The following is a 48,325-nucleotide window of genomic DNA, read 5'->3' as shown; positions in this document are numbered from 1 at the left end:
CCCAATGGAAGAGTTGGGATTAACTACATTAACCAGAGGGATATCTTGTGAGGATTGATTTGTGAGGGAGTTATCGGCGGTAACTACTGGTAAGCTGATACTGGGTGATGTGGTATCTAACTTACGTTGAATGGGAATTTCGGAGGTTGATGTAGTTTCTCCAATGGGAGAGTTGGGATTAACTACATTAACTAGAGGGATGTCTTGTGATGACTGATTTGGGAAAGATTTTTCAGCGGAAACTACTGGTAAGCTGACACTGGGTGATGAGGTTGTATCTAACTTACGTTGAATGGGAATTTCTGAGAAATCACTTTTTTCTGTGGTTGAGTTTGATGATACTAATTTATGAGTTTGACTCGGTAAAAAATCCGTTTTTGTAGTTTCGGATTGAGTAGAAATATTTGTGTCTAAATTAGCTAAAGAATTATATGGTTGTAAAACTAATGGTGTTGATTGCGATCGCTGATTTTCTCCAGCAGTTTCTTTAACTGTAATTGCTTTAGCTTTAACAACTGGAATTTGCTGGTTAATTTGACCAATATCTGATGATGATAAGCTAGGATTTATAGCTTCTGTGGCTTGATTTTTATGGTATTGATTTTGAATATAAATAATAGGGGTTGATTCTGATTTTAAATCAATGGTAGTTGACCAACGCTGCATTTGTTGAGCGAGTAGAGGTAAGCGGTGAAAAAGATCGGGCGATCGCTCAATAATATTTCTCCCCATGCGAATATTAATAACCCCCGGTTTTGTCAACAGATTATGAAATCTTTTGACAAGTTGCGGATTAAGATGTCTTTGCCATGTTGGTAAATTAGTAGATGTCATTGTAGATTTTTAATTAGTTATATTCTGGCATCCAATGCTGAGATTATTACCATTTTTATTAAGCTTTATAAACTCCCCGATGGACTAATTCTAAACGTTCAAAAGCCACTTGTGAGCTATTACTAGCATTTAATTGTGGTCCTTCCCAAGCTACTGGATAAGCTTTTTTAAAGTTCCAGGCAATTAATTTTGATTGCTGACCATCTCGCACCATGATTGTACCGTTAATGAGACGAATTTTACCTCTGGTAGCATCTTCATACCACTTCCATAAATCATCTCTTTCCCCCAGTCCCCGCACCAAAACTAAATTGGGATAAGTCATATATTTGGGGAATTGATGAACACGGTGATGAACACCCCCTTCTACATAACTTTCTAACTCCAGTCTGCTGCTTAATCCTGTAACTTCTGAAAAGCCACCGACTGTTAAACCATCAATTTCTACCATAAAATTGAAAGCCATATAGGGGTCATGGGCGTTCTTGTCGGAATTACTGTTGTTTTTTTTTTGCGATTTTGCCATAAATATCCCCTATTGAGATAACCGATCAATATTTAATTAGTATTACCTGACTGCTGATTAATCTGCTGATTAATACGCGCTACTTGAGCTACCCACTGTTGTCTTTCCCAATGTTCCATATTCATTACTTGGTCATAAGACCAATTAAAGTGATAGGAAAGGTAAGCTACCTCCTCTAGAAGACGTTCTGAGGGGTAGCAAACTACTCCCCCACTGGGGAAGTTTCGACTTCAAACTCACCACCGCAATGGGGACAGGAAACCTGAAAGCGTGTATGACCATTTTGATTAATTCGTTGGTAAAAGTCTTGCAGGTAAACCAAATCCCCAGAAAATAATTCTTCAATAATTTTGGTATTGAGTTGGTCTAAAGTTCCTAGCTTAGTAATCACTCGTGCTAGCAGAATAATCACCAGATAACCAGGATTTCTCTGTACCCTGGGGTCGCGCAGAGGGGCGATTTCATCAAAAGCTGTTGATAGTCGCATAGTTCCTTCACGATGAAGGTTTCCTTCTGCATCGATATAGCCACGAGGTAGGGTAAAAAGAAATTCAGTCTGGTGCATTTTTCCTCACATTAACCAACGGTGATTCCTTCGTGAACAAATTCTAGTGATTCTATTGCTATTTCGCTAGCAGTAGCATTAAAATCTGGACCGCTCCAATTAGTCGGCCAACAATTTTCTAGGTTCCATCTAATTGTTTCTTCTCCTAAGTCATTAGCGAGAATAATAGAAACGTTTTTGCGCTCGATTTCTTTACCATCTAATAAATCTTTGTGCCATTTCCACAGTTCATCATTATCAGTAATTCCTCGTTTGAGGCTGATATTACCAAAGCTATTTAAACCAGGTACTTTTCTTTGTCCCAAACTTTTGTCTGTACCTTCTCGATATTCAATCACGGCTCTAGTGGCGTTCAAACCAGCACATTCTCTAAAACCTGCATGGACGATACCATCCCACTCTACCCAGAAATTATAACCATTAAATGGATCATGGGTATCTTTAACATTAGGCATGATAATTGCTCCTGAAATTACTAAGATTCGACAAATTTAACGCCGCTACTACCGTGAACTAAGGAAATCAAAATAAATTCACTGGGAGTAGTAGGCGCGAAACCAATTTCGGTAACTATCCTTCCAGTCTTACGGATTTCTGGCGGGTTGGTTTGTGCGTCACATTTGACATAAAACGCCTCTTCTGTAGTTTCCCCCTGAATTGCTCCCTGTTCCCAAAGAGTTTCTAAGTAAACTGTTAATTCCCGCTCTATCCTTACCCATAAATCTGTATTATTAGGTTCAAATACAGCATCGATTAAATGACGTTCTACCCACCGCAGAATAGTGATTTTGAGGCGGCGAATGTTGATATATTGCCATTCGGGATTTTGACTTAAGGTGCGTGAACCCCAAACTCTAATTCCCCGACTTCTAAAACTGCGAATACAGTTAACTCCGCCTCCTGTTGCTGAGTTTAATATTTGCCAATCTACATCGGAAAATAAAAGACTTAAATCCAAAACTCCTTCTAATAAATAGTTAGCGGGGGCGCGATAAACGCCAACTTGGGAATCATTACGCGCATAAATTCCCGCAATATGACCACAAGGAGGAATGTTACAGGAGGCGTTTTCTATGTTCAACCAGGGAGTATAGAGCGCACCATTATCACCAATTAATCCTTGTTGTTGTGCTTTCACCACTTTGATATCTTCGGTTTTGGAGATATTGAAAGCATCAAGAATGGCAAAGCGATCGCCCATTGTGTCACAATGCTCCAGTATAGCTTGTTGCATTTCCAGAGCTTCTTCTGGAGAGTTTTGCAGAATATCAGGCGCACATACTAAATCGATGATATCTAGTGCTTCGATGGCCTGTAAGCCCTGTTGCAATTCTGCCAGAGTGTGTTTTTTTAAACCGACCACATAACACAGACGACCGCCATTTTCAAAGAATCCCCGTACCGCATGACCTAAATAACTATTAGGTAATGGTTTACCAAAATACTGCACAAACTGAGTCCAGAGTGTGAGCATTTGCGGTACAGGATGATGATTTTCCGGAAAATTATTAACCTCAGCAACCCCCAAGAACACCGGAACACCCGTGAGTAAATCTTGACCTGGTATAGCAGGAATATCCTGTAAATAGACACCAGGGGCGGTTAAATTAAGGTGTGTGGATGTCTGCATAGGTTAATTAAGGGAATAGGTGAATAAGTTATTTTTTCTCTTCCACAAGTTGGCTAATGCGGAAGATCACAAACTCTGCTGGTTCTATGACTGCGACACCAATTTCAGTCACTACTTGACCGAGTTTGCGGGTTTCTGCAGGATTATTTTCTGCATCGCACTTGACAAAGAATGCTTCTTCAGGCGTTAAGCCAAATAATGCACCTTTGCGCCATTCATTGGTCAGGAATGCGGTAATATTGCGGCGAATTTTTGCCCATAGTTCTGGGGTATTGGGTTCAAATACTACCCATTGGGTTCCTTCGTCTATGGACTCACGCAGATAATTAAAGTGACGACGAATATTAATATATTTGAAGTCGGGATTATCTTTTCCTGCGCCTAATGTCCGTGCTCCCCAAATGCGGATGTTACCGTTAAGATTACGAATGCAATTGATACCATCATTATTTAATGGTGCTTGTTTAGCTTTGCTGATATCCTGCTTTAAACCAACTGCGCCTAAAATTGGTTCGTTAGCAGGTGCTTTGTGAACTCCCCTTTTATCATCGACCCGCGCATAAATACCAGCAATGTGTCCACTGGGAGGAACAAATTTCACTTCTTTACTTACGGGGTCGTAAACCTGAATCCAAGGATAATATACAGCTGCATAATCTGAGTTTCCTAGTAGCTTGTCACTACCCGGTTTTAGTTGGTCGGAGTCAACGGGAATATCTTCTTCTGTGTCCAGAATAGCAAAGCGATCGCCTAAATTGCGGCAGTGAATATCAATTTTTGCTAAGGCTGTTTTACTGGTAACCCCAGGCGCTGCAACAATGGCAATTTCATCAATGGCTTCAAATTTATCCAAAGCTGCATCTAGGTTTGCTTCTTCTGCTACCCAAGTGACAAAACACCTAGTTCCGCCATTTCTGAAGAAGCCATAAACCGCATGGGCGAGGATACTTTGACCAGAATTAGTGGAAAAATCCCCAAAAAATTTCTTAAATTCACTGAAGTTTGTACACAGTTTGACTTCACTTTCAGCAGTTGGTATAGTTTCTGCTGCAGTATCATCAGTAGCTGCAGCTAGAGTAATGATACCAATAAAACCGGCCGTACTCGTTCCTACACCGACAATCGGCGCTACCCCTGAAGATACTTCTTCAACATAGACACCGGGGGTAAAATAGGTGGGCATGATATCTTTTCCTTTGTTGATAATTGTGATTATCGGACAAATGCAATTGAGAATTGAGCAAATCTCAATTGACGGTTAATTGGAAATCTAATGATTTCACTTCCCCTGTTTGCAAATAGATTTGTTTTTGTTGTTTGGGATAGCCTTTAGCTGAAACTATGACTGTGATGGGAGTATTACTTGCTTCTATACCAACAAGTCGATAATTCCATTCTCCCTGTGATTGTTTAAGGATTTCAGTAGAGCTAAAAGTGTGGTCTCTACTCCCTTGAATTTCTACTCTAGCCATGCCAATGGGGTCGTTATCATCCGCACTGGTGATTGTGCCTATAAGCGTTGTTGGTTGTAATTTTAACTCTACTGTATTAATAGTATCAAATACAGCAAAATTTTCATCCTCCTTAATAATCTTTTTATTATTTATATCATCCGTCATTTCAACTTGACCTTGACCCTTGGCATAACGCCTGGGATCATCAAATAAAGATGCTTTTAATTGATAGCATCCTGCTGGTAAATTTCTGAAATAGAACCAACCATCAAATATAGTTTTAGTTCTTCCTAGTTGAGATTGTTTATTTTTGGGGTTGTAGGGGAAATAGTCAATAATTTCTTGATACCCTTGAAACTTATCCCGCCTACTCAGGTAATTATTTGCCAATAAAGCCTGGAATAATTGCACCTTATCAGCAGTATGTAACTGAGGATTTCTCAAGTTTTGTCGAAATTCTTGAATTGCTGTAGGTAGGCTTGCTGGGGATGAATCAAGGTCGGTATTCCCTGAGCGACACTGCATTGAGCCTGGTAATCCTAGGAGTTGAGTCTTGAAGATGACGGAGTTAATAAACTCATCAGGAGCGTCAATAATCTTAACCATAGCCCCGGAAATTCCTCGCCCTGTGATGGCATCCTTAACTTGTCCAGCTATGATGATTTGATGTTGAAATAGTTGTTGCTTTAGCATTTTTTCGATGGTAGTTGCAGAACAATTTAAGCATGAGGAATCAGGGCTAAGGTATGGCACAATCAATAATTAGCAGAATTATTAAATTTAAATTCTGTGATTAAATTCTGTTAATTTCCGTGCGTTGATAAAGTACCAGAGGAAATTCTGTTTCTGGTTCTTCCACAGGTACGGATATTGTTACTGTGTAATTGAGTGCTGCTTTGGGTTTTCCTCCAATTGCTTGCCAAAATTCCCCTAAACTTTGTAAGTAGCTAGAACGTAAACCAACTCCTACGGGTAATGGTTCTTGTCCTTTTAAACTACCTTGTAAAATTGCTGCTGGTAAAGTCCGATAACGCAGCAATAATTTCATTACTTCTCCCAAAATGTGATGTTCTTGTTGGGGGTCATCGGAATTAGCCCAAGCGGTAATCAAATAGGAACAATCTATCCTAGCTGGAGGACGTTTTTTAACGGCTGTACCGTTTTGGCGACGTTGCACCGACCATTCACTACTGCGCATTTCCAGATTTTCCCGGACATCATACAGAAACAGGTTAATGGCTGGTTTTTGTTTGATAGAACCTTCAAAGGGCATATCAAAACTAATAGCCACGTTGGTTTCACTTGACCGTTTTAACTCTGGTAATTCGTGAGTTAGTAATTTTTCTAGGGTGCTATCTAAGTCATCTAGCATGAATAAATTCCTATTTGTTTGACTCTATGCACTTAATTTTTGGCAATAAATTCTAGGGTAGAGGTGTCAATTTCTTGGGGTTTGTGATTGTTTTCCCTGTTAGCAATAGCTAATTCTTCTTCTAATACTTGTATTGCCCCACTGATGCGGATTAAAGTTTCCCGCAGGCTGGTTTTTTGTGCTTCTAAATTAGCTAGTGCTTTCTGTCCAGCTTCGTACTCTACTGTTAGTACTTGTAGGCGTTTCTCCAGTTGTTCCTTCATTGCTGTCTCACTTGCTGTTGAAAGGTGTTAATCTTGATCAGAAACCATAGGGAACTTCCAAATCATGAGTACCCATTTCTCGGAAATGAAGTCCACGATTTTGCTTACTCATATCGATTTTGACTTTCAGCAAAGCAGGACGTTCTGGTGTGGGTTTGGGAATTAAATGTGCCGGAATGCGCGCGGCGATATAGCGATTAAATGATTTGCTGTTCCAATGACGGGCAAAGGGATTATCATAGGTTGCCAGAAATCTTTCCATGGTATGACCGTTGACAGTAATGCCATTGTGCATACAACCGTTCCAGTCGTTGTTATGCTCCACCATATACAGCAACTTATCATTGCCTGACCACACATAAGGAACCATCAATTCTAAATTGGTTTTCTGTTGAATGACTGTATATGTATCCCAATTCCAGCTGTCAGAATCTTTGTTATTCCAACTTGTGGCATCACCGCCATTGATTTTCCAATGGTATCCTAGGGCTGCTTGAGTGGCGTGAGACCAAGGATTTTTACTGAATGCCAACCCAGACAACCAGAATTCAGTACCTTGTTTGGAAATCAAGGTGACTTTACCGGCTCTCCCAACGGGAATCGGTAGCCATTGGTGTGTGGTGTCATTCCCATCAGTGAGAGAACCATCAGGACAGTAGCAATTACCGTATCTTCTACCAGCTGCCCACCGTCCTAGGTCTTCTTTATATCCATCTAAAAACTGTACCTTGACTACGTTCCAAGTATCACCACTTACTCTGATCCAGACAGTATTGTATCCATCGGGAATGGTGACCAATGCCCCGGCATCATCTTCTTCTGACCCTCCATAGCAGAGCATTTTACGATCATTCCAGAGGTTGTTAATTGTGTGTCTGGTTTCCCAATCACCAGGTGCTTTTTTGAAGACACCGTGTACAGCGATCGCCCCTGCATCTCTAGCCTCAAAAATATCTTGATAAATTATTGGTTCATTGGGATACATCCGTTGTCGCATCGGGTTTGTAGACTCCAGATGCAAGGCGCGGATGACACCGTTAACATCTAGTTTTCTCCCTGGACTGGTTGTACCAATACCCACATTACCTGTATCGCGTTCAATGGTGATCCTTGTGGCGGTCTGGCCAGCGCGATAGGAGATTAACTTGATCACAGATGAAATATCTTCAGCCCCACCGCCTTCCGTTGACCAACCATACAGCCCATCTGGCTGACTGGAGAGGGAAATTGCTGGTTTTTCCTCTGTGGGAGCATTTAAAGCCGCCAGTCGCTCTTTAATTTTGGCTTCTATGTGTTTTTTAACGGCTTTTTCTGAAGGTACTACATCCGTGCGATCGCTATCTGTGGCGATTGTTTCCGATACAGAGCTAATCAGGGATTCCCCTAATTTTAACGACCCGGATACACTCAAGTTACCTTTAATCGCTAAAGATTGCCCATCACTTCTGAGGTTAATTTCTTCACCTTGGCTACTGGGTAACCTCGCCCCAGAATATTGGCGGACACTGTTATCTACTTGCACTTGTCCGTTTTCTACGACGAGTTTAGCTAACAACACCGTTTTAGCGTCTTTGGTTTCAATCGCTTCTAATGTTAAAAGGGGAGTTTCTGCAAAGCGCGTGAAACTATCTGGTATTTCTGGTTGTTGTAATACTTTTGGCTCTTGATGATAGCGCAAACACACCCAACATAGAGAATTTATCTTGATGTTGGTTTTTTCTTCTGCTAATACAATTAGATTACCTTCTCCATCAATGGCTGTACCAGATTTAACAGTAACTGCTGTTTCCCCAGCCATGGCTTCTACTTCTAGGCCTTCCACGATCCCCGCTAAATGCAGCTTACTATTGATATAACGTTGGCGATCGCTGAGATATTTATGCGCCAACTCGAAATCTTCATCTAGGAGATATTGTCCAGGAAAATAATTCGGACGTTGTAAAGCAAAATTTGTCCAATCTTGTTGCTGCACCATACAAATTTGGTTCCAGATTTTTGAAATATACCCTTGTCACTAACCCTATAAAACCCTACAAATAAAATAGGTATATGGTTGATTAAACCACATAGTGAAATTAGGAACTGCAAATCACAATTTACTACATTTTTCCCATTTCTGTGTCTACAAAATGACTTTCTTTATTGCATTTTTAGACGAATACAAAGGTTTAGCTGGCTCACATATGGATATTTTTACCCTCCATATATCTCACACACTTGATTGACTTGCACTTGGCGTTTGTTGATGTGGAAAACTATCTTATATTCCTATTCTGCCGAGCTATCCTCTGGATATCTATGACATTAAAAAAATATTAAGATTGTCGCGGATAATACAGGGTATCAGCTTGCTCTATCCTAAATTTCCTTGTTGGATATATAACTTCCTTACTCTATATGATAAGCAGTAAATTTCTATTATCTTCTTAACAATTTTAAATATCTATCTTGAGGTAGAAGACACAATGCTTATAGATAATAGGAGTTAGCCAAGTTGATAGTACATAAGTAAGGATCTATTGAATGTATGAGAATGGAGCCGATAATAATTTGAAATGAGAAAATTATGGGTAGAAGTTGTGGCGCTAAACTAATGTAAAACTACCGTTTAAATTAATGAAAAAAGTTATAATTGTGGGCGCAGGACCAACAGGCGCTACTCTAGCTGTACTCCTAGTAAAACGCGGTGTTACAGTCACACTCATAGAAGCTGCGAAAGACTTTGGGCGAGTATTTCGCGGTGAGGGTTTAATGCCTAGTGGCTTAGATGCGATCGCCCAAATGGGACTATTAGAATTAATACAACAGATTCCCCATCGACCTCTCAAGGCCTGGGAGTTTATTCTTGGGGGTAAACAGTTATTCCGGGTAGAGGAACCCATGGGGTCACAGCAACCCTGTACATTAGTGTCCCAACCTCCCTTACTCCAAGCTTTGATGAGGGAAGCTCAAACCTATGATAACTTTGAATTTATACCGGGTGTGGCTGTCAAAGATTTATCCAGAGATAACCAACGGGTTACCGGTGTTATACTCAGTGATGGAAGACAACTGACTGGTGATTTAGTCATTGGCGCTGATGGTCGTAACTCCATTGTCCGCCAATGTGCGGGACTAAAATTAGTATGTCAGCCGAAAAATATAGATATTCTCTGGTTTAAATTAGCTGCTAGTGCTGAATTTGCTGCTGATAATGTGTTTCGCACTATTGTTAATGGCGATCGCATATTTAGCATTTTCCATGGTGCAGAGTCCGATAAATTACATTTAGGCTGGGTAATATCCCCCAATGAACCCACAGACTATAAACAGCCATGGGCGGAGGTTTTCGCCTCCCTATCTCCCCCATGGTTAGCAGAACATTTTCGCCAACACAGTGCAAGTATTACATCCCCTATAAAACTATCTGTGGTGGTGGGGAGTTGTCCCCAGTGGCATATACCAGGGTTACTGTTGCTGGGTGATGCGGCTCATCCTATGTCCCCTGTGCGCGCTCAGGGTATCAATGTGGCATTACGTGATGTGATTGTTGCGGCTAATTATTTAGTACCATTATTACAAGGAAATGCCGATCATAATCAGATTGATCTGATTTTATCACAGATTCAGGCAGAACGCCAGCCGGAAATTATCGGCATCCAGCAACTCCAGTTACAAGAAGCAGCCCAGGGGGAGAAATTACGCAAGTATCCTCTATTGCGATCGCTTTTGGTGCAAACCCCATTCATCGGTACAATAGTCAAGAAGTTGTGGTTAAGGCGACAAATTCAAATGCGCGACGGAATCACTCAGGTGTATTTAAAGGTCTAGTTTTTCCATATCTAATTAAACATGAATAATAAACAGCAACAGGTATTTTTTCAAATCCATCAAGGTTTACCCAGGGAAGGGCCGGGTGATTATCTCTATACTCAAAGTGCTTTTGTCAAGATGGTTGATTTACCACCAAGTCCGCAAATTCTAGATATTGGTTGTGGACCAGGTGCGCAAACTGTGGATTTAGCCCATCTGACCAATGGGGAAATTATGGCGATCGATAATCATGATGTTTATGTGGAAGAACTCAAACAAAGGGTAATCAATCAAGGATTATCAAAAAAAATCACTGTAGTCCAAGCTGATATGTTTAATCTTGATTTCCCCCCGGAAACTTTTGATGTTATTTGGGCGGAAGGTTCAATATATATTATTGGATTTGAAACAGGATTAAGGCAATGGCAAGTTTTCCTGAAAAATAAAGGTTATTTAGCAGCTTCAGAATTGACATGGCTGCGACCAGACCCACCAAAAGCATTAAAGGACTTTTGGGATCAGGCCTATCCACCCATGAATGATGTTGCTGGTAATTTAAACATCATCGCCAATACTGGCTATAAAATCATAGATTACTTGGTCTTACCACAGTCAGCCTGGTGGAACTACTATGAACCTTTAGAAAGAAAACTACAGGTTTTACAAAATGAATATTTAGATGATTTGGAGGCTATGGAAGTAATCGAAATGGAAAAAATGGAGATTGAATTTTATCGCCAGTATTCGGAATATTACGGTTACGTGTTTTACGTAATGCAAAATTCTTGACATTTCCACAGGCTTCTATCTGTGGGACTGTGAATATTTGTTGCAAATATGCTGATTTCCCAATCAAACCCCTTGACTATATGCACAATAGAAGAATGGCTTGTAATTAAAAGGCCACAATCCCTAAGTAAAATCAAAGGGAGGCTAGAAATGATTAGTAAAGCATATTTGGTAACTTCCGCGGTGATTTTTGCCTTAGTAGCAATATCACATTTTATCCGACTGGTTAATCACTGGTCAATTGCCGTTGGTACAGTTACCTTTCCTTTTTGGGGGTCATGGTTGGCAGTTATCTGTGCATCTGCATTAAGTATATGGGCGGTGAGACTAGCAACTAAGTGGACAACTAGCCCCCAATAAAGCTGTTTTGTCCCACAATCCCTACCCTAGAGGGGATGTTTTGGCGATAGTTATCCACACCGGAGACAGGGAATTAATTCCCTGTCTGAAAGCTTGATTCGGTTAAAAACCGACTGGTTGTTTTAATTATGACATCTATTTAGGGCGATCGCTCTGGGTTTAAGTGTGTGTAGGTTATATGTCTTATTTAATAGTTAGAGGATGTGTGGGCGATGGTTATCCACACATGAGGTATAATCGTTGCTTATCCACACCCGACCCAGGGAATTAATTCCCTTCAGTCAACATAACTGAGTTGACACATACCAGCTTGGAGATAGGGAATTTATCAATTGTGATCGCATTTAATTTAGAAGTCGAAACAGCAGGGGAACGCCTTGACCGCTATGTGTCCCAAGAATTACCAGAGTTATCCCGTTCTCGCATCCAGCAATTAATTGTCGAGGGTAATGTAAAACTCAATCATCAGGTATGCACAACTAAAAAAATTCCTGTGAAACCAGGCGATCGCATTAGTATAAAAATACCAGAAGTTACCCATCTAGAACTACAAGCCCAAGATATACCCTTGGACATCCTCTATGAAGATGACCAATTGCTAATCCTGAATAAACCCGCTGGCTTAGTTGTCCATCCCGCTCCCGGTCATCCTGATGGTACTCTGGTGAATGCTTTGTTAGCACATTGTCCCCATCTCCCTGGAATTGGCGGCGTTCAACGTCCGGGAATTGTCCATCGCTTAGATAAGGATACCACAGGGGCGATCGCGATCGCCAAAACTGACATAGCCTATCATAGCCTGCAAGCACAACTCCAGGCTAAAACTGCACGGCGCTCATATTTAGGTGTAGTTTACGGCGCGCCCAAAACCGCTGATGGTATGATAGACCTCCCCATTGGTCGCCACCCCCAAGATAGAAAGAAAATGGCGGTTGTCCCCATAGAAAAAGGCGGTAGGTCTGCTATCACTCATTGGCAGGTAGCAGAACGCTTGGGTAACTATACATTAATCCATTTTCAGTTAGAAACCGGGCGCACCCATCAAATTCGTGTCCATAGCGCTCAGATAGGTCATCCCATTGTCGGCGACCCAGTTTATGGTTCTGGTCGTTCTCTGGGCGTTAACTTACCCGGTCAAGCACTCCACGCTTGGCGACTCAAGTTACAACATCCAGTTTCTCAGGAGTGGATCTCGGTCACAGCTACCCCCCCGGCGACATTTAATACCTTAGTGCAAATTCTCCGCCGACGAGTAGAGTCCTGAAGTTTTGACACTCCCCCCCTCCTCAATATTGAGATTTGTAAACTTTTCCGCTGTTTTTTACCTTGGACAGATGAATTTTAGCCAGTTATGGTAAATTTTCCCAAGTTCAAATTAACAACTCTTAATAAAAACAGCATCCCCTCAAATTACAGACAAAACGACCAATGTCCTGTATTTACTTGCATTCTGCAATAATTAAGAAAATATAAAATTGATGATTTCTTGGGCTAGGAGGGTGAAATATGAAGTAATGTTGCGAAAAATTTCCCATTTACTCAGTTAGATTGCTTGTATGTAAAGGATTTGAGGGTGTTCTTATTCCCGCATCTTATTTATTCATAATTTGTAACAAATAAAGAATCTATAGCATTGTATAAACATATTCTGAGGGGTGGAAATAACAGACCAAAGTCAAACCAAGCAATGAGTTGATTCAAATTTGCGGGTTTCTCATAAAATTAACCCAGATTCTCATAAATACTTGTTAATCTAGTATTGAGGGAAGAAACAGACAAATCAAAACAAGCAGTTTGCTATCGGGTCTGTTGTCAACCATTCCCAATTTGATAAAACATTGCCAGTTTTAATCTAGACATCTCAGAACTAAGGAATTAGGAGATTAAAGTCCATGACATTAGACGTATTTACCAAGGTAGTTTCTCAAGCTGACTCCAGAGGCGAGTTTTTGAGCAACGAGCAACTAGACGCTTTAACCAACGTAGTTAAAGAAGGCAACAAGCGTTTAGACGTTGTTAACCGCATCACCAGCAACGCTTCAGCTATTGTGACCAACGCAGCTCGTTCTTTGTTTGAAGAACAACCCCAATTGATTGCTCCTGGTGGTAATGCTTACACCAACCGTCGCATGGCTGCTTGCTTGCGTGACATGGAAATTATCTTGCGTTACGTCACCTACGCAATTTTAGCCGGTGATGCTAGTGTTCTTGATGATCGCTGCTTGAATGGTTTGCGCGAAACCTACCAAGCTCTGGGAACTCCTGGATCTTCTGTGGCTGTTGGCGTGCAAAAAATGAAAGATGCTGCTGTAGCTGTGGCTAACGATCCCAACGGGATCACCAAAGGTGATTGCAGCCAGTTGATCTCTGAAGTAGCTAGCTACTTTGACCGTGCTGCGGCTGCTGTTGCTTAATATCACTGAGAAATTCCAGTACCAAAAAAATTTACGAAATACGAAGGAGATTTTAGAAGATGGTTAAAACACCAATTACCGAAGCGATCGCATCTGCGGATACCCAAGGACGTTTCTTAAGCAACACCGAACTACAAGCAGTTAACGGTCGTTATGTTCGTGCTATTGCTAGCATGGAAGCTGCTCGCGCGTTGACCTCTAACGCCCAAAGCTTGATTGATGGTGCTACCCAAGCTGTATACCAAAAATTCCCCTACACCACCCAAACACCAGGGCCTCAGTTTGCTGCTGACAGCCGTGGTAAGGCTAAGTGCGCTCGTGATGTCGGTCACTACCTACGGATTGTTACTTACAGCTTAGTTGCTGGTGGTACTGGACCCATGGATGAGTTTTTGATTGCTGGCTTGGCTGAAATCAACAGCTCCTTTGATTTGTCCCCCAGCTGGTACGTTGAAGCAATCAAATACATGAAAGCTAATCATGGTTTGAGTGGACAAGCTGCTAACGAAGCTAATACCTACTTTGACTATGCTATCAACGCATTAAGCTAGATAGTCTCTTGCCCGGGGAAGGATGCAATTTCTGGATGGAGTGAGTCACGCTTTGAGGTTAACCAAAAAACCGTTCTGACTCATCTAGCAGTTGGATCTGGCTCCGGGCAAAGTTTTATTGGAAAGCTTTAGTAAACTCGGCACTCGGGAAAAATAGCCGAAATGCAAATCAACAGGTGAAGCAAAATGGCAATTACAGCAGCAGCATCCAGGCTAGGAACAGAGCCTTTTAGTGATGCACCTCGATTAGAACTGCGCCCCAATGCCAGCAAAGATGAAGTTGAAGTTGTAATCCGGGCTGTTTATCGGCAGGTTTTGGGTAACGACTATTTGATGGCGTCGGAACGTCTGGTAAGCGCTGAATCACTCCTGCGAGATGGTAACCTGACAGTGCGGGAGTTTGTCCGCAGCGTTGCCAAGTCAGAACTCTACAAAACTAAGTTTTTTTATCGCAATTTCCAAACCAGGTTAATCGAACTTAACTACAAACATCTCCTGGGTCGCGCCCCCTATGATGAATCAGAAGTGGCTTACCACTTAGATTTGTACCAGAGCCAAGGCTACGACGGGGAAATTGACTCCTACATTGATTCACCAGAGTACCAAAATAACTTCGGTGATCATATTGTCCCATATTATCGTGGGTTTGAAACCCAACCAGGGCAAAAAACAGTAGGCTTTACCCGTCTATTCCGCTTATACCGGGGTTATGCCAACAGCGATCGCGCTCAGGTAGAAGGTGCTAAATCCCGTTTAGCCCAGGATTTAGCTAGCAATAAAGCCTCTTCAATTGTAGGTCCATCAGGCAGCAACGATAACTGGAATTTCCGTGCTGCTTCAGATGTGGCTCCCAAAAAGGCTTTAGGAAATGCAGTGGGTACGGGCGATCGCGTCTACCGCATTGAAGTAACAGCAATCCGTGGACCTGGTTATCCCAGTGTCAGACGGAGCAGTACAGCAATTATCGTACCTTATGAGCGACTTTCTGACAAGATTCAGCAAATCCACCGACAAGGCGGCAAAATTGTCAGCATCACCTCAGCTTAAGGTAGGGTTACTCACATCGTACAGGAGATATAGCAGTAATGTTCGGTCAAACCACACTTGGGGGCGGTAGCGTTTCTTCATCGGCCAGCCGAGTATTTCGTTATGAAGTTGTAGGCTTGCGCCAAAACGCAGAAACTGACAAGAATAAATTCGATATCCGTCGCAGTGGTAGCGTGTTTATCACAGTGCCATACAGTCGGATGAACGAAGAAATGCAACGGATTAACCGCCTAGGTGGCAAAATCATCAATATTTCCCCATTGAGCGCCATAGAAAACTAATATCCTGGCAATGAGAGAACCCACTGCGTCAGAATATTCAGCAGAAACCGCGCCTCAGTTGACACCAGAGGTAGCACTGGCTAACCTGCAATCATCAGATTTAAGTCTGCGCTATTACGCAGCTTGGTGGCTGGGTAAATTTCGCGTCCGCCGCCCAGATGTGATCAATGCCTTGATTGCAGCCTTAGAGGATGAAGCTGACAGAACAGAAATGGGAGGTTATCCACTGCGGCGCAACGCAGCCAGAGCATTGGGGAAGTTAGGTGATAATACAGCTATACCAGGGTTAATTAAGTGCTTGGAATGCCCTGATTTTTATGTGCGGGAAGCAGCGGCCCAATCTTTGCAAAAACTGCGGGAGAAAACTGCAGCACCCGCACTCATGAAAATGCTAGCTGGAGGTGTAGCCGAGGCAGTGCAAGTACCCGGCCGCCCTCATCTCAACCAGCCCTATGAAGCGGTAATAGAAGCCTTGGGAGCTATTGGTGCAACTGAGGCTATTTCTTTGATTTCACCGTTTTTAGAGCATGAAGTCCCAGGCGTAAACTGTGCCGCTGCTAGAGCAATGTACCAACTAACACAAGACCCCATTTATGGGGAGAGGTTAGTAAAAATGTTGTCTAGTGAAGACCTGAAGTTGCGCCGCCTGGTCTTAGGAGATTTGGGCGCAATTGGCTACATAGGAGCAGCGGAGGCGATCGCCAGCACCAAGGCAGAAAATAGCTTTAAACTCATGGCCCTTAAAGGATTGCTAGAGCATCAACTCACCCCAGAGTCAGAAGCCCTATCCGTTTCTGACCATGCCATCCAGGTGATGAACTTAATGGATTCACTTTTGTGAACTAGCGCGACGTGACTGATGAACTAATCCGTGCCGTCGCCCTGGCAGATACACCAGAAAAAATGGTGGCGGCAGTAAAAAACTTGGCAGCAGTCCCAGATGTTGCTGCCATTCCCACATTAATCGCAGTATTTGGTTATAACAACCCCACAGCTGCAACAGTGGCCGTGGCTGCACTAACAGCTATGGGAGCAACAGCAGTACCACAACTGTTATCCCAGATTGACGATTATAACTACGGCGCACGGGCTTATTCTATTCGCACCTTAGCGGCGATCGGCGACCCCCGTGCATTAGACGTTTTAATCACAGCAGCAGCCACAGACTTTGCTCCCAGTGTTCGCCGGGCTGCGGCTCAGGGTCTGGGAAATTTACATTGGCATCAACTTAACTCCCCCCACCGGGAGACAGCATTAAAAAAAGCTTTAGAAACCTTGCTGTTGATTTCCCAAGACTCAGAATGGTCAATCCGTTACGCTGCGGTAGTCGGTCTACAGGCTCTGGCTCAAATCCCCGATTTGCAGCTCCCCATCCACACCAGACTCCAGCAGATGTTAACTACTGACGAGGAAAAGGCAATTCGCGCTCGTGTGCAACTAGCCATTTCATAACTCATGCCTCCAATATCATAAAACAGGAAAAAAGTAAATATGTCAATACCACTGCTAAATTATGCGCTTACCACCCAGAATCAGCGGGTAGAAGGCTACGAAGTCCCCAACGAAGACACACCAACGATTTATCGCTTGTCAGATGCTACCTCAGATAAAGATATTGATGCCATTATTTGGGCAGCATATCGGCAAATCTTCAGCGAACACTTAATTATTGCCAGCAACCGCCAGAAGTTCCTGGAATCCCAACTGCGCAATCGCTCAATTAACGTCCGTGATTTTATCCGGGGTCTGGGTAAGTCCGAAGTCTACCGCACACAAGTAGCAGATATCAACACCAACTACCGCTTAGTTGACATCACCTTAAAGCGGTTTTTGGGACGGGCCGCTTACAACAAAGATGAAGAAATTGCTTGGTCAATTGTGATTGGTACTAAAGGTTTACACGGTTTCATCGATACCCTGTTAGACAGTGAAGAATATCTTCAGAACTTTGGTGATGATATTGTTCCTTACCAACGCCGTCGGTATAAAGACAGACCCTTTAACTTAGTTAATCCCCGCTACGGTTCCTACTGGCGCGATCGCATGATGTTAGAATCCTTCGGTGGTCGTTCCTTCTACACCGCCCGCACCACAGGGGTTGCTAGTAAACAGGAGATTCGTCGGGTGATTCCTGCCAATTTCATGGAAATGGCCGGGAAAATGATCACTGGCGAACGTAACTATCAAAGAACAGTGGCTACCGTCACCTCCCAAATCAAAGATATCAAGATTCCCGACAACTCCCGCGAAGTCGGTACGCCTCAACCCACTGTCAAACCTGTAGCTGTTGCTCTACCTTATCGTTATATTCCGGGAAATCCCACAAATTAAGGCATGAGTTTGTCATGGCTCGATCCCTAGGACTATAAACCACCCATGGACAGAGATCACACACTTGATTTATGTGATCTCTGGGAAAATAGCAGTCGGTGGTTAAGACCCATACAATTGATCATTGAATATTAGCAACTGTAATGACAATTCCTTTATTACAATACAAACCTAGTTCCCAAAACCAGCGCGTTGCTGGTTACGAAGTCCCCAATGAGGATACTCCCAGGATTTACCGCAGCGAAGACTGCTCTGTTGATAGTGAGTTCCAAGAATTAATTTGGGCCGCTTATCGCCAGGTTTTTAGTGAGCATGAAATCCTCAAGTTTTATCGCCAAACTAACCTGGAATCTCAGGTCAAGAATAGAGCTATTACTGTGCGCGACTTGATCCGGGGTTTGGCTAAGTCCGAAGCCTTTCGGAATTTGGTAGTAGAGACTAACTCTAACTATCGTCTTGTGGAAATTGCCCTCAAACGCCTCTTAGGTCGTGCTTCCTACAACAAAGACGAAGAAATTGCTTGGTCAATCAAAATAGCTACCCTGGGTTGGGATGGTTTTGTCGATGCTTTAATCGACTCTCAAGAGTATCAAAGCAACTTTGGCGACAACATAGTTCCCTACCAACGCCGGCGCTACAAAGATAGACCTTTTAATTTAGTCACACCCCGCTACGGTAATTACTGGCGCGACAAATTGGAAGAAGCCCGCTATAAAGCAGGGGACATCAAGAACTTTATGGAATTAGCTAATTCCATTGAAATTAAGACACTCAAATTTACACCAGTTAACCTAGCTAGCATCCAAATTCCCGACATGACAAGGGATACCAAACCCCAAGGTATACCCATCTCCATCAATTCCAGCGCCAATTTCCCCCTGGGATAAATACCTGTTGATAGTAAATTGCTGCCCAATCAGCTGTATCTATCAACATAATGCGGGACAATAACATAGGGAATCAGGCCTCCTTGAATTTTCCCAGCTAGCTTTTTGTTTAATAATTAATCAGAGGAAGAATCCAGTATGTCTGTGCCATTACTTAAGTACAAACCCACCACCCAAAATAACCGAGTCAGCAGCTTTGGTGTAGCTGACCAGAATGAAGATACACCATATATCTACCGGATTGAAGATGTCAGTTCTTACACTGATATCCAGAGCATCATTTGGGCTGCTTATCGCCAAGTCTTCAGTGAACATGAAATTCTCAAGTTCAACCGCCAAAAAACTCTGGAATCTCAACTCAAAACCGGTGCTTTATCTGTGCGTGACTTCATCAGAGGTTTAGCTAAGTCTGAAGCATTCTATCGTTTAGTTGTCAGTGTCAACAACAACTACCGTTTAGTAGACATCACCCTGAAGCGTTTATTAGGCCGTGCTTCCTATAACAAAGATGAACAAATTGCTTGGTCAATTGTCATTGCTACCAAGGGTTTTGGCGGCTTTGTGGATGCTTTAGTAGATAGTGACGAATATACCCAAAACTTTGGTGATAATATCGTACCCTACCAACGTAAACGCATGGAAGGTCGTCCCCACAACTTGGTCACACCTCGTTACGGCGAAGACTTCCAAGAAAAAGCCGGTACGGTTCAGACCGATTGGCGCTTCACCTTGGAGAAGTTCTATACCCGCAAATTCCAAGAAAAACGCCTGGCAGAAGGTGACCCACGCAAATATGCTGATATGGCAGCAGCAGTTGGTGCTAAAGGCAACTATGCGCAAAAGCTTTCTGCATTTGATATTGATTATCTCAATACCGTTCCCTACCGTAGTGGTAGTAGACGCTAAGATTAAATATCTAACTGTCTAAAACTCAAATTTTATACTGGGTCTGGTTTTTGCCTTCATGTGACGACGGGTTTACAGTTTTTCTGGGACTTTGGCGTTATGTTAAGTGGAAACTAGACCCAGTAGCTGTTGACTCCTCAAAACTCCCTTGCACTTTCATACATAATCGATTTTTTCAGCGATGCTGGGGTCAGTTACAAGGGCTTGATTTGATGATTCGGCTATTTGCAAGGCTACATCAAGGATAGCTGGTGGGGTGGTGGACATGGAGCTATTTCTTGAATAGTGAGGGTGGAAATTGGCAAGTCATAATTTACCCAAAGTATTTCTTGCCGTAACTCCTTGACGGAATGGCAATGCTTCAGGGGCGCTTTGATGCAGTTCCAATCATCATAAAGTTGCTGCATCAACGTACAATCATAGCCTGAAAGGGCAACCTTACCTTTAACTGAACGCAAAACCCCTGCCAATTGTCGATGTTCGTCATCGGTCATTTCGTAAGCGTAAGCTTTGCTATCCCCACGGGAATCGTGAGGGTACGGAGGATCACAGTAAAATAAAGTTTCTGGACTATCGTACCGTTGAATAATATCAGTTGCTTGGTCGTTTTCAATTTGCACACGCAGCAACCGTTGCACAATTTCTGGTAGATGCTCAACACTACCGAGCCACCGAGAAACTGCACCAGCCATTCCAGCCCTGCTAGTGAGTTTACAATGTGCCCATCGTCCGACACTGGCGGTTTGTGCCAACCCTGTTCTTACTTGTCGCGCCCGGACAAAAAATCGTCTAGCCCTTTCTAAATCTGATACAGCTTCGTGATCATTACTAATGGCAATGTGAAATTCTTCACGGGAAAATGGTGTTAACCCAATAGCCTGGATAAGTTCATCTTTTTGGTCACGTAACACCCGAAAGAAGTTAACTAGCTGCCCATCAATATCATTATAGGTTTCCACAGGTGCAGGCTCCCGGTTTAACAACACCGCTGCAGAACCCCCAAACGGTTCGCAATAGTGAGTCGTTTTGGGCAACAATGGCAAAAGCCAGTCTAAATGACTGTACTTACCACCATACCAACCAAATGCAATTTTTTTTGCCATCAGAGCCGACCTCTAATAGAGTGTTCCAAAAGTGGTGCTTATGCTAAATAATTTACAAATTCTATATGTAACTTAAATTATAGCGATCGCCTGAAACATTTGTGTATCTTGGTACTGATGTTTGATTGAGAGAATCAACCGATGGCTTTGATGTGAATTTTGGCTAATCACACTTATACGAATCCGGCATAATTGTGTCTTTGAGAATAGCACCCTTGAGGTGAGCATTTTGGAGTTTAGCACCCCTCAAATTAGCCCCTGTTAAATTAGCCCCTGTTAAATTAGCCCATGTCAAATTAGCACCGGTCAAATTAGCTTCACTGAGGTTGGCTCGTAATAGGTAAGCTCCACTCAGGTGAGTTTGGTGTAAATTAGATTTGTAAAAGTTAGCTTGATAAAGATAAGTTCCGTTTAATTGGGCGTTGTATAAATTAGCTTCACTTAAATCAGCAGCAATTAAATTCGCTGCAATGAAATTTGCAAAACTCAGGTTAGCTCTGATTAACTGCGCCTTACCTAAATCACCGTCTCTAAAGTTAGCGTCTGTGAGGTCAGTTCCAATTAGGTTAGCCTCAGCAATGATCGACCCTTCGAGATTTGCACCACTCAAGTCAGCCCCAATCAGATGAGCATCACTTAAATCGGCTTGGGTAAGTGTAGCACCGCTCAAATTAGCTACGGTCAAGTTAGCCGCCATGAGATTAGCTTCTATCAGCTTGGCTTGGTGCAGGTTAGCGCCACTGAGGTCAGCATGACTCAGGTTGGCTCGCACCAGTAAAGCATGACTTAAATTGACTTTATTTAAGTTCACCCCTTGGAGGTGAGCGCCTCTGAGGTTGTTTCCTTGTAAGTTGGCGGCGCTAATATCTACTTTCACCAGGGGATTTTGCTGTTTCCATTCTATCCATGTCACTGCACCTGCTTTGAGTAAGGCCAGATGCTCTTGATTTGCCATTTTTGCTCCTTTACTCATTCACACTTTGGGGGTTGGGGCGACCGGGGACATTTTCAATCGCTGCTAATGCTCCGGCCGCACCTGCGAGGATATCCTGTTCCGCACCACCTAAATACAACCGTCCAAAACTTCCCACAGCTTGCACTTCCAGGATATTAATTCCGGCGGCTTTCTCGGCTTCATTAGCCGCTAGGGCGGCGTAAGCTGCGGGCTGAACTTCTAATACATATAGTGTTTGTCCTGCAAGCAGTAGCTGTCCTCGCCGTGTACGATTAATTAACTGGGTCTGGTAAGCATCGATGTTGCGGATAATCTGGTTAGAAACTACACGGGGTTTTAGACATTCCTCTTTTTTCACTCCTAGTGTTGCTAAAATCGCTTGACCTGCAGCGCGGGTTTCTCCTTGGGAGCTAGAATGAATTTCTAATAAACCATATAGTCGTTCAACTATCTGCACTCCTGGACGCACGGAGGCGGATTTGAGTGCTACATCGGTAATGCGATTAATTTCAATACCCGGAGAAATTTCAATCCACAGTGATGTATCCCCCGGTAATGGTAGAAAACCTTGGGCTACTGTTCCCATATAGGCTGCATGTTGAGGTTGCAGGTTGTCGAGAAATACAAAACTGCGTAATTCTATTCCCAAGGTGATGCTCTCCAGTCATGTGGCTAAAATTTAGTCTAGTGCAATGTGTGAGTGTAACCTTAAAACTACCATAAAGTTTGGTACTACTGTGTTATTACCCATGACTGAAGTGAAACTGCACAAAGTTACCAAAATGTTGCGTTATAATCCCCAGTTCTTCATGAGCGAGTCAATCAGGGCGGGGATTGAACTAAGATTTTTGCGTGAAATCGCTACTAAATCGGTGCTACTTTTAACGCACTAAGTGCTGAACTGGCTCTCTACTTTGCAGGGTAGGAAGTTGTTGGTTGCTAAAGTTAGGATGTTGAGCATCAATTTGATGTGCTTTTTTTACTAGGCGATTAAATGCAGCATCAGTCATTTTTGATTGGTTAAAGAATTCCTGTGGGTCAACAAGATGAGTTTTTGCTAGCCTGTGTCCCATTTCTTTGAACACTAAACCAAGAGGGACATTAATTTCATTTTGAAGTTTGAGATATCGCGAGAAAATTGTGCCGTAAGCGGAAATTACCGAGCCAACGCCACCTCTGATCTGTGACCAACCGATATAGTATAGTCCTTTGTAATCATCCAGAAAGGAGTCTGCATAACATTGAACTACTGAACCTTCTACACGTTGCAGTTCTGGAGGTAAAAATGGATAGGCTACATAGTAACCAGTTCCACAAACAATCAGGTCAAATGTCTCTCGACTACCATCGACAAATTCAACTTCCCAGCCATCAAGGCGACGTACAGCCGGCTTGGGGGTGATTTTTCCATGCTTCAGGTAATAGGGGACTTCGCTGTTAATGGTGGGGTGTTTCTCGAAAATCCGATGCTGAGGTTTAGATAAACCATAATCTTCGTGACTACCGAAACTCAGACGGATGATTGTATGAATTATCAGGCGCGTCAACCATTGTGGGGCGCGCAATTTCGGTAAATCAGGAAATGAAATTACAGTAAATTTACGGTTGCCAGAAGTTTGAGGAATTGATGAACGGGACAGCCATTTTGGCATTAGCCCTCCAGGAAAATCAGCAATTGGGATTCCAGCAAATGTTTTGGGGATAAACCAAACTGATTCGCGCATACTCAGAACAGATTTGGTACTGACACGGGCGGCTTCTGCTGCTAAATCACAAGCTGAATTTCCACCGCCAATGATCAAAACTCGCTTTCGACGCAGCTGGTCTGGATGTTTGTAATCTTTAGAATGGATAATTTCGCCGTTAAATTTTCCCTGAAATTCCGGAAAACGTTTGCGCCAGTGATGACCATTGCACATCACTACGGCTTTATAAATTCGCTGTTCTCCATCAGCAAAGGTGACTTCCCAAAGATTATTTTCCACTGGTCGCACATAACTAATTGTCCGATTCAGTTCAATTTGCCCACGCAAATCAAAATAATTGGCAAAGGAGTTTAAATAATCCAGCATATTCTGGGCGCTAGGAAAGTCGGGATAATCATCGGGCATGGGAAAGTGAGTAAATTGAGTAATTTTGCGTGATGAAATAATGTGTGCAGTTTCATAAACGCCGTGATACCAATTGCCGCCGATATCATCACTAGCATCAACCTGATCATAGGAGATATCAGCAGCTTTTAGGGCTTGAGCCATACCCAACCCGATAAAACCCGCCCCAATAATCAAATGTTTGTCAGATTTATCGACCGTATGCTGATTTTTACTAGAGTTTCTGTCTTTGACCACTTTTCAATCTCCTAACGAATGTATGATTAATTAAGTTGACGATTTGAGGAAAATATCGTTTGAGAAGATGGGCATTTTGAGCGATCGCATCAGGAAAGATATGGAGTTTATTGCGCTGGATTCCTCGAATTGTGGCGCGCATGACTCTAGCTGGGTCGGTGGACACATTGTCCAGAAAATCATGATCAATCTTGCTTAAACTGCCAAACTTTTCACATTGCAGAATGGGGGTACGGCTAAAAAATGGGTAAATAGCCGTCACCTTTACATTGTAATCTTTGACTTCATGGAACAATCCTTCACTAAACCCACGCAAACCAAATTTGCTGGCGGCATAATGAATTAATCCAGGTGGAGACCACCAGCCTGCTAAAGATGAAATATTCACAATATGACCCTGTTGACGGGCAATCATATCAGTAGCAAATAGCGCACTTAACCGCATGGGTGTTAGCAGGTTAATCTGCATGAGGCGTTCCCATTTTTCGTTCGGGATTTCGTCCATGCGACCAAAGAAGGCAATCCCGGCATTGTTGATCAAAATATCAATGGGGATATTGAGTGCTTTCACCTGATGATAAAGGATTTGACAACCCTCTATACTAGAGAGATCAACAGCTATGCAAGCGAGGACATCACCGGTTGTAACTTGGTGTTGAATTGCTTGAACTCGTTCACGTAGCCTGGCTTCATCCACATCGGTTAAAATCAGTCGGCTACCAGCTTCTAGTAATTGTCGGGTTAGTTCCTGTCCAAACCCACCTGATGCACCAGTGATCAATACAACGGCTTTATCTAGTTGGGTCATATTTTTGTGCCAAGTTATAAATATTTATACAAGTATTTTTTTCGGGATTGTATTGATTTACAATCCCGTGTATTTCTCTAAGATATCAATTTTTGGGAACTATTACGTTTTTTTGTTATACCTGAGCGTCAGTTTCCGGCTTCAGTATAGGTGGGACAACGTTCGCGTAGCGCATACCACAGATGCACAGAGGACACTGAGTGAAGAAATATGGAGAGTTTTTTGGCTTTAAATCTGTGGTGATTTTAGTGTGGTTAGCAGTAGCAGTGACCACGGGACTTTAATATCTGGGATGAAGTTCGAGTATTTTCTGATTCCGGGTAAGGCTGCGGGTATAATAAACTTGAGGGAACGTAGGGACGCCGGGCGATCGCCTTGTTCGTCTACAATTCCATATTGTTGGGCTAGTTCTGCCACTATCTGCACTTTTCCTGTGCGCTGGATTATATTCGCATCAGCAGCCAAAGCCGCAATCACTCGCCCTGTTAATAAGGGGGTTTCCCAGTTATAACGGTCAACAAAGACTGAGTTTCTAGGGTCAGTCACATTTTCTGATCCTATCTCATCTGCTAAGGCGGAAATATGCTCAGTACCCACAATCCCCGGCCACAGGTCAACAGAGGCGACATTATCGGGTTTAAGTTCCACCGCCATATCAGCCACTAGGCGGTCACAGGCCGCTTTACCCACACCATAGGCGACACCGAAAATGGGGGACATACCGCCCCAAGAGGAAATAGTACAAATTAATCCTTGGCGACGTTGCACCATCATCCGAGCTGCAAAAATGCTGGCAACATAGTGGCTACGCAGACCGACATTATTAATATTATCCCACAGTTCAGGTTCACACTTCCAGAAAGATTTTCCTTGAGTCTCTCGTAAAGACTGGACTCCTGAGAAAGCGTTATTAACTAGTAAATCCAGTTGTCCATGTTGCTCATCTTGGATGCGTTCAAACAGCGATCGCACTTGCTGATCATTGCTATGATCTACCTGGACGGGAATACATATACCTCCGGCTTCCTCAACGGCCGCTTGGGTATGATTAAGATTACCGGAAATTCCCCCCACAGTATCAGAATTATCTAAACTGCGTCCGGTAATATACACAGTTGCCCCAGCTTCACCCAGTGCAATAGCAATTCCCTTACCAATTCCTCGGCTTGCACCTGTGACTAAAGTCACTTTTCCCTCAAGATTTTTCATGATTACAGATGTTATGGGTATCTGAGATTTTACCGTTTAGAAACAAACTGAATCATCTCACCTTCTAAAAAGAGGGATTAGGATCTACCATAGCAGAAAACAGGGCAGGAAAAAAGCTCTGATCCGGTGGTCACCAGTCCCGAAGTTGCCAACAAAGGAGTTATCAGTGGTATTACAAGCCCAAACCAGCACCTACGAAGCTAAAACTCAAGAAGTTGCTCGACAGCTTCTGGTCGCTACCCAAGAAAATCGCTCGTTTTTAGGTTCCCTACGCGATCAGATGCGATGGGATGATCAGCTGCTAACCTGGGCAATGAGTAATCCCGGTTTACGGGTACAATTGTTTCGTTTTATCGACACATTACCCGCTTTACATAGTAAATCAGAAATTGCCGCACATTTGCAAGAATATTTGGGGGCAGAATCTGTAGAATTACCTTCAGCCCTCAAGGGGATGTTGAATTTTGCTCACCCTGATTCTATGCCGGGACAAGTTGCGGCGACAACTGTTTCTAAGGCTGTGGAAACTTTAGCCCATAAATATATTTCTGGGGAGAATATTAAACAGGTTATCAAAACAGTTGAACGACTGCGAAAAGAAAAAATTGCTTTCACCATTGATTTACTCGGTGAAGCGGTCATTACTGAAACTGAAGCCCAGTCTTATCTAGAACGCTATCTAGAATTGATGCAACAACTAATAGAAGCATCAAAGAATTGGGGGCTAATTCCGGCTATTGATGAAGCTGATGGCGATATTTTACCACAAGTTCAGGTTTCTGTCAAGTTAACAGCGTTTTATTCCCAATTTGACCCTTTAGACCCTCAAGGAAGTGAGGAGAAAGTTAGCGATCGCATTCGGATTTTATTACGTCGGGCGCAAGATTTAGGGGCAGCTGTGCATTTTGACATGGAACAGTACGCCTACAAAGATTTAACTTTAAGTATTCTGCAAAAGTTACTTTTAGAAGATGAGTTTAGACAACGTACAGATATTGGTGTGACCATCCAAGCATATCTGCGTGACAGTCTAGAGGATGGGAAAAAGTTAATTTCTTGGTTACAACAGCGCGGTTATCCCCTGACAGTGCGTTTAGTTAAGGGTGCATATTGGGATCAGGAAACTATTAAATCAGAACAAAAACACTGGCCACAGCCAGTTTATAACGATAAAGCCGCCACAGATGCCAATTTTGAAGCCATTACTCAGCTATTATTAGAAAATCACCAATATGTCTATGCTGCTATTGGTAGTCATAATGTGCGATCGCAAGCTCGCGCTATTGCCATAGCCGAAAGTTTAAATGTCCCCCGTCGTCACTTTGAAATGCAAGTGTTGTATGGGATGGGGGATAAGTTGGCTAAAGCCTTAGTTAATCAAGGTTATCGCGTGCGGGTTTACTGTCCCTATGGTGAGTTATTACCGGGGATGGCGTATTTAATTCGGCGGTTGTTGGAAAATACAGCTAATAGTTCCTTTTTGCGGCAAAATCTCGAGAATCGCCCCATTGAGGAGTTGTTAGCACCCCCAAATGTCGAGTCTGAGGCCAAAGCCCAAAGGCGCAAACAAGAAGGGGGGTTTCTGGGTGCTGCGGATAGGGATTTTGCACAGGAGGAGCACAGAAATATGTTTACTGCGGCTTTGGCTGGGGTGCGCGAACAGTTAGGTCGGGTTTATTTACCTTTGGTGAATGGGGAGTATGTGAATACTCAGGAGTTAATTGATTCGGTCAATCCTGCTAATTTTAGCGAGGTAGTAGGTCGGGTGGGTTTAATTAGTGTGGCACAAGCAGAAGAGGCGATGCAAGCTGCTAAGGCCGCGTTTCCAGGATGGAGGAAAACACCAGTACACGAACGCGCTAGGATTGTGAGGAAGGCGGCTGATTTGATGGAGTTACGTCGGTCTGAGCTTGCAGCTTGGATTGTTTTGGAGGTGGGTAAGGTTGTTAAAGAAGCAGATGCAGAGGTTTCCGAGGCTATAGATTTTTGTCTTTACTATGCTGAGGAGATGGAACGCCTAGATAAAGGTGTAAACTATGACGTAGCAGGTGAGAAAAATCGTTATATATACCAGCCTAGGGGAATTGCTGTGGTGATTTCTCCGTGGAATTTCCCTTTAGCGATCGCCTGTGGAATGACTGTTGCGGCGCTAGTTGCAGGTAATTGTACTCTGCTCAAACCGGCGGAAACCTCCTCTGTAATTACTGCTAAATTCACAGAAATCTTAGTAGAGGCGGGTATTCCTCAAGGTGTATTCCAATACTTACCAGGTAAAGGCTCCCAAGTAGGTGCTTACTTAGTAAATCATCCTGACACTCATATCATTGCCTTTACTGGTTCTCAGGAGGTGGGTTGTCGCATTTATGCAGAAGCAGCTACCCTGAAACCAGGACAAAAGCACATGAAGCGAGTAATCGCGGAAATGGGGGGGAAAAATGCAATTATTGTGGACGAAAGCGCTGATTTAGATCAAGCTGTTGTGGGGGTAGTACAGTCAGCATTTGGTTACAGTGGACAAAAATGTTCTGCCTGTTCCCGGGTAATTGTACTCGAACCGATATATGATACTTTTGTCCAGAGGTTAGTAGCAGCGACAAAATCCCTGAATATTGGAGCAACAGAGTTACCTAGTACCCAAGTTGGACCGGTAATAGATGCTCAAGCACGCGATCGCATTTTGGCATATATTGCCACAGGTAAGTCACAAGCCCAAGTCGCCTTGGAAATGACCGCACCTACACAGGGGTATTATATCGGTCCAGTCATCTTTAGTGAAGTACCACCCGATGCCACCATCGCCCAACAAGAGATATTTGGTCCAGTCCTGGCGGTAATCAGGGTCAAAGATTTTGCCCAAGCTTTGGCAGTGGCTAACAGTACCAACTACGCCCTCACAGGGGGACTATATTCTAGAACACCCTCCCACATTCAACAAGCACAGACAGACCTGGAAGTAGGAAATGTCTATATTAACCGGAATATTACAGGTGCAATAGTTGCCAGACAACCCTTTGGGGGTTTCAAACTTTCGGGGGTAGGTTCCAAAGCTGGAGGGCCTGATTATCTGCTGCAATTCTTAGAACCGCGCACAGTGACCGAAAACATTCAACGCCAAGGGTTTGCACCCATCCCCGGCGCTGAATAAAAAAATCAAAAATTATCTTTGTTGAAGGGAACAGGGAACACACCCAACACACCGAAACAATCAAATCCAGTCACCTTTCCCTTTATAAGGGAAAGGTGAGGGTGGGGTCAAATAATATTCGATACACTAATCATGACTTGACAAACATCTTCTTAGAACTTCAAACCCGAACCAGCAACCGCCAAAATACCCCAACCAATAATGAAAGCCACACCACCCAAAGGGGTGATTGCGCCGAGCTTGTTCAAACCAGTTACACTGAGGGCGTACAAGCTCCCAGAAAAAATGCCAACACCAATGATAAATAACCACCCACTAGCTACTAACATGGGTTGAGGTGATGCTGTACGACTAATTAGTAAGGCTATTAACAAAAGTGCCAAAGCGTGGTACATTTGATAACGAGCGGCTGTATCGAAAATTTCCAGCGATCGCTCACTGATTTTACCTCGCAAAGCATGAGCAGCGAAAGCACCTGCGGCTACGGATAAACCACCTAAAACAGCAGCTAGGCTGACAAAAACTTGTGCCATTGCTAATGATGATTGATTCTAGATCTCAAAATGATATGATACCCCCCCTGTTTCACTGACCTGAAAATCCCCATTGAATTCTTTAGCTTTGATATCTAAGTACTCTCTAGCTGTAGCTGCTGGTAGTTGACAATTCATCGCCAAGCCTAAAACGGTGACGCGCCCGTTATTTTCTTGTAGCATTTGATAAAAAGTGGATTGGAGGCGATCGCTTAGTTGCTTCTGCAGTGCTTTTTGCTCATTTTTGCTCTGACGATATAACCCCAAGCCTAACCAACCACCTAACACCATTGTGGGTATACCAAAGATCATCCCATTTCTGGCGGTATTATCCAGGTAATAAACAGCAGGTTGATTAATAAACTCCTTTGCCACAGCCTGATTATATCCTGTGGAAATAGGCTTAAGGACAGATTTTTTCTCAAGTGTTGCTGAAACTGATAGTGTCAAAAACATGAATCCCAGTGTCAATAACCAACCCGCAGCCAGTTTTTCAGCAGTTTTCATAGTGTCACATCAGATTTTAAACTTTGCTTGCGATTCTAGCTTGAGTTGTCAAAAGCTTCCAGGGTGTTCAAGTCGGGTGGGTGAGGCCAGGTTCACCCACCATAATCCTGAAAACAGCAGTTCAGGTAAAATCTGTCTATTTTATTTCCGGGTTGCTTCTAGCAGACGGGAGTAATAAAAACGAGTTTTAGTCATAGCTTGGCGTTTGATTGCAAAGCCGTTATTTTCCAGGATTTTCACCACATCAGTCTCACGGTGGAGATAAGCGCGAGTTGCTTTACTCGGTCCAGGAAAGAAACTACCAATTTTCTTGAGTATACTTAAAGCACAGGTTTTCGGCGCAAAACTGATAATTATTCTTGACTGTGCTAAGGAACAAAGATGAGAAATCATTTCATCAGCTTTTTCTTGGGGGTAGTGAATGAGAACATCCAAGCAAATCACAGTGTGGTAACTACCACTCAATGATTCTAAATCCTGAACAGCGAAAGTAGTATTTTCGGCATTTTCCAAAGTGGCCAAGGCTCTATCCTTAGCTTCCGTGACCATTTTCTCAGAAATATCGCTGGCGTATATCTTAGCACCATTTGCCGCTAAGGGGATGCTGAGACTACCTACCCCACAACCAGCATCGCAGATTGATAACTCTGATAAATTCCCATCATCTTTGAGCCACCCAATAACTGTATCTACGGTTTGCTGGTGTCCATTGCGGATATCTAACTGGACTTTATTAACTTCCCCATCCCCGTAAATGCGTCGCCACCGGTCAAAGCCTGTAGAATTAAAATACTCACGAACAATGGTTTTATCGTCAGCTACGTTCATAAAGTTAAATCTTTAAGTGTTCCCAATCCTTAAAATTATCATTAATACCAAGGCCTCGAATACTCTACAAGATTTTTTTTAGAAGTTCTTTTCCTCATGTACGACAAACCAACTATAGAGAATAGCCGATTGACTAAACCCCCATTCTCTTGTTTTTTCTGCTTTTTTAGATTAAGATATAATCATACAATATAATTGCAGCCATCACTACATTCAAAAACATATTTTTTCATGAGATTTTTAAATATCTGTATACAGTATACATAATTGATTTACTCATTTAGCTTTATTGATTAGCAATGACATCAAATTTTATAACTGACAGTCCTATTATTCAATTTACAATTCTGCTGACAGTAATTTTTACAGTTCCGCCTATATTTGAGCGACTGCGAATACCTGGACTAGTAGGGTTGCTGGTAGCTGGTGTATTGTTAGGACAAAATGGGCTAAAATTTTTAGATTCCGATTCAGAAACCGTTAACTTACTCTCGGATATCGGCAAAGTTTACTTAATGTTTGTCGCAGGTTTGGAAATTGATTTAGAACAATTTCGCAGAACTAAAAATCGCTCAATTGTCTTTGGAATATTAACATTTTTAGTACCCTTAATTTCTGGTATCTTAGTCGGGAGATTTTTTAACTTTAGTTGGAATACTTCGGTACTGATTGGTTCTTTACTCGCCTCCCATACCCTCTTGGCTTATCCCATTGTTAGCCGTCTAGGAGTGGTGATGAATGAAGCAGTCACAGTCACAGTAGGGGCGACAATTTTCACTGACACAGCTGCTTTGTTAGTATTAGCCATTTGCGTAGGAATTCATGGGGGAGAATTTTCTACCCTGAGCTTAATAACCCTATTAGGTGGACTAGCAATTTACTCTGTGATTGTCCTGTTTGGTTTTGATTGGGCTGGTAAAGAATTTTTTCGCCGTTCTGGAGATGAACAAAGTAATCAATTTCTCTTCATATTATTGGCTTTATTTCTCGCATCTGTAGGAGCGCAGATTGTGGGAGTTGAAAAAATTGTGGGTGCATTTTTAGCAGGTTTAGCAGTCAATGATGTTGTAGGACGTAGTCCAGTTAAAGAAAAAATTGAGTTTATTGGTAGCGTCCTATTTATCCCTTGTTTTTTTGTAGACATGGGACTGTTAATTAATATTCCCGCCTTTATCAAAACTCTCGGTTCTATTTGGTTAACATTAGTAATTGTCACTGCTTTAATTTTCAGCAAATTTATAGCGGCATTTTTGACCAAATTAATCTACCGCTACAGTAATGTAGAAATGCTGACAATGTGGTCATTGTCATTACCACAAGTAGCCGCCACCTTAGCAGCATCCTTGGTTGCTTATCAAGCCTTAAACCCTGCTGGTGAAAGGCTCATTAGTGAAGGTGTCTTAAATAGTATAATTGTCCTCATGGTAGTTACTTCAATTGTTGCACCATTGATTACCGCTCGATTTGCAGCTTTATTACAAGTACCCCAAACCGACTTTGAAACAGAAAGTTTAGCAACTTGGTGGGAACATCATGACCCACAACCCCTAGAACCAACTCAGCATCCATTCACTGTAGTAGTACCAATACATAACTCCCGCAACCAACGCTACTTAATTGAAATGGCGGCTTTAATAGCTCAACATCAGTCTGGAAGAATTTTACCATTAGCTATTAATAAAGCCCATGTTCACATGGATGACCCCCAATTAGGAATATCACTAGAGCAAAGTCAGCAAAGGTTGAAACTAGCTGAGGAAATTAGCGCCGAGTTTAATGTTCAGGTTTCTACAGCAGTTCGCATTGATGATGATATAGCTTTAGCAATTAGTCGCACCAGTCGAGAACAAAATGCTAATTTAGTCGTGATGGGTTGGTCTCGCACCACAGGTTTACGTGCCAGATTATTTGGTAATGTGATTGATAGTGTTTTCTGGTCTTCTCACTGTCCAGTCGCGGTAGCTCGTCTGGTAAAAAGTCCGAAAACAATTGAGAGAATTATTGTCCCCATTGGAGATTTAAGACCTCAAACTATCAGCGCTTGGAAGTTTGCAGAAATGTTGGCTGATGTGAATCAGTCGGAGGTTGTACTATTACACGTCTCTAACAGCAAAACCCCTACTAATTTAGTAGAAGAATTTACAACTCAGTTAACTGAAATTGTCTCTAAAAGTCACTTAAAGGTAAATACACATATCCGAACTATTGTAGATGATGATGTTGCTCAAACTATAGTTAGGGAAGCCCAAGGATTTGATTTGGCGGTGTTACGCTCCGTACGTTATCGTACCACAGGGGGATTAGCTGTTAGTCAAGTCACAACTGAGGTAATTGAAGAGTTAACTGGTTCTATTGTGTTATTGGGTGAAGCTCATCTTTGATTTTGGCTCTGTCAACAATTCATAATCTTTCCCAAGTTAGTTGTTTGGTAATTTCATCCCAACGCCAACGTAACAAACCAGTCTTGGGGTGGGAAATTATTCCTGGTAAATTTAGAGCTTGTCTGGGTGCATTAGTAGCTAGGTCGATCGCACCTCCCACATCACAAATTCCCCACTTGACCAGGTTTTGCACTCCCACTAACAAGGGTAAAGTTGTCCCGGATAAAGTCCCATCTGCTAACCTTGCTGTACCGTTTTTCACTTCTATTTCCCTACTGTCCCAAGGATACACCCCATCGGGTAACCCTAGGGGTGCGAGAGCATCACTGACTAAAAATAGTTTTTGCTGGTTGGCGCGCAGGAGAATATCTAACATTATGGGTGTAATGTGTTCACCGTCAGCAATGAAACCACACATGACATGAGGATGGGTAATTGCAGCACCTAGTAACCCCGGTTCCCGGTGGTGTAATGGGGGCATAGCGTTAAAAGCATGGGTTACCATGGTCGCCCCTTGGTTAAACGCCGCCTCTGCTTGGGCTGCTGTCGCCAGGGAATGCCCTAAACTGACAATTATCCCCAAAGAACGCAAATAGGGTATTACTTGCCCTGTACTGTCTAATTCTGGGGCTAGGGTGATTACTTTGACAATCTGGGCATAATCCCCTAAAACTCTGTTGACTTGCTCAATTGTCAGAGGTAGTAAATATTCTTGTGGGTGTGCGCCTCGCTTGTGGTAGTTTAAAGATGGTCCCTCTAAATGTACTCCTAGAATCTTCGCACCTACCCTTTGAGTGGTGCTAAAATCGGCAATTATCCCCAGCGATCGCTGTATATTATCTATTGAGGTGGTAACTAAGGTTGGTAAATATCCATCTATGCCCATATCCTCTAAAAAAATGGATATCTTGGGCAATATATGGGAATTATCCCCGGTTAACTCCGGAAATGCTAAACCTAAAGCACCATTAATCTGTAAATCAACACCACCTAAAGAAATCCAATCACCACCGACATCTAGTGAAAACCCACAACTAGAAAATGCTGGAATCATAGGGGTAATTTCCTCAACTACCCCTTGATGGTTAATACAGATGCGCTGTAAACCTTCATAACCAGGGACTCGCGCATTAATTATATTCTCTATCTCTGGTGGTAAAAATTTATCTAAAAATTTATCTGTGTTTATCATAAGTAAGAGGGAAGGTGGGGTAAAACAAGATTTGATACACTAATGATAACTTTTACAACATCCTCTCATAGCAATTAATATATGGCTCCTATTATTGGTATTATCATGGGTAGCGATTCCGACTTACCCACTATGAAAGATGCGATCGCAGTTTGTGCCGAATTTGGTATAGAAACTGAAGTGGCGATCGTTTCTGCCCATCGTACCCCAGAACGCATGGTTGAATATGCCCAAACCGCTCACCATAGAGGTATTAAAGTAATTATTGCTGGTGCTGGGGGTGCTGCCCATCTTCCCGGTATGGTAGCATCTTTAACACCATTGCCAGTAATTGGGGTTCCCGTAGCTACCCGTAACTTACAAGGAATTGATTCCTTATATTCTATAGTACAAATGCCTGCCGGTATCCCAGTGGCTACAGTAGCCATAGGGAACGCCAAAAACGCCGGACTGTTAGCGGTGCAAATTCTCGCTACTCACCAACCAGAATTACAGGCTCAGGTTCAAGAGTATCGCCAGAGTCTAGCTGCATCAGTGATGGACAAGCAAGCCAAACTAGAACAGTTGGGTTATCAGCAATATTTAGAACAATCAACTTAATCTTTAAGTATCATTATAACAGGGTAGCAATCATACCCGCCACAGTATAAAGTAGTGGGGTAAAGTATCAATCAAACAAATCAAACCCCCAAAGTGAGGAGTTACATGGTAGGTGAGCAGTTATGGTTTTTCAGATCCCTGGGTCTGAGTTTAGGAAGTTTAGCATTTTTAGCTACTGCTAGTCATGCTGGGTTACCTGATACCCCCCCCACGGTCACAGCAACGTCTGAGTTAGGGGTAATTGCTTCAGAACTCACACAGGAGTCTGCACAGATGCTCTTAGTAGACAGTATCGGGACTAAGCAGATAACTCCCGAAAGGTCTGCTGACCAACTACGCCAGGAGTTGAGAGTTACCCCTATTTTTGAGATTATTCAGCGCCGGGTCTATTCCCCTTCCGCCTCAGCTGGAATCCCCACAGCTTTTGGCGCTAATTGGGGGGATATGTTTATCAGTCTTGCTGGGTCAACCTCTGATAACGTCAGACCAGAGGTTGACGGGGGTACATCCCTTGGTTTTGGCCTGGGTAACTCCAGAGAGTCCCTAGGCTTAGAGGTGATTTACAATAACCTGAGTATTAGAAGCTTCGCCCAAAATGGTTCAGTTGATGCCAAAGTACATCGCTCCTTAGTTTCTAACAGTACCACCCAAATAGCAGCAGCTGTGGGATGGAATAACTTTACTAACTATGGTGACGACGCGGGGGGAACATTCCCCTCTAGTGTTTATGGTGTAGTTAGTGCGTATCACCTTTTAACACCCCAAAGCCCTAATAATTCTTTCCCCGTTACCTTGTCTTTAGGCTTAGGGGGCGCTCCCTTCTTTTCTAACTCTAACTCCGGGGTGGGGGTAATTGCGGGGGCGGGTATCCAGGTACATCCCCAAGTAGCCGTAAGTTCCGCCTGGAGCGGTCGCGGGTTGAATTTGGGAGCCTCCTTTATTCCTGTGCAGACCGTACCATTGAGTGTGGCTGTGATCTATGGGGATGCTCTAAGTAATACTGAATCTGGCTCAGTTCTGGCTGTGGGGATTGGTTACAGTTTTAATTTTTTGCAGAGATAAAAATATCAAGCCAATGTGACATTATCAACACGTTGCAAAAAACTTTTATCTGAGTTATTTTATGTACATAGGCTTTACTTGACCCGTAAACCTTGGCATAATGTCGTATGGTGAAGCTATAGAGACATTTTGACTACCAAGGGCGAATGCACCCAGGAGTTACCCCTGGTGAGTGGTTTTCCCAGTTCCCTAGATTTTCCTATTGGGGGTGTGAACATTCCGTAAAGATTCCATGAAAAATAGGGCGGGAGTGCCTAAAAAGGGTGAAGGACACTGCTAGAGTGAGTTAAAACTTAAACTGACCCAAAAGTTAGTAATCATGGATAGATTTCGCTGTTTTAGGTTGGGTGATACGGAGTTAATTTGAACTCAGAGGCAGATGTTCTCAATGTTTTGTCCCCGTCATTGATAGAATGGGAATGATTCTGATAAAAATATCATGGTCAGAAGAATCTCAGTGTCTTTAGACATGAAAGTGTCATAGTATTAATTTTTTGGTGTATTCCAAATTACAGAGGAGTGAAAATCGGACTATGGTAAACAGATTAGAGCGTGCTAGAACTGAAACTAATAAGTCAAGAGTTCAAGAGCGCTATGTAGCCTTACTGGGTCGCGCCCCTGATCCCGCAAGTTTAAATGGATATGTTGACCAGCTGAATAATGGTACATCCCCTGAGGACATCACCCAACAGATTCTTGATTTAGTAGATGTACAAGATGAGTATGGTGGTTTAACCGGAAATCAAGCTGTTACCACAATTTACAGAAACGCTTTTGATACCGCTCCACCCGCGGCAGACCTGACTACATTGGCTGGGCAATGGGCGACGAATCCAGTAAGTGTAGTTACTGAGATAGTAAATTCTCCTAACCCCTCACTTCAAAGGGTTCTGGGAAATAAGGTATCTGTCGCCAAAGTTGTTACTGAGACTGTTGGCACAGAATTGGTTCTTACCCCTGGAAATATCGCGACAACTTTAACCGGTACGCCAGGTGATGATGTTTTCATCGGCGATGCCAACAGCGTTAGTGCTACTCACCGGCTTATAGGTGGTTCTGGTACTGATACCTTCCAATACTATAACGGCGGTAATGTGCTGCCTAGACTCCAGGGTGTGGAAAAGGTAGAATTAATTAACGCTAATACCTTCAATTCTATCGATTTCAGTGCTACTCCCAGTCTTTCAGGTCTGAAGGAAGTTACCCTAAAATTTAATCCACAAAGTACGTTTGTAGATATTGCAGGACTACGTGACATTAGACTTGGTATTGATAACGTTACCAATCGATTTGTTGCGGCTGGGTTTGGTAACGGTAGCGATGGGAATATTTCCCTTGTGGATTCTCGATTGAACACTCTGAGTATTGAGGGTAGCAGAGTTAACACTGTTAACATTGGTCTGAAAAGTGAATTCTCTGCAACAGATAATAGAATTGAAACACTCGATTTTTCTGGTACACGGGATTTTTCTGGTAGATCACTACTGAGTACAATAACCATCAGCGGTGACAATACTCCAAACGGTGACGCTGGACTAACTGTTACTAACCCAATTAATTTACTAGGTAAGAATGTTACGATTAATGCGTCTAATACTAGAGGTAATCTGACATTTACATTAGGCTCTGGCGCAGTTAATTATACTGGTGGTTCTGGTATTGATAATATTCGATTGTTTAATCCTACCGGCAATAGCACTTTCAGCGGTGGTGCTGGTAACGATGTCTTACTTGTCAATAATAATTTAGGCACTACTTTTAGTCACACATTACAGGGTGATGCTGGTAATGATACCTTGACAGTCAATGGTGATGGTAGTCACACATTAAGTGGTGGTGACGGTGGCGATACTTTGAAAGTCAATGGTGATGGTAATCACAGATTAAGTGGTGATGCTGGTAACGATACCTTGACAGTCGGTACAGTCGAACGTCGTACTAACGGTACTTTTGATTTTATCTCTTTTGATTTTAGGTTGAAAGCCGATGGTGATCACACCTTAGATGGTGGTGCTGGTAGAGATGAACTGATAGTTTATGGTGATGGTGTTCACACCTTGAGTGGTGGTGACGGTGACGATGGATTGATAGTCGATGGTAATAACCCATCTGTTGATCCTAACATTCGCACTATCTTACAAGGTGGTGCTGGTAATGATACCTTGCTCGTCCGGGGTAATGCTAATTATGAATTACTAGGTGATTCTGGTGACGATACCTTGACAGTTAATGGCACTGGTAGTCACACCTTACGTGGTGGTGCTGGTAATGACACTATTATCCTGGAAGACACCGCGTTAAAAGACTTAAACTCATCTGACATAATTGATGGTGGAGAAGGGGAAGACAGATTAGTCCTCAGGGGTAGTAATAATTCTGCTCCTGCTCAGGATATCACACTCGTCGCCGGTCAACTTGCTGTCGCACCTATTAACGCAGCTCAAAATCTTGAAATATTGCGATTGGAAGCAGCAAACAAAGTTTACACAGTAAATGCTGCAGTAATTAACAGTCTCACTAGATATGAGTTTGATGTCAATGGCGGAGGTACAGTTAATTTCCGTAATGGCAATGGTGATCAATTGACTCTAGATGGACCGGATAGGTTTGAAAATCCTCCACTAATTCCAGCCAATTTGAACCTTTTAGGAACAGCGCCACAAAATCCAATTGCTTTAACCTTGCAAAACGTTCAGACCCTGAATCTAACCTCCAATACAAATACTAGCAATGAGATTACCAGCTTACAGTGGATAGTTACTGATCCTATCACCACCGGATTAACAATTAACATTGTTGAAAATCTCTTTGGCAATGATAACTTTGACAATCGCAGCATTATCACCGGTGCAGGCGCCAAGGTAACTGGTACTAATGTAGGATTCACAGGGGAAGCGGGAGAACAGGGTCAGTCTGGTGATACTAACTCTGCTTGGTGGAGTTGGACAGCCCCAGCATCGGGAAATGTGACCATTGACACCATTGGCAGTGTTGATTTTAACACATTCCTTTCTGTCTACACAGGTAATGCGCTTAATGCCTTAACCTTGGTAGGACAAAATGATGATATTGATGGAACTCCGCAAAGTCGAGTCACCTTTAATGCGACAGCTGGAACCACTTATCAAATAGCAGTGGATGGGTTCCTGGGGAATACAGGCGACATTGTTTTGAATGTGTCTCAAAATGGTGCGGAGACAGTGCCTCAAATTACAGGACTGCAAATCGCAGAACCCGAACTTTCAGGACCTATATCTACAAATGGTATCACATTTGACGCCACTACCTTTGGCAGCACATTAACTGCTAATGGTACTGTTCTAAAGGATAGATTCATATTCAATGCATCCGAGTTTTTTGACAACCAGGGCCGGTTTACTGGTAGAGATGGTGATGACACCTTAGAACTACGAGATAACTCCATTAATGCCACAGTTGCTGCTGCCATAGAGCGTATCAATACTAACGCTACGAGTATTGAAGTCTTGCACCTTGTAGGAGCAAATTCAGTGGATCTCGATGCTAGGCTGCAAAATATTAATCGGTTTGTACTTGATACACCTCGAGCGACTATCCTCGGTGCAAATGCCCAAGACCAGTTTACTTTAACCAACGGTGTTAATACCTTGATTGTTGAAGGAGACCAACCAACCAGAGACCAAACAGTTGGGTTAGTTTTAGAGGGTAACAATCGCACTCTAGCTCTTGAAGCACAGCAAGGAACTGCTCCAGCTCGTGGAACCCATACAATAGACGAGATCCAGGCTACAGGCGATTTGATTTTAATTGTCTCTGGCAATAACAACTTAACAGTTCAGGCTCCTGTACTAACACGAGTTAATCTAAATGATCCACAACCTAGTGTTCAGATTAATGGGACAGACCTTACTGGCAATTTAGTAGCCACTGGTACTGCTGGTGATGACTTCTTAATTGGTGGTGCTGGTGCTGACACCTTAAACGGTGGCGCTGGTGCTGACTCCTTAGAAGGTGGCGCTGGTAATGACATCTTAAACGGTGGCGCTGGTGATGACATCTTAATTGGTGGCGATGGTGCTGACAGGTTAACCGGTGGTGCTGGTGTTAATACCTTTGTTTATACAAGCACCGCAGACTCCGCAGCTAGGACATTAGGCTCCTTTGTGAATTCTCCTGATAGAACTTTTGACATAATTACTGATTTCAAAGCAGGACTTTCTGGAGATAAAATCGATGTCAGAGGACTCGGTTACACCGCTGCAATCAGTTTACAACCCATCATTGAGACAATTGGGGAGGTTGCCTTTAACCGTAGTCTTATTGACAGGCTTGCAACCTCTGCATTAGAAGACAATCAGTTGGGTTATTTCCGACTATTCCAACAAGATAACCAGAACAACAATATGCTGTCACCTTTCACTTATGTCTACGGTCGTGTTGGAGACAATACTACAACAACAGATGACTTCCTGATTAGACTCGATGGTAACTTGGCGTCAACTCTAACCGCAGAGAACTTCATCTTCTAATTACAAGGTGTAAGGCTTCATCCTGTTAGTGGATGAATAAGCTAGTCATGTAAAGCATAGCTTTTTCAGAAGTTTTTCTAGGGCATAAAGTGGTTATGCCCTTTTTTTATACAGATGGAGTAACAAGATCCCTATATATAGCAACCGCCAAGGTGGTTAGGACATAAACAGAAGATAAAACCATTGAAATTCAAGCGTTTCAAGGCTTACCCCTGCCCCCTGCCCCCTGCCCCCTGCCCCCTGCTATATAGGACTCCTATTTGATTTTTGAACAAGACTCAGTACACACGGCAATTCTTCTTACCTGTTCCCTATTCCCTGTTCCCTACCTAGACAAATCAATTCAGAAACCAAACCGGATTTCTATAGGAAACTTAAATCATGACTAACGATAACTTTATTAATAGTACGGTCATCACTAGACAAATTGCCTCAGTAACTGGTACTAACCTAGGATTCACCGGCGAACCGGGAGAACCAATCCAGTCAGGAATCATTAACTCTGCTTGGTGGCGTTGGACTGCTCCTACTGCCAGTCCGGTAACTATCAATACTTTTGGCAGTAGTTTTGATACTTATCTCGCAGTCTTTACTGGGGATGCTGTTAATAATCTCACTTTAGTTGACTTTAATGATGACTTTGGAGATTCCACTAGTCAGGTGACTTTTTTCCCCACCGCCGGAACCACCTACTACATAGCAGTTGATGGTTTCTTAGGTACTACAGGCAACATTCAACTTAACCTGGCTCAGATATTATCACTGTCAGACTATAATACTCCCGGCTTTGCCACAGCGGTGCAAGTAGTAGGGGACTACGCCTATGTAGCTGATTATGAATCAGGGCTACAAATCATTAACATCACCAACCCTTCTAACCCCTCCCTCACCGGTTCTTATAATACTCCCGACTTTGCTTTGGGTGTGCAAGTGGTGGGTAACTATGCCTATGTCGCTGATGGTGAATCAGGGCTACAAATCATCAATATCACCAACCCCTCTAGCCCTACCCTGATCGGCAGTTTTGATACTCCTAACTTTGCTTTGGGTGTGCAAGTGGTAGGTAACTACGCCTATGTAGCTGATGGTGAATCAGGGCTACAAATCATCAATATTACCAACCCCTCTAGCCCTACCCTGATCGGCAGTTTTGATACTCCTGGCTCTGCTGAGGGTGTGCAAGTGGTGGGGAACTACGCCTATGTAGCTGATGGTGAATCAGGGCTACAAATCATCAATATCACCAACCCCTCTAGCCCCACCCTCACAGCCTCCTATAATACTCCTGGACTGGCTTTTAGTGTGCAAGTGGTAGGTAACTATGCCTATGTGGCTGATGATGATTCGGGACTACAAATCATCAACATCACCAACCCCTCTAACCCCACCCTCACGAAAAATTATCAAACTGCTGACTTTGCTCTGGGGGTGCAAGTGGTAGGGGACTACGCCTATGTGGCTGATGGTTTATCAGGACTGCAAATTTTTGATGTGAGTGAGTTTCGGACATCAACGAATTTAGCGATCGCCCCCACTAATGCTACACCCTTAGAAGGGGATGCAGGACTCACCCCCTTTACCTTCACAGTTACCCGTAGTGGAGATACCACAGGTACAAGCACTGCTAACTGGGCGGTTACAGGTACAGGAGTCAATCGTGCTACTGCTAATGACTTTGCAGGCACAGTATTGCCATCAGGTACAGTTGAGTTTGCAGCAACGGAAACCACCAAGGAAATTACAGTCAATGTCAGTGGTGACAGAGTAGTAGAACCCAATGAAACCTTTAGGGTTACTTTGTCTAACGCCAGTAACGCCACCATTACCACTGCTACCGCTACTGGAACAATTCAAAATGATGATGCTAGCCTAGCGATCGCTCCTACCAATGCTATACGCTTAGAAGGTAACTCAGGTACTACCCCCTTTACCTTCACAGTTACCCGCACAGGAGACACCACAGGTACAAGTAGTGCTAACTGGGCGGTTACAGATACAGGTGACAACCCTGTTACTGCTGATGACTTTGGCGGAACCCTCCCCACAGGTACAGTCACCTTTGAAGCTGGGGAAAAATCTCAAATCATTACAGTCAATGTCAGTGGTGACAGAGTAGTAGAACCCAATGAAACCTTTAGGGTTACTTTGTCAGAGGCTACTAATGCCACCATTACCACTGCTACTGCTAGGGGGACAATTCTCAATGATGATATACCGGAAACTGGCAGCATATTATCTATCACTCCGTTAAATGCCGATAGAGCGGAAGGTAACTCAGGTACTACCCCCTTCACTTTCACAGTTACCCGCACAGGAGACACCACAGGTACAAGTAGTGCTAACTGGGCGGTCACAGGTATAGGTAACAACCCTGCTACTGCTGATGACTTTGCAGGTGGAGAATTACCATCAGGTACAGTCAGCTTTGCAGATGGGGAAACATCTCAAGTAATTACAGTCAATGTCAGTGGTGACAGCGCAGTTGAACTAGATAAAAGCTTTACGGTTACTTTGTCTGATGCGACTAATTCCACCATTAACACAGCTACTGCTACGGGAACTATTCTGGATGACGATAGAATTGTCCTATTGGCAGGACTGAATCAGGGGTTAGAGATTAGACGAGAGAATCGACTAATAGACAATATTGATGCTATTCTTGAGCAAGTACAGGCTGATATTCCCGGCGCTCAGTTATATGTACCACCGTTGTCATTTGAAGTTGTACCTCTAGTGCCTGGGAATGGTTTCCCTGATGAGATAGTTCGGATAGAAGTTGACTTTGCGGAACGCCCCCTAGGCACACCTGACTATTCTGTTGTAGCCAAACAGGATGAAAATGGTAATTTCTTCCGCTTGGACAATAACCCAGCTGAGGGCGAAGTGGGGGCGATACTGCGAGACCGAGATGGTGATGGTCGCATTGATGGGGTAACTCTGTTCTTAAAAGACAGGACTAGTGCAGATCAAACCATACGGGAAACGGGAGACTTAGATCAAAGACCGGGCGTGATTTCTGATCCCTTTGTTATGCTAGCGGAAGATACTGAGCCGCCCACAGTCGTAATCACAGATGATGAACCAGGGGTGGTAGCTAACATTGCCACAGGGGATATAATCTATGCCTTTGCCTTCACTGAAGCGGTGACAGGCCTTGCCCTTGGGGACATCACAGTTATAGGCGGCACACCGGGATTATTGACCCAAGTTAGCCCCACTGAATACCTCCTAGTAGTCACCCCCACTGCTAACTTTGAAGGTGATCTAACAGTGGCTGTAGCAGAGGGAGCCGCCATTGATGCTGCAGGTAACCCCAGCCTTGCCCCAGAAGTGTCAATACAGCTAGTGGATACCATAGCGCCCACAGTTACCATTAGCGATAATGTAGAGGCAATAGCTACAGGAGACATAACCTACACCTTCACCTTCAGTGAAGCAGTGACAGGCTTGACCGCAGAGGAGATTACAGTCACCAACGGTACAAAGGGAACCTTTACAGAAGTCAGCGGTACTGAGTACACCTTAGTCGTTACACCTAATGCTAACTTTGCAGGTGATTTAACAGTAGCGGTAGCAGCGGGAGCCGCCATTGATGGTGCTGGTAACCCCAGTGTTGCTCCCCAAGTGTCAGTACAGCCAGTTGATACCATAGCCCCCACAATTACCATTACCAGCATCGGTGGGAACGATAGCATCGTCAGTGCTCTAGCAGGTGATAACACAGTAGTAGGTAGGGCAGAACCAGGTAGTGGCAATGTCACCATCAGTTTCGCAGGGACACCACTGGGTACTGCACAAGTGGATGTTGTAACTGGCAACTTTACCTACAGCCTGAGTCCAGCCAACCTCACCACCATTGGCCAGGGAACAAGTAAAACCATCACCGCTACCCAAACCGATGCCGCCGGTAATACTGGGAAATCTGCTCCCTTTACCTTTGCAGTCGATACCATAGCACCTGTCATTAACCCTGATCAATTGCTTGTTTACAGCGAAAATCAACAGCCTGGTTTCATAGTAGGAACCGTAGTGGCAACGGGTGCAATAGGGTATCAAATTGTTAGTGGTAATGAGGAGAGTTTCTTTAATATCAACAGCAGTGGCCAAATTACCCTGACAACGGCAGGATCTGCAAGCCCTGCGAATGACTTTGAAAGGACGCCTAACGAATTCATCATAGGAATTAGAGCCTTTGATACCGCAGGTAATAGTTCCACTAGGGAGATCACCATTCAAGTTAGAGATCTAGATGAAGAGGTAGATAACATCGACCCAGTTATCTCCCCTGATCAAAGTTTCACCTACCCAGAAAACCAACCAACAGGTTACCAAATAGGAACCGTTGCTGCTACCGATAACGTAGCTGTTACAGGTTACGCTTTTGCCAGTGGTAATGACAATGGATTCTTCACCATTAACAACAGCGGGGTAATTACCCTAACAGCAGCAGGTGTAGCCGCCGCCGCCAACGACTTTGAAACCTTACCCAACAGTTTCACCCTGGGAATTACCGCTACAGACGCGGCGGGGAATACTTCCACTGCTACTGATGTCACCATTACAGTCACAGATGTAGATGACACAGCCCCTGTTATCACCCCCAGTCAAACCTTCACCTACCAAGAAAACCAAGCGGTAAATTACCAAGTAGGAACCGTTACTGCTACTGATGACGTAGCTGTTACAGGTTACGCTCTTGTCAGTGGTAATGAAGCTGGATTTTTTAGCATTGACAACAGCGGGGTAATTACCCTGACAGCAGCAGGTGTAGCCGCTGCAGCCAACGACTTTGAAACCTTACCAAACAGTTTCACCCTGGGAATTACCGCTACAGACGGGGCGGGGAATACTTCCACTGCTACTAATGTCACCATTACAGTCACAGATGTAGATGATGAAGTAGTCAATCAAGTATTTACACAGACTAGCAGCGGCTTTGTCTTAAGATTCAATGATGACCTAAATCTCATTGTCCTTAACCTTTACAGCGGATTAGATGTAGCCGACCCACTCGCCCCGGTTACTGATTTACCAGACCTCATCCTTACCGATAGTGAAGGAAATATCATCAATGGCTCATTGATTTGGGATGAAACTGCTAAGACCCTCACCTTTGTTAAGACTGGTGATATCCTAGAACCGGGTAGTTACACCCTGACCCTGGAGAGCCGCCCAGATGGCTTGGTCTATACTAACGGTGAGTTAATCGATGTAGATCGTAATGGTACCCCCGGTGGTCAATTTGAATTTACGGTGGAGAGCCAGACAGCACCAGTCCTGAGCTTACCTGACTTTAGCCGCGCACCGGGTCAAGCTGTAGATGTTCCCAAGGGGGATGACCTCATTGGTCTACCCATCCGCATAAGTAACCCCAACGGTGTTGATAATATTAGCTTCACCTTGCAATATGATCCGGGTATCCTGAATATTACGGAAGCAAATGTAGTTCCATCATCGGGTTGGAATTTCGCCTCTACCCCCACAATCGATCGTTTAACAGGACAAGCTGTGTTTACCCTGGCTGGACCTGCTCTGAGCAATAACAGCGATTTAATTTTCCTCACGGCTGAAGTCCCTGAGAGTGCGAGCTACGGTAATTCTGGTTTATTACGAATCATTCCAGGTGCTGGATTGGTGGGAGATAGTGCAGTCCAACTAGTAGCAAACTTCGGAGATACCACAGGAAATCAAGGGTACAGCGCTTCTGATGCCTCCTTGATTGCACGGGTGAGTGTAGGGTTGGATACAGGATTTAGAGCCTTCCCAGTCACTGATCCGCTTATTCTGGGAGACATTACAGGTAACAGAGAATTGTCTGCATTGGATGCTGCTCTTGTAGCCCAACGATCGGTAGGTTTTCCTGTTACCCAAATTCCTGTATAGAAGCATATTGAAAGGAGGGTATTATAGGATTTGAGTGTGGCGGTAAAAACCGCCACTATATCCGTAAGCCTTTTAAATACTTGAGTCTGAATAAACAGATTCACTAAGGGTAGTCAAATTGTTTTGCGAGTGTTGCTGTACAAGGTGTTAATGTTTTAATGATTGCCATCTACTCAAGCAACATTACTTAAACAGACTCAAATAAACCAACATCTTAGTTTAGGAGAAAAATGTTATGGCAACTCTTTTCATCCCCAATCAAACTGTAAAACCTGGGGAAACAATTGAAATTCCGATTAACATCGATGACGCTACTGGAGTGTTGGGGATCGATTTGGAAATCAAATATGACACCGCATTAATTGATTTAAATAACATAGTCCTCGGCGATTTAAATCCAAATTTTTCTATCGTTCCTAACATTATTGAAGCAGAAGGTATTGCCAGGGTAGCGATATTCGGCACTATATCCCTGACAGAAGGTGAGGGTAGCATTGCCAAATTGAGGTTGACAGTTCCCGAAAGTAGTTCAGGGGAAATCACCTTAGATTTAGTAACAGCAGACATTAATGAGCAGCCAGTGGGTACTTTAACCGATGGAGTCCTCACTATTCAACAAGACGTAATTATCCCCAGCCTAGCGATCGCCCCCACTAATGCTATACGCTTAGAGGGGAACGAAGGACTTACCCCCTTCACCTTCACAGTTACCCGCACAGGGGACACCACAGGTACAAGTAGTGCTAACTGGGCGGTTACAAGTACAAGTGCCAACGCCGCCGACTTTGGCGGAACTCTCCCTACAGGTACAGTCACCTTTGGAGCCGGGGAAACCACAAGGGAAATTACAGTCAATGTCCAAGGTGACACGATACCTGAACAAAATGAAACTTTTAGGGTGACCTTGACAGAGGCTAATAATGCCACCATTACCACCGCCACTGCTACGGGAACTATTATCAATGACGATGGCGATCGCCAACAAATCTTTTCTGGGGATAACTTGTTGGCTGTACCCAATAGTACTCTGAGTGTTCCCCTGTTATACAACACTTCCAATGGTGACAATACCCTCACTGGTATTAGTCTGCGGTTGCACTACAATTCCAATGAACTGAGCTTCCAAGGTGTAGAAAACTTCTTTAACACCAGTGTATTCTCTCCGGTAGTCGACCAAGCTGATAATAACGACTTTGACAACGACCCCCAAAGCGATCGGTATATCCAATTTGCCTATCTTGACTTTTTCGGTAACTGGCCT

Annotated in this window: 40 protein-coding genes and 1 pseudogene; 20 read left to right on the top strand and 21 right to left on the bottom strand. The window is 43.4% G+C overall.

All coding sequences use genetic code 11. The features are described from left to right. From NWP21_RS03770 to NWP21_RS03725, 11 genes and pseudogenes are all read right to left on the bottom strand, one after another. Window positions 1–834, bottom strand: an 834-nt coding sequence (locus NWP21_RS03770; RefSeq protein WP_280791668.1) for a hypothetical protein, incomplete at its 3' end; no start/stop codon positions are given. A 58-nt stretch (window positions 835–892) separates the two neighbouring features. Beyond that, window positions 893–1,360, bottom strand: a complete 468-nt coding sequence (locus NWP21_RS03765; RefSeq protein ID WP_271733758.1) for a phage tail protein — start codon at window positions 1,358–1,360, stop codon at window positions 893–895. Window positions 1,361–1,392: 32 nt separating this feature from the next. Then, a pseudogene (locus NWP21_RS19065) lies at window positions 1,393–1,545 on the bottom strand (DUF6760 family protein); the annotation flags it as partial. 17 nt (window positions 1,546–1,562) lie between these two features. Next, window positions 1,563–1,925, bottom strand: a complete 363-nt coding sequence (locus NWP21_RS03760) for a phage tail assembly protein (protein WP_271733759.1) — start codon at window positions 1,923–1,925, stop codon at window positions 1,563–1,565. Window positions 1,926–1,936: 11 nt separating this feature from the next. Further along, window positions 1,937–2,380, bottom strand: a complete 444-nt coding sequence (locus NWP21_RS03755; RefSeq protein ID WP_280650064.1) for a phage tail protein — start codon at window positions 2,378–2,380, stop codon at window positions 1,937–1,939. Between the two features lie 20 nt (window positions 2,381–2,400). Next, window positions 2,401–3,555: a phage tail sheath subtilisin-like domain-containing protein gene (locus NWP21_RS03750; RefSeq protein WP_280791667.1), complete on the bottom strand. Its 1,155-nt coding sequence runs from the start codon at window positions 3,553–3,555 to the stop codon at window positions 2,401–2,403. A 28-nt stretch (window positions 3,556–3,583) separates the two neighbouring features. Next, on the bottom strand, window positions 3,584–4,738 hold the full coding sequence (locus NWP21_RS03745; RefSeq protein WP_271733762.1) for a phage tail sheath family protein: 1,155 nt from the start codon (window positions 4,736–4,738) through the stop codon (window positions 3,584–3,586). 64 nt (window positions 4,739–4,802) lie between these two features. Further along, a complete protein-coding gene (locus tag NWP21_RS03740; protein WP_280791666.1) occupies window positions 4,803–5,702 on the bottom strand; it encodes a hypothetical protein in 900 nt (299 codons plus the stop codon). A gap of 100 nt (window positions 5,703–5,802) precedes the next feature. Beyond that, on the bottom strand, window positions 5,803–6,381 hold the full coding sequence (locus NWP21_RS03735; protein ID WP_280791665.1) for a DUF4255 domain-containing protein: 579 nt from the start codon (window positions 6,379–6,381) through the stop codon (window positions 5,803–5,805). 32 nt (window positions 6,382–6,413) lie between these two features. Beyond that, complete coding sequence (locus NWP21_RS03730) at window positions 6,414–6,644, bottom strand: hypothetical protein (RefSeq protein WP_280791664.1); 231 nt, start codon at window positions 6,642–6,644, stop codon at window positions 6,414–6,416. Between the two features lie 37 nt (window positions 6,645–6,681). After that, window positions 6,682–8,619, bottom strand: a complete 1,938-nt coding sequence (locus tag NWP21_RS03725; protein ID WP_280791663.1) for a hypothetical protein — start codon at window positions 8,617–8,619, stop codon at window positions 6,682–6,684. 641 nt (window positions 8,620–9,260) lie between these two features. Between NWP21_RS03725 and NWP21_RS03720 the strand changes: the two genes are divergently transcribed. From NWP21_RS03720 to NWP21_RS03660, 13 genes are all read left to right on the top strand, one after another. Beyond that, window positions 9,261–10,454, top strand: coding sequence for an FAD-dependent monooxygenase (locus NWP21_RS03720; RefSeq protein WP_280791662.1), 1,194 nt, complete (start codon window positions 9,261–9,263; stop codon window positions 10,452–10,454). Window positions 10,455–10,475: 21 nt separating this feature from the next. Then, the gene (locus NWP21_RS03715) at window positions 10,476–11,225 is read left to right on the top strand and encodes a class I SAM-dependent methyltransferase (RefSeq protein WP_280791661.1); all 750 of its coding nucleotides are present in this window, start codon (window positions 10,476–10,478) and stop codon (window positions 11,223–11,225) included. Window positions 11,226–11,375: 150 nt separating this feature from the next. Next, window positions 11,376–11,585, top strand: coding sequence for a hypothetical protein (locus NWP21_RS03710; RefSeq protein ID WP_280791660.1), 210 nt, complete (start codon window positions 11,376–11,378; stop codon window positions 11,583–11,585). A gap of 334 nt (window positions 11,586–11,919) precedes the next feature. Then, window positions 11,920–12,849: an RluA family pseudouridine synthase gene (locus NWP21_RS03705; protein ID WP_280791659.1), complete on the top strand. Its 930-nt coding sequence runs from the start codon at window positions 11,920–11,922 to the stop codon at window positions 12,847–12,849. 628 nt (window positions 12,850–13,477) lie between these two features. Further along, on the top strand, window positions 13,478–13,999 hold the full coding sequence (locus NWP21_RS03700) for a phycocyanin subunit beta (RefSeq protein WP_271733772.1): 522 nt from the start codon (window positions 13,478–13,480) through the stop codon (window positions 13,997–13,999). Window positions 14,000–14,058: 59 nt separating this feature from the next. After that, the gene (gene cpcA / locus NWP21_RS03695; RefSeq protein WP_271733773.1) at window positions 14,059–14,550 is read left to right on the top strand and encodes a phycocyanin subunit alpha; all 492 of its coding nucleotides are present in this window, start codon (window positions 14,059–14,061) and stop codon (window positions 14,548–14,550) included. Between the two features lie 186 nt (window positions 14,551–14,736). Beyond that, window positions 14,737–15,597 (top strand): phycobilisome linker polypeptide, encoded by an 861-nt coding sequence (locus tag NWP21_RS03690; protein ID WP_280791658.1) that lies wholly within the window; start codon window positions 14,737–14,739, stop codon window positions 15,595–15,597. A gap of 38 nt (window positions 15,598–15,635) precedes the next feature. After that, window positions 15,636–15,878: a phycobilisome linker polypeptide gene (locus NWP21_RS03685; protein WP_271733775.1), complete on the top strand. Its 243-nt coding sequence runs from the start codon at window positions 15,636–15,638 to the stop codon at window positions 15,876–15,878. A gap of 10 nt (window positions 15,879–15,888) precedes the next feature. Further along, window positions 15,889–16,719 (top strand): HEAT repeat domain-containing protein, encoded by an 831-nt coding sequence (locus tag NWP21_RS03680; protein WP_271763603.1) that lies wholly within the window; start codon window positions 15,889–15,891, stop codon window positions 16,717–16,719. 11 nt (window positions 16,720–16,730) lie between these two features. After that, the gene (locus NWP21_RS03675; protein WP_280791657.1) at window positions 16,731–17,330 is read left to right on the top strand and encodes a HEAT repeat domain-containing protein; all 600 of its coding nucleotides are present in this window, start codon (window positions 16,731–16,733) and stop codon (window positions 17,328–17,330) included. A 39-nt stretch (window positions 17,331–17,369) separates the two neighbouring features. Continuing rightward, window positions 17,370–18,209 carry a phycobilisome rod-core linker polypeptide gene (locus NWP21_RS03670; RefSeq protein ID WP_280791656.1) on the top strand — a complete coding sequence of 280 codons (840 nt, stop codon included), beginning with the start codon at window positions 17,370–17,372 and terminating at the stop codon, window positions 18,207–18,209. Between the two features lie 143 nt (window positions 18,210–18,352). After that, the gene (locus NWP21_RS03665) at window positions 18,353–19,096 is read left to right on the top strand and encodes a phycobilisome rod-core linker polypeptide (protein ID WP_271733779.1); all 744 of its coding nucleotides are present in this window, start codon (window positions 18,353–18,355) and stop codon (window positions 19,094–19,096) included. 138 nt (window positions 19,097–19,234) lie between these two features. Beyond that, window positions 19,235–20,002, top strand: a complete 768-nt coding sequence (locus NWP21_RS03660; RefSeq protein WP_280791655.1) for a phycobilisome rod-core linker polypeptide — start codon at window positions 19,235–19,237, stop codon at window positions 20,000–20,002. Window positions 20,003–20,235: 233 nt separating this feature from the next. Here NWP21_RS03660 and NWP21_RS03655 read toward each other — a convergent pair whose 3' ends face one another. The 6 genes from NWP21_RS03655 to NWP21_RS03630 all read right to left on the bottom strand — a co-directional run bounded on the left by NWP21_RS03655 (window position 20,236) and on the right by NWP21_RS03630 (window position 26,425). Then, entirely contained in the window at window positions 20,236–21,105 is an 870-nt protein-coding gene (locus tag NWP21_RS03655) for a DNA adenine methylase (protein ID WP_280791654.1), read from the bottom strand. 163 nt (window positions 21,106–21,268) lie between these two features. Beyond that, window positions 21,269–22,060 (bottom strand): pentapeptide repeat-containing protein, encoded by a 792-nt coding sequence (locus NWP21_RS03650; protein ID WP_280791653.1) that lies wholly within the window; start codon window positions 22,058–22,060, stop codon window positions 21,269–21,271. 10 nt (window positions 22,061–22,070) lie between these two features. Continuing rightward, the gene (locus tag NWP21_RS03645) at window positions 22,071–22,709 is read right to left on the bottom strand and encodes a hypothetical protein (protein ID WP_280791652.1); all 639 of its coding nucleotides are present in this window, start codon (window positions 22,707–22,709) and stop codon (window positions 22,071–22,073) included. A gap of 232 nt (window positions 22,710–22,941) precedes the next feature. Then, entirely contained in the window at window positions 22,942–24,408 is a 1,467-nt protein-coding gene (locus NWP21_RS03640) for an NAD(P)-binding domain-containing protein (RefSeq protein WP_280791651.1), read from the bottom strand. After that, on the bottom strand, window positions 24,386–25,216 hold the full coding sequence (locus NWP21_RS03635) for an SDR family NAD(P)-dependent oxidoreductase (protein ID WP_280791650.1): 831 nt from the start codon (window positions 25,214–25,216) through the stop codon (window positions 24,386–24,388). The genes NWP21_RS03640 and NWP21_RS03635 overlap by 23 nt, the downstream gene beginning before the upstream one ends. Window positions 25,217–25,444: 228 nt before the next feature. Beyond that, window positions 25,445–26,425, bottom strand: a complete 981-nt coding sequence (locus NWP21_RS03630) for an SDR family NAD(P)-dependent oxidoreductase (protein ID WP_280791649.1) — start codon at window positions 26,423–26,425, stop codon at window positions 25,445–25,447. A gap of 166 nt (window positions 26,426–26,591) precedes the next feature. On the opposite strand from NWP21_RS03630, the gene pruA reads away from it, so the two are divergent. Further along, entirely contained in the window at window positions 26,592–29,570 is a 2,979-nt protein-coding gene (gene pruA / locus NWP21_RS03625) for an L-glutamate gamma-semialdehyde dehydrogenase (RefSeq protein WP_280791648.1), read from the top strand. 152 nt (window positions 29,571–29,722) lie between these two features. Here pruA and NWP21_RS03620 read toward each other — a convergent pair whose 3' ends face one another. From NWP21_RS03620 to bchM, 3 genes are all read right to left on the bottom strand, one after another. Beyond that, window positions 29,723–30,103 (bottom strand): DUF423 domain-containing protein, encoded by a 381-nt coding sequence (locus NWP21_RS03620; RefSeq protein ID WP_280791647.1) that lies wholly within the window; start codon window positions 30,101–30,103, stop codon window positions 29,723–29,725. Window positions 30,104–30,121: 18 nt separating this feature from the next. Beyond that, the gene (locus NWP21_RS03615; RefSeq protein ID WP_280791646.1) at window positions 30,122–30,610 is read right to left on the bottom strand and encodes a hypothetical protein; all 489 of its coding nucleotides are present in this window, start codon (window positions 30,608–30,610) and stop codon (window positions 30,122–30,124) included. A 141-nt stretch (window positions 30,611–30,751) separates the two neighbouring features. Continuing rightward, complete coding sequence (gene bchM, locus NWP21_RS03610; RefSeq protein WP_271733789.1) at window positions 30,752–31,438, bottom strand: magnesium protoporphyrin IX methyltransferase; 687 nt, start codon at window positions 31,436–31,438, stop codon at window positions 30,752–30,754. 299 nt (window positions 31,439–31,737) lie between these two features. On the opposite strand from bchM, the gene NWP21_RS03605 reads away from it, so the two are divergent. After that, window positions 31,738–33,819 (top strand): cation:proton antiporter, encoded by a 2,082-nt coding sequence (locus NWP21_RS03605; RefSeq protein ID WP_280791645.1) that lies wholly within the window; start codon window positions 31,738–31,740, stop codon window positions 33,817–33,819. Window positions 33,820–33,838: 19 nt separating this feature from the next. Here the strand turns inward: NWP21_RS03605 and nagA are convergent, their stop codons facing one another. After that, a complete protein-coding gene (nagA, locus tag NWP21_RS03600; protein ID WP_280791644.1) occupies window positions 33,839–35,011 on the bottom strand; it encodes an N-acetylglucosamine-6-phosphate deacetylase in 1,173 nt (390 codons plus the stop codon). Window positions 35,012–35,092: 81 nt separating this feature from the next. On the opposite strand from nagA, the gene purE reads away from it, so the two are divergent. The 5 genes from purE to NWP21_RS03575 form a co-directional block, all read left to right on the top strand. Beyond that, window positions 35,093–35,611, top strand: coding sequence for a 5-(carboxyamino)imidazole ribonucleotide mutase (gene purE / locus NWP21_RS03595; RefSeq protein WP_280791643.1), 519 nt, complete (start codon window positions 35,093–35,095; stop codon window positions 35,609–35,611). A 105-nt stretch (window positions 35,612–35,716) separates the two neighbouring features. Next, window positions 35,717–36,673 (top strand): hypothetical protein, encoded by a 957-nt coding sequence (locus NWP21_RS03590; protein WP_280791642.1) that lies wholly within the window; start codon window positions 35,717–35,719, stop codon window positions 36,671–36,673. A 533-nt stretch (window positions 36,674–37,206) separates the two neighbouring features. Further along, window positions 37,207–41,181, top strand: a complete 3,975-nt coding sequence (locus NWP21_RS03585) for a hypothetical protein (RefSeq protein ID WP_280791641.1) — start codon at window positions 37,207–37,209, stop codon at window positions 41,179–41,181. A 381-nt stretch (window positions 41,182–41,562) separates the two neighbouring features. Continuing rightward, entirely contained in the window at window positions 41,563–47,064 is a 5,502-nt protein-coding gene (locus NWP21_RS03580) for an Ig-like domain-containing protein (RefSeq protein ID WP_280791640.1), read from the top strand. Window positions 47,065–47,299: 235 nt separating this feature from the next. Continuing rightward, window positions 47,300–48,325, top strand: a 1,026-nt coding sequence (locus NWP21_RS03575; protein WP_280791639.1) for a cohesin domain-containing protein, incomplete at its 3' end; no start/stop codon positions are given.

It is taken from the genome of Anabaenopsis sp. FSS-46, assembly GCF_029891665.1.
In the GTDB taxonomy this organism is placed as follows: Bacteria; Cyanobacteriota; Cyanobacteriia; order Cyanobacteriales; family Nostocaceae; genus Anabaenopsis; species Anabaenopsis arnoldii.
Note: the sequence above shows the minus strand (reverse complement) of the source record. Positions and strands in the feature narration are given on the sequence as shown.

What these genes read in the sequence shown, in the direction of transcription:
- NWP21_RS03765 (WP_271733758.1), bottom strand. Translation starts at nt 1,360, where the DNA reads ATGGCAAAATCGCAAAAAAAAAACAACAGTAATTCCGACAAGAACGCC.
- NWP21_RS03760 (WP_271733759.1), bottom strand. Translation starts at nt 1,925, where the DNA reads ATGCACCAGACTGAATTTCTTTTTACCCTACCTCGTGGCTATATCGAT.
- NWP21_RS03755 (WP_280650064.1), bottom strand. Translation starts at nt 2,380, where the DNA reads ATGCCTAATGTTAAAGATACCCATGATCCATTTAATGGTTATAATTTC.
- NWP21_RS03750 (WP_280791667.1), bottom strand. Translation starts at nt 3,555, where the DNA reads ATGCAGACATCCACACACCTTAATTTAACCGCCCCTGGTGTCTATTTA.
- NWP21_RS03745 (WP_271733762.1), bottom strand. Translation starts at nt 4,738, where the DNA reads ATGCCCACCTATTTTACCCCCGGTGTCTATGTTGAAGAAGTATCTTCA.
- NWP21_RS03740 (WP_280791666.1), bottom strand. Translation starts at nt 5,702, where the DNA reads ATGCTAAAGCAACAACTATTTCAACATCAAATCATCATAGCTGGACAA.
- NWP21_RS03735 (WP_280791665.1), bottom strand. Translation starts at nt 6,381, where the DNA reads ATGCTAGATGACTTAGATAGCACCCTAGAAAAATTACTAACTCACGAA.
- NWP21_RS03730 (WP_280791664.1), bottom strand. Translation starts at nt 6,644, where the DNA reads ATGAAGGAACAACTGGAGAAACGCCTACAAGTACTAACAGTAGAGTAC.
- NWP21_RS03725 (WP_280791663.1), bottom strand. Translation starts at nt 8,619, where the DNA reads ATGGTGCAGCAACAAGATTGGACAAATTTTGCTTTACAACGTCCGAAT.
- NWP21_RS03720 (WP_280791662.1), top strand. Translation starts at nt 9,261, where the DNA reads ATGAAAAAAGTTATAATTGTGGGCGCAGGACCAACAGGCGCTACTCTA.
- NWP21_RS03715 (WP_280791661.1), top strand. Translation starts at nt 10,476, where the DNA reads ATGAATAATAAACAGCAACAGGTATTTTTTCAAATCCATCAAGGTTTA.
- NWP21_RS03710 (WP_280791660.1), top strand. Translation starts at nt 11,376, where the DNA reads ATGATTAGTAAAGCATATTTGGTAACTTCCGCGGTGATTTTTGCCTTA.
- NWP21_RS03700 (WP_271733772.1), top strand. Translation starts at nt 13,478, where the DNA reads ATGACATTAGACGTATTTACCAAGGTAGTTTCTCAAGCTGACTCCAGA.
- cpcA (WP_271733773.1), top strand. Translation starts at nt 14,059, where the DNA reads ATGGTTAAAACACCAATTACCGAAGCGATCGCATCTGCGGATACCCAA.
- NWP21_RS03690 (WP_280791658.1), top strand. Translation starts at nt 14,737, where the DNA reads ATGGCAATTACAGCAGCAGCATCCAGGCTAGGAACAGAGCCTTTTAGT.
- NWP21_RS03685 (WP_271733775.1), top strand. Translation starts at nt 15,636, where the DNA reads ATGTTCGGTCAAACCACACTTGGGGGCGGTAGCGTTTCTTCATCGGCC.
- NWP21_RS03680 (WP_271763603.1), top strand. Translation starts at nt 15,889, where the DNA reads ATGAGAGAACCCACTGCGTCAGAATATTCAGCAGAAACCGCGCCTCAG.
- NWP21_RS03670 (WP_280791656.1), top strand. Translation starts at nt 17,370, where the DNA reads ATGTCAATACCACTGCTAAATTATGCGCTTACCACCCAGAATCAGCGG.
- NWP21_RS03665 (WP_271733779.1), top strand. Translation starts at nt 18,353, where the DNA reads ATGACAATTCCTTTATTACAATACAAACCTAGTTCCCAAAACCAGCGC.
- NWP21_RS03660 (WP_280791655.1), top strand. Translation starts at nt 19,235, where the DNA reads ATGTCTGTGCCATTACTTAAGTACAAACCCACCACCCAAAATAACCGA.
- NWP21_RS03655 (WP_280791654.1), bottom strand. Translation starts at nt 21,105, where the DNA reads ATGGCAAAAAAAATTGCATTTGGTTGGTATGGTGGTAAGTACAGTCAT.
- NWP21_RS03650 (WP_280791653.1), bottom strand. Translation starts at nt 22,060, where the DNA reads ATGGCAAATCAAGAGCATCTGGCCTTACTCAAAGCAGGTGCAGTGACA.
- NWP21_RS03635 (WP_280791650.1), bottom strand. Translation starts at nt 25,216, where the DNA reads ATGACCCAACTAGATAAAGCCGTTGTATTGATCACTGGTGCATCAGGT.
- NWP21_RS03630 (WP_280791649.1), bottom strand. Translation starts at nt 26,425, where the DNA reads ATGAAAAATCTTGAGGGAAAAGTGACTTTAGTCACAGGTGCAAGCCGA.
- NWP21_RS03620 (WP_280791647.1), bottom strand. Translation starts at nt 30,103, where the DNA reads ATGGCACAAGTTTTTGTCAGCCTAGCTGCTGTTTTAGGTGGTTTATCC.
- NWP21_RS03615 (WP_280791646.1), bottom strand. Translation starts at nt 30,610, where the DNA reads ATGAAAACTGCTGAAAAACTGGCTGCGGGTTGGTTATTGACACTGGGA.
- bchM (WP_271733789.1), bottom strand. Translation starts at nt 31,438, where the DNA reads ATGAACGTAGCTGACGATAAAACCATTGTTCGTGAGTATTTTAATTCT.
- NWP21_RS03605 (WP_280791645.1), top strand. Translation starts at nt 31,738, where the DNA reads ATGACATCAAATTTTATAACTGACAGTCCTATTATTCAATTTACAATT.
- nagA (WP_280791644.1), bottom strand. Translation starts at nt 35,011, where the DNA reads ATGATAAACACAGATAAATTTTTAGATAAATTTTTACCACCAGAGATA.
- purE (WP_280791643.1), top strand. Translation starts at nt 35,093, where the DNA reads ATGGCTCCTATTATTGGTATTATCATGGGTAGCGATTCCGACTTACCC.
- NWP21_RS03590 (WP_280791642.1), top strand. Translation starts at nt 35,717, where the DNA reads ATGGTAGGTGAGCAGTTATGGTTTTTCAGATCCCTGGGTCTGAGTTTA.
- NWP21_RS03585 (WP_280791641.1), top strand. Translation starts at nt 37,207, where the DNA reads ATGGTAAACAGATTAGAGCGTGCTAGAACTGAAACTAATAAGTCAAGA.
- NWP21_RS03580 (WP_280791640.1), top strand. Translation starts at nt 41,563, where the DNA reads ATGACTAACGATAACTTTATTAATAGTACGGTCATCACTAGACAAATT.